Source organism: Azospirillum canadense, assembly GCF_025961225.1.
In the GTDB taxonomy this organism is placed as follows: domain Bacteria; phylum Pseudomonadota; class Alphaproteobacteria; order Azospirillales; family Azospirillaceae; genus Azospirillum; species Azospirillum canadense.
Window position 1 is genome coordinate 2,558,932 of sequence record NZ_JAOQNG010000001.1, and the last position, 55,033, is coordinate 2,613,964.

55 protein-coding genes (2 of these 55 running past the window's edge) are annotated in these 55,033 nt (G+C 69.4%); 31 read left to right on the top strand and 24 right to left on the bottom strand.

Going from position 1 to position 55,033, the window contains the following annotated elements:
- The 5 genes from M2351_RS12155 to pedF all read right to left on the bottom strand — a co-directional run.
- Positions 1-133, bottom strand: partial view of a methanol/ethanol family PQQ-dependent dehydrogenase gene (locus tag M2351_RS12155; protein WP_264656315.1) — the 5' portion only. The gene continues 1,619 nt to the left of window position 1, outside the view; 133 of the gene's 1,752 nt are visible here — the first part of the coding sequence; its start codon is at positions 131-133; its stop codon lies off the left edge, out of view.
- Positions 134-432: 299 nt separating this feature from the next.
- Complete coding sequence (locus M2351_RS12160; protein WP_264656316.1) at positions 433-1,362, bottom strand: quinoprotein relay system zinc metallohydrolase 1; 930 nt, start codon at positions 1,360-1,362, stop codon at positions 433-435.
- A gap of 11 nt (positions 1,363-1,373) precedes the next feature.
- On the bottom strand, positions 1,374-2,174 hold the full coding sequence (locus tag M2351_RS12165) for a quinoprotein dehydrogenase-associated SoxYZ-like carrier (RefSeq protein WP_264656317.1): 801 nt from the start codon (positions 2,172-2,174) through the stop codon (positions 1,374-1,376).
- 202 nt (positions 2,175-2,376) lie between these two features.
- Positions 2,377-3,234 (bottom strand): substrate-binding periplasmic protein, encoded by an 858-nt coding sequence (locus M2351_RS12170; protein WP_264656318.1) that lies wholly within the window; start codon positions 3,232-3,234, stop codon positions 2,377-2,379.
- Positions 3,231-3,662 (bottom strand): cytochrome c-550 PedF, encoded by a 432-nt coding sequence (gene pedF / locus M2351_RS12175; protein ID WP_264656319.1) that lies wholly within the window; start codon positions 3,660-3,662, stop codon positions 3,231-3,233. Before pedF ends, M2351_RS12170 begins: the two co-directional genes overlap by 4 nt.
- A 230-nt stretch (positions 3,663-3,892) precedes the next feature.
- On the opposite strand from pedF, the gene M2351_RS12180 reads away from it, so the two are divergent.
- From M2351_RS12180 to M2351_RS12195, 4 genes are all read left to right on the top strand, one after another.
- Positions 3,893-5,068 carry an ABC transporter substrate-binding protein gene (locus M2351_RS12180; RefSeq protein WP_264656320.1) on the top strand — a complete coding sequence of 392 codons (1,176 nt, stop codon included), beginning with the start codon at positions 3,893-3,895 and terminating at the stop codon, positions 5,066-5,068.
- Positions 5,069-5,085: 17 nt separating this feature from the next.
- Positions 5,086-6,066, top strand: a complete 981-nt coding sequence (locus M2351_RS12185; protein WP_264656321.1) for a YVTN family beta-propeller repeat protein — start codon at positions 5,086-5,088, stop codon at positions 6,064-6,066.
- Between the two features lie 175 nt (positions 6,067-6,241).
- A complete protein-coding gene (locus M2351_RS12190; protein ID WP_264656322.1) occupies positions 6,242-6,982 on the top strand; it encodes an ABC transporter ATP-binding protein in 741 nt (246 codons plus the stop codon).
- A complete protein-coding gene (locus M2351_RS12195; RefSeq protein WP_264656323.1) occupies positions 6,979-7,809 on the top strand; it encodes an ABC transporter permease in 831 nt (276 codons plus the stop codon). Before M2351_RS12190 ends, M2351_RS12195 begins: the two co-directional genes overlap by 4 nt.
- Before the next feature lie 10 nt (positions 7,810-7,819).
- Here the strand turns inward: M2351_RS12195 and M2351_RS12200 are convergent, their stop codons facing one another.
- From M2351_RS12200 to M2351_RS12210, 3 genes are all read right to left on the bottom strand, one after another.
- Positions 7,820-8,917 carry a TAXI family TRAP transporter solute-binding subunit gene (locus tag M2351_RS12200; RefSeq protein ID WP_264656324.1) on the bottom strand — a complete coding sequence of 366 codons (1,098 nt, stop codon included), beginning with the start codon at positions 8,915-8,917 and terminating at the stop codon, positions 7,820-7,822.
- A gap of 187 nt (positions 8,918-9,104) precedes the next feature.
- Positions 9,105-9,680 (bottom strand): HupE/UreJ family protein, encoded by a 576-nt coding sequence (locus M2351_RS12205; protein WP_264656325.1) that lies wholly within the window; start codon positions 9,678-9,680, stop codon positions 9,105-9,107.
- A gap of 91 nt (positions 9,681-9,771) precedes the next feature.
- Entirely contained in the window at positions 9,772-10,341 is a 570-nt protein-coding gene (locus M2351_RS12210; RefSeq protein WP_264656326.1) for a hypothetical protein, read from the bottom strand.
- A gap of 192 nt (positions 10,342-10,533) precedes the next feature.
- Here M2351_RS12210 and M2351_RS12215 point away from each other — a divergent pair, with 192 nt between their 5' ends.
- Together M2351_RS12215 and M2351_RS12220 are read left to right on the top strand one after the other, a co-directional pair.
- Positions 10,534-12,231, top strand: a complete 1,698-nt coding sequence (locus tag M2351_RS12215; RefSeq protein ID WP_264656327.1) for a Y-family DNA polymerase — start codon at positions 10,534-10,536, stop codon at positions 12,229-12,231.
- Between the two features lie 7 nt (positions 12,232-12,238).
- The gene (locus tag M2351_RS12220) at positions 12,239-15,559 is read left to right on the top strand and encodes an error-prone DNA polymerase (protein ID WP_264656328.1); all 3,321 of its coding nucleotides are present in this window, start codon (positions 12,239-12,241) and stop codon (positions 15,557-15,559) included.
- Positions 15,560-15,570: 11 nt separating this feature from the next.
- On the opposite strand, the gene M2351_RS12225 is transcribed toward M2351_RS12220, so the two are convergent.
- Together M2351_RS12225 and M2351_RS12230 are read right to left on the bottom strand one after the other, a co-directional pair.
- On the bottom strand, positions 15,571-16,149 hold the full coding sequence (locus tag M2351_RS12225) for a tyrosine phosphatase family protein (protein ID WP_264656329.1): 579 nt from the start codon (positions 16,147-16,149) through the stop codon (positions 15,571-15,573).
- 307 nt (positions 16,150-16,456) lie between these two features.
- The gene (locus tag M2351_RS12230; protein ID WP_264656330.1) at positions 16,457-17,200 is read right to left on the bottom strand and encodes a tRNA-uridine aminocarboxypropyltransferase; all 744 of its coding nucleotides are present in this window, start codon (positions 17,198-17,200) and stop codon (positions 16,457-16,459) included.
- 241 nt (positions 17,201-17,441) lie between these two features.
- Here M2351_RS12230 and M2351_RS12235 point away from each other — a divergent pair, with 241 nt between their 5' ends.
- A complete protein-coding gene (locus M2351_RS12235) occupies positions 17,442-17,612 on the top strand; it encodes a hypothetical protein (protein WP_264656331.1) in 171 nt (56 codons plus the stop codon).
- Positions 17,613-17,672: 60 nt separating this feature from the next.
- Here the strand turns inward: M2351_RS12235 and M2351_RS12240 are convergent, their stop codons facing one another.
- From M2351_RS12240 to M2351_RS12250, 3 genes are all read right to left on the bottom strand, one after another.
- Positions 17,673-18,503, bottom strand: coding sequence for an ImuA family protein (locus M2351_RS12240; protein ID WP_264656332.1), 831 nt, complete (start codon positions 18,501-18,503; stop codon positions 17,673-17,675).
- Positions 18,504-18,636: 133 nt separating this feature from the next.
- Positions 18,637-19,734, bottom strand: a complete 1,098-nt coding sequence (locus M2351_RS12245) for a Tim44 domain-containing protein (protein WP_264656333.1) — start codon at positions 19,732-19,734, stop codon at positions 18,637-18,639.
- A gap of 141 nt (positions 19,735-19,875) precedes the next feature.
- Complete coding sequence (locus tag M2351_RS12250) at positions 19,876-20,142, bottom strand: hypothetical protein (RefSeq protein ID WP_264656334.1); 267 nt, start codon at positions 20,140-20,142, stop codon at positions 19,876-19,878.
- Positions 20,143-20,544: 402 nt separating this feature from the next.
- Between M2351_RS12250 and nhaA the strand changes: the two genes are divergently transcribed.
- The 7 genes from nhaA (at position 20,545) to M2351_RS12285 (ending at position 27,142) form a co-directional block, all read left to right on the top strand.
- Positions 20,545-21,756 carry a Na+/H+ antiporter NhaA gene (gene nhaA / locus M2351_RS12255; RefSeq protein ID WP_264656874.1) on the top strand — a complete coding sequence of 404 codons (1,212 nt, stop codon included), beginning with the start codon at positions 20,545-20,547 and terminating at the stop codon, positions 21,754-21,756.
- Positions 21,757-21,922: 166 nt separating this feature from the next.
- Entirely contained in the window at positions 21,923-22,348 is a 426-nt protein-coding gene (locus M2351_RS12260) for a DUF4112 domain-containing protein (protein ID WP_264656335.1), read from the top strand.
- Between the two features lie 83 nt (positions 22,349-22,431).
- A complete protein-coding gene (locus tag M2351_RS12265) occupies positions 22,432-23,205 on the top strand; it encodes a hypothetical protein (RefSeq protein ID WP_264656336.1) in 774 nt (257 codons plus the stop codon).
- An 81-nt stretch (positions 23,206-23,286) separates the two neighbouring features.
- Positions 23,287-24,705, top strand: a complete 1,419-nt coding sequence (gene hemN, locus M2351_RS12270) for an oxygen-independent coproporphyrinogen III oxidase (protein ID WP_264656337.1) — start codon at positions 23,287-23,289, stop codon at positions 24,703-24,705.
- A 95-nt stretch (positions 24,706-24,800) separates the two neighbouring features.
- A complete protein-coding gene (locus tag M2351_RS12275) occupies positions 24,801-25,421 on the top strand; it encodes a glutathione S-transferase family protein (protein ID WP_264656338.1) in 621 nt (206 codons plus the stop codon).
- A 49-nt stretch (positions 25,422-25,470) separates the two neighbouring features.
- Positions 25,471-26,649: a M20 aminoacylase family protein gene (locus M2351_RS12280; protein WP_264656339.1), complete on the top strand. Its 1,179-nt coding sequence runs from the start codon at positions 25,471-25,473 to the stop codon at positions 26,647-26,649.
- 4 nt (positions 26,650-26,653) lie between these two features.
- A complete protein-coding gene (locus M2351_RS12285; RefSeq protein ID WP_264656340.1) occupies positions 26,654-27,142 on the top strand; it encodes a protease complex subunit PrcB family protein in 489 nt (162 codons plus the stop codon).
- Between the two features lie 117 nt (positions 27,143-27,259).
- On the opposite strand, the gene M2351_RS12290 is transcribed toward M2351_RS12285, so the two are convergent.
- The 3 genes from M2351_RS12290 to M2351_RS12300 all read right to left on the bottom strand — a co-directional run bounded on the left by M2351_RS12290 (position 27,260) and on the right by M2351_RS12300 (position 30,958).
- Positions 27,260-28,165 carry an ABC transporter permease gene (locus M2351_RS12290; protein WP_264656341.1) on the bottom strand — a complete coding sequence of 302 codons (906 nt, stop codon included), beginning with the start codon at positions 28,163-28,165 and terminating at the stop codon, positions 27,260-27,262.
- On the bottom strand, positions 28,162-29,127 hold the full coding sequence (locus tag M2351_RS12295; RefSeq protein ID WP_264656342.1) for an ABC transporter permease: 966 nt from the start codon (positions 29,125-29,127) through the stop codon (positions 28,162-28,164). The genes M2351_RS12290 and M2351_RS12295 overlap by 4 nt, the downstream gene beginning before the upstream one ends.
- 157 nt (positions 29,128-29,284) lie before the next feature.
- Complete coding sequence (locus M2351_RS12300) at positions 29,285-30,958, bottom strand: peptide ABC transporter substrate-binding protein (protein WP_264656343.1); 1,674 nt, start codon at positions 30,956-30,958, stop codon at positions 29,285-29,287.
- Positions 30,959-31,117: 159 nt separating this feature from the next.
- On the opposite strand from M2351_RS12300, the gene M2351_RS12305 reads away from it, so the two are divergent.
- From M2351_RS12305 to M2351_RS12320, 4 genes are all read left to right on the top strand, one after another.
- On the top strand, positions 31,118-31,897 hold the full coding sequence (locus M2351_RS12305) for an enoyl-CoA hydratase-related protein (RefSeq protein WP_264656344.1): 780 nt from the start codon (positions 31,118-31,120) through the stop codon (positions 31,895-31,897).
- Positions 31,898-32,042: 145 nt separating this feature from the next.
- Entirely contained in the window at positions 32,043-33,476 is a 1,434-nt protein-coding gene (locus M2351_RS12310) for an MFS transporter (protein ID WP_264656345.1), read from the top strand.
- A gap of 50 nt (positions 33,477-33,526) precedes the next feature.
- A complete protein-coding gene (locus M2351_RS12315) occupies positions 33,527-33,730 on the top strand; it encodes a hypothetical protein (RefSeq protein ID WP_264656346.1) in 204 nt (67 codons plus the stop codon).
- Between the two features lie 322 nt (positions 33,731-34,052).
- The gene (locus M2351_RS12320) at positions 34,053-34,943 is read left to right on the top strand and encodes a LysR family transcriptional regulator (RefSeq protein WP_264656875.1); all 891 of its coding nucleotides are present in this window, start codon (positions 34,053-34,055) and stop codon (positions 34,941-34,943) included.
- Between the two features lie 366 nt (positions 34,944-35,309).
- Here the strand turns inward: M2351_RS12320 and M2351_RS12325 are convergent, their stop codons facing one another.
- Both M2351_RS12325 and M2351_RS12330 read right to left on the bottom strand, forming a co-directional pair.
- A complete protein-coding gene (locus M2351_RS12325; RefSeq protein ID WP_264656347.1) occupies positions 35,310-35,858 on the bottom strand; it encodes a YajG family lipoprotein in 549 nt (182 codons plus the stop codon).
- Between the two features lie 280 nt (positions 35,859-36,138).
- Positions 36,139-36,978: a universal stress protein gene (locus M2351_RS12330; RefSeq protein WP_264656348.1), complete on the bottom strand. Its 840-nt coding sequence runs from the start codon at positions 36,976-36,978 to the stop codon at positions 36,139-36,141.
- Positions 36,979-37,420: 442 nt separating this feature from the next.
- On the opposite strand from M2351_RS12330, the gene M2351_RS12335 reads away from it, so the two are divergent.
- Together M2351_RS12335 and M2351_RS12340 are read left to right on the top strand one after the other, a co-directional pair.
- Positions 37,421-39,169 carry a putative bifunctional diguanylate cyclase/phosphodiesterase gene (locus tag M2351_RS12335; RefSeq protein ID WP_264656349.1) on the top strand — a complete coding sequence of 583 codons (1,749 nt, stop codon included), beginning with the start codon at positions 37,421-37,423 and terminating at the stop codon, positions 39,167-39,169.
- A 184-nt stretch (positions 39,170-39,353) separates the two neighbouring features.
- Positions 39,354-40,775: an aspartate aminotransferase family protein gene (locus M2351_RS12340; RefSeq protein WP_264656350.1), complete on the top strand. Its 1,422-nt coding sequence runs from the start codon at positions 39,354-39,356 to the stop codon at positions 40,773-40,775.
- Positions 40,776-40,869: 94 nt separating this feature from the next.
- Here M2351_RS12340 and M2351_RS12345 read toward each other — a convergent pair whose 3' ends face one another.
- Both M2351_RS12345 and M2351_RS12350 read right to left on the bottom strand, forming a co-directional pair.
- Positions 40,870-41,073, bottom strand: a complete 204-nt coding sequence (locus tag M2351_RS12345) for a hypothetical protein (protein WP_264656351.1) — start codon at positions 41,071-41,073, stop codon at positions 40,870-40,872.
- Positions 41,074-41,155: 82 nt separating this feature from the next.
- Entirely contained in the window at positions 41,156-41,554 is a 399-nt protein-coding gene (locus M2351_RS12350; protein WP_264656352.1) for a hypothetical protein, read from the bottom strand.
- A 127-nt stretch (positions 41,555-41,681) separates the two neighbouring features.
- Here M2351_RS12350 and hemA point away from each other — a divergent pair, with 127 nt between their 5' ends.
- Positions 41,682-42,896: a 5-aminolevulinate synthase gene (gene hemA / locus M2351_RS12355; protein ID WP_264656353.1), complete on the top strand. Its 1,215-nt coding sequence runs from the start codon at positions 41,682-41,684 to the stop codon at positions 42,894-42,896.
- Between the two features lie 154 nt (positions 42,897-43,050).
- On the opposite strand, the gene M2351_RS12360 is transcribed toward hemA, so the two are convergent.
- Positions 43,051-43,518, bottom strand: coding sequence for a hypothetical protein (locus tag M2351_RS12360; RefSeq protein ID WP_264656354.1), 468 nt, complete (start codon positions 43,516-43,518; stop codon positions 43,051-43,053).
- Positions 43,519-43,734: 216 nt separating this feature from the next.
- On the opposite strand from M2351_RS12360, the gene M2351_RS12365 reads away from it, so the two are divergent.
- Together M2351_RS12365 and M2351_RS12370 are read left to right on the top strand one after the other, a co-directional pair.
- Positions 43,735-44,280 carry a hypothetical protein gene (locus M2351_RS12365; RefSeq protein ID WP_264656355.1) on the top strand — a complete coding sequence of 182 codons (546 nt, stop codon included), beginning with the start codon at positions 43,735-43,737 and terminating at the stop codon, positions 44,278-44,280.
- Positions 44,281-44,420: 140 nt separating this feature from the next.
- Positions 44,421-45,197: an Hpt domain-containing protein gene (locus tag M2351_RS12370; protein WP_264656356.1), complete on the top strand. Its 777-nt coding sequence runs from the start codon at positions 44,421-44,423 to the stop codon at positions 45,195-45,197.
- A gap of 220 nt (positions 45,198-45,417) precedes the next feature.
- Here M2351_RS12370 and M2351_RS12375 read toward each other — a convergent pair whose 3' ends face one another.
- On the bottom strand, positions 45,418-46,155 hold the full coding sequence (locus M2351_RS12375; RefSeq protein WP_264656357.1) for an SDR family NAD(P)-dependent oxidoreductase: 738 nt from the start codon (positions 46,153-46,155) through the stop codon (positions 45,418-45,420).
- Positions 46,156-46,316: 161 nt separating this feature from the next.
- Between M2351_RS12375 and M2351_RS12380 the strand changes: the two genes are divergently transcribed.
- Entirely contained in the window at positions 46,317-47,501 is a 1,185-nt protein-coding gene (locus M2351_RS12380; protein WP_264656358.1) for a ChaN family lipoprotein, read from the top strand.
- Between the two features lie 91 nt (positions 47,502-47,592).
- Here M2351_RS12380 and M2351_RS12385 read toward each other — a convergent pair whose 3' ends face one another.
- The gene (locus M2351_RS12385) at positions 47,593-48,168 is read right to left on the bottom strand and encodes an NUDIX hydrolase (protein ID WP_264656359.1); all 576 of its coding nucleotides are present in this window, start codon (positions 48,166-48,168) and stop codon (positions 47,593-47,595) included.
- A gap of 191 nt (positions 48,169-48,359) precedes the next feature.
- Here M2351_RS12385 and rmuC point away from each other — a divergent pair, with 191 nt between their 5' ends.
- From rmuC to M2351_RS12420, 7 genes are all read left to right on the top strand, one after another.
- Positions 48,360-49,778: a DNA recombination protein RmuC gene (gene rmuC / locus M2351_RS12390; protein WP_264656360.1), complete on the top strand. Its 1,419-nt coding sequence runs from the start codon at positions 48,360-48,362 to the stop codon at positions 49,776-49,778.
- Between the two features lie 186 nt (positions 49,779-49,964).
- Complete coding sequence (locus tag M2351_RS12395; protein WP_014239340.1) at positions 49,965-50,174, top strand: cold-shock protein; 210 nt, start codon at positions 49,965-49,967, stop codon at positions 50,172-50,174.
- Between the two features lie 99 nt (positions 50,175-50,273).
- The gene (locus M2351_RS12400) at positions 50,274-50,504 is read left to right on the top strand and encodes a hypothetical protein (protein ID WP_264656361.1); all 231 of its coding nucleotides are present in this window, start codon (positions 50,274-50,276) and stop codon (positions 50,502-50,504) included.
- A gap of 115 nt (positions 50,505-50,619) precedes the next feature.
- On the top strand, positions 50,620-51,138 hold the full coding sequence (gene def / locus M2351_RS12405; protein WP_264656362.1) for a peptide deformylase: 519 nt from the start codon (positions 50,620-50,622) through the stop codon (positions 51,136-51,138).
- Between the two features lie 27 nt (positions 51,139-51,165).
- A complete protein-coding gene (gene fmt / locus M2351_RS12410) occupies positions 51,166-52,119 on the top strand; it encodes a methionyl-tRNA formyltransferase (RefSeq protein WP_264656363.1) in 954 nt (317 codons plus the stop codon).
- Positions 52,101-52,838 carry a tRNA pseudouridine(38-40) synthase TruA gene (truA, locus tag M2351_RS12415; protein WP_264656364.1) on the top strand — a complete coding sequence of 246 codons (738 nt, stop codon included), beginning with the start codon at positions 52,101-52,103 and terminating at the stop codon, positions 52,836-52,838. Before fmt ends, truA begins: the two co-directional genes overlap by 19 nt.
- Before the next feature lie 62 nt (positions 52,839-52,900).
- Entirely contained in the window at positions 52,901-54,229 is a 1,329-nt protein-coding gene (locus tag M2351_RS12420; protein WP_264656365.1) for a branched-chain amino acid ABC transporter permease, read from the top strand.
- A gap of 75 nt (positions 54,230-54,304) precedes the next feature.
- Here M2351_RS12420 and leuC read toward each other — a convergent pair whose 3' ends face one another.
- A protein-coding gene (gene leuC / locus M2351_RS12425) for a 3-isopropylmalate dehydratase large subunit (RefSeq protein ID WP_264656366.1) crosses the window boundary here: on the bottom strand, positions 54,305-55,033 show its 3' portion. The gene runs 675 nt beyond the window's last position; only the last 729 of its 1,404 coding nucleotides appear in the window; the start codon falls outside the window, past its right edge; its stop codon occupies positions 54,305-54,307.

Here is a 55,033-nt window from a genome sequence, read left to right on the forward strand (position 1 = left end):
CGTCGCCCGTCGACTTGGCATCGTTCAGGAGGTCGTCGTTGCTCGGGCCTTCAGCGGCGCCCGCTGCGGTGGACAGGCCGAGGCCGACCGCCATCGCGCTGGCCAGCAGGCAGGTGCGGAAGAGACGCTTCATGGTGCGGATACCTCCCAGGGAAATTGGCAAACGAACCGTGGGGCAAGCCGGGCCCGAACACCCGTCCAGGCCACCCAAGCTCGGATTTTATTCGGCAGAGTCTGACGGATGACGCGGCGCTCTGCTGCGCTGCGAAGCCCATATGCTTTCAACTGTAGGGCAGTCTACCGAGGGGCCGAAAACGATCCATTGGCAAATAGTAGGATGAGCGGTCGGGTTTGCTGCGATTGTTTGATGCTTCGCTTTCAAACGACACGAAGACCCTTCTCCCGCCGGGGGCGGGGCAGGGTTGGATTTGCTCAGTTCACCCGCGGCAGGGCGGCCCGCTCGATCCGGGGCCAGAGGTGGGCGACGGAGCGCTGGTACTCCTCGTGCAGGACGCCCAGGGATTGGAACCGGTCGGGAATCGGCAGGTTCAGGGCGTCCGCCATGTCGGCGCCGGCCTCCGCCCGTTCACGCAAGATGCGGTCAAGCCAAGTCAGCCAGTCGCGGGTCTGGGCGATGGCCGTCTTGTCCCTGCGGACGCGCCCATGGTTCGGCACCAGCACGGCGACGTCCAGCGGCTCCAGCTCGTCCAGCTCTTTCAGCCACTTGGCAATGTCGGCGTGCGGCGTGGTGGGCGTACGGTCGGAGAAGACGACCCCGCCGGCGAACAGCACGCGCGTCGTCTCGTCGTAGATGGCGAGGTCGGCGGCGGTGTGGCCCTCCAGCGGGATCAGCCGCAGCCGGTGCGACCCGTAGACAACCGTGGAACCGTAGACGGCCTCCGTCGGGACCACCGGTTCCGTGCCGCGCATCCAGTCGCCGACGAGGCGGTACATGTTCTCCGTCATGCCCTTGCCCTCGGCCTTGATGCCCTCGATGGTGCCGGGCAGCGCCGCGATCGGCACGTCGGCGAAGGCCTGGTTGCCGAGCCAGTAGTCGGGGTGCAGGTTGCCGATGAAGACCTTCCGGATCGGCTTGTCGGTGACGGTGCGGATCGCCGCCCGCATCTCCTCCCCGAAGCGGCGGGAAGGGCCGGACTGGATCACGATCACGCCGTCGCCGGTGACGATGAAGCCGGGGTTCAGGATGTTGCCGCCGTTGGCGCGGGTGAAATGCTCCCGCGTGCCTTCGAAGACGTAGGTGTCCGGAGCGATTTGGGTGGGTTTCAGGCCGTAGATCAGCGGGCCGGCCGCCCAGCCGGGCGCGGCGACCAGGATGAGCAGAAAGGATAAGAGCGCCCTCATTGCCCCAAGTCTCATGGCAAAGCCCCTTGCGTCCAGGGGAGCGGAATGGTGGCCGCGATCTCGCCGCCCTGGGTATCACGGCCGACGAGCGTCAACGCTCGGGACGCCGCGGCGGGCGTCACGTCGAGCGTGAAGACGGGGTTCTCGCTGACCGGCTCCAGCACATCGATCCGGGCCAGATCTGTACCATTCGAATCGCGCAGGCTGAGCGTTTCGATGAAGTAGGCGGGGATGCCGGCGATCAGCCCGTTGTCCATGGGGTGGCGAACCCGGAAGCGCACGCGGGCGGTCTTATCGTCCCCGGAGGGAGGCCATGCGCGGGCCTGCACCTCGCCCACATGGTCGGCCCAGTCGCGGGCGGCGTAGGTGACCGGCGGGGCGGTGCAGCCGCCGCCGGCCGCGTCCACCAGCCGGCCGCCGATGTGCCAAACGCCGTCCGGGGTGCGCGCGGCGGCGCGGACCGGGGTCGCCTGCTGCACCCGGATGCGCGTGCCGACGACCGGCTTGGCGGCCACGGGGTGGTAGCGCAGCACGACGGGAAAGGGGTTGAGATCGGAGATCAGCACCATCTCCTCCACCCGTCCAAGGGCGGAGGCGTCGGCCAACACCGGCACGGCGGTGGCGTCCTCGGCGTTGGCCGGGGCGGTGACGGTGACGCGATCGTCGAAGGTGATGGGGGCGCTGCCGAACAGCTCGGGCCGGAGCGCGTCCCACATGACGGAGGCCAGGGGGTCGGGAGGGTCGGCTTGCGCCGCAAGGGTTGGTCCCGCGAGTGCCGCCATGATGCTTGCGGCGATGAGAAGCCTCGGCATACTGGTTTTCCTCCACCCTTCTTAAACTTTTTGCCCCCTCCCTAACCCTCCCCCGCTCTCAGCGGACCCGGAGGGTCCGCCTGCTGCGTCAGCGCAAGCTTCGCTTGCGCGAGAGCTTCGCGGGAGAGGGGACTGCCGCCGCCTTCCCCAAGTCCCCTCCACCGCCAACGGCGGGGGAGGGTTAGGGAGGGGGCATCCGCGCTTATTCCATCACCACCGTGTTGTGCGTCACCCCATACTTGCCGAACACGCCCGCCACCGTGCCATCCTCCAGCATCGCTGCGACGATGTCGCCCACGGCGTAGGCGAGGTCGCGGGAGTTGTCCTTCACCGCCAGGCCGATGTCCCAGCTGGACGCCATCATGCCGGGGAAGGTCACGGGCGTGACGGGGAAGTCCTTAACCCGCTCGCCAAGCGCGGCCTCGACTTGGCTCTGCGTCGCGACGACCGCGGCGACTTCGCCCTTTTCCAGGGCGGCGACGGCGAGCGGGATGGTCATGTAGTGCATGACCCGGTCGCGCAGGCGGCCGCCGAAGGCGCCGAGCAGGAAGAAGTCGGGGATGCTGTCGATCTCCACCCCCACCGGCTCGTCCGGCAAGGCGGCAAGCATCGGCTGGGTCATGCGCATGGGATTGCGGGCCAGCGCGAAATGCTCCCGCTGGTAGGGGGCGAACAGCACGGCCTCCGGGTTGCGCAGGCCGAACTCCTTCTCATAGGGGACATGCATCATGATGTCCGCCACGCCGCCGCCCAGGTAATGGCCCTTCCAGACGGCGTTGCGCAGGTCGTCGGCGACCGTCTCGCCGGCCGTCAGCTCCATATATTCGACACCGACGCCGAGCCGTTCGGCGATGGTGCGGGCGAGGTCCACGTCCACGCCCACCAGCTTGCCGTCGCGGTGGAAGGAAAAGGGCGGGTTGTCGCGGTAGACCGCGACGCGCAGCCTTCCGGCTGCCGTGACGTCGTCCAACGGGCGCGCGCCGGCGCGCCGGGGGATCGCCCCGGCGGCCAGCGCTGCTGCGGAAAAGCTGAGGAGTTGGCGTCGCGAAAGCGCGGTCATTCCTGATGCACCGTCTCCAGCCAGGACCGGATCGCCCACAGGGCTTCCTGCCCCAGGGCCTCGCCGAACTTCGGCATGTAGGTCACGCCGTTGCGGATGGAGCCGTTGGTCACCCGCTCCTTGAACCACTCGTCGCCGACGTCGCCGGGCTCCAGGTAGCGCAGGTCGGGGGCGATGCCGCCGGAGACGGCGCCCAGGCCATGGCAGCGCGCGCAGTTCTGGTTGAAGGCGGAGGCGCCAATCTCGATGGCGCGAGGGTTGCCGCGGAAGGGGTTGGCGTCGCGCCAGGCTTCGCCCAGCTTGTCCAGACCGGTGGTATCCACCGCTTGGGGCGTCACGTCGCCATGGGCGAAGGCCACCGCCGAGGCGGCCGCGATACCGCCGAAAAGGAGACCAGCGGCCGTGAGCCGGAGAAGCCGAACGTTCATGGTGGGCGTCCTCTTTCCAAACCTTGCGGGTGTTTTTTCGATGCCCCGCAGCATACCGGCGGTGCGCCCACCCAATAATTGGACTTTGGTAGCAACCATGCGCTGCACGCCCGTCCGACGACCCAATTGCCACGTTTCCGCGCCCGCCATTGGACGAAAGTTGCATTACCGGCGGCACGCCGCCGGGGCTACCCTGTGATCCCGAAACACAGGCGAGTGCCAAGCCCGCGATGCGTTTCATTCCGTTGGTCTCCTCCCTCCTGGCCGGGTGGCTTCTCGCCACGCCGGCCGCCTTTTCTCAAGATCTCGCGACTGTCCGGATCGCCTACCTGACCCAGGCGACGGAACGTCCGCCCGCCCTGTCCAACCTGGACAGTCCGCCCGACGACGAGGGCATTGCCGGCGCCCGGCAGGCTATTTCCGACAACGACACCACCGGCCGCTTCCTCCACCAAAAGTTCGAGTTGGAGACGGTGACCGTCCCGGAGGATGGCGACCCCACACAGGCGTTGCGCGAGTTGGCCGCCAAGGGGCAGCGCATCGTCGTGCTGGATTTGCCGGGGGAGGCGCCGGGCACGCTCGCCCGGTTGCCGGAGGCGGCGAACCTGCTGCTGTTCGACGCGGGCTCCACCGACGACAGCTTGCGCAACGCGCTGTGCGCGCCGAACCTGCTGCACACCATGCCGAACCGCGCCATGCTGGCCGACGCGCTGGCCCAGTATCTGGCGGTGAAGCGCTGGACCAAGTGGTTCCTGGTGGTCGGCACCCGGCCGGAGGACAAGCTCTACGCCGCAGCCATCAAGCGGGCCGCCAAGCGCTTCGGCGCCGAGGTGGTGGAGGAGAAGGCCTGGAGCGAGGACCACGACGCCCGCCGCACCGCGCAGGCCGAACTCCCCGTCTTCACCCAGGGCAAGCGCTACGACGTGCTGGTCGTGGCCGACGAGGTGGGCGACTTCGGCGATTACGTCATGTACCGCACCTGGGACCCGCGGCCGGTGGCCGGCACCCAGGGCCTCGTCCCCACCAACTGGCACCGCACGCACGAGAGCTGGGGGGCGGCGCAGTTGCAGTCCCGCTTCCGGAGCGCCTTCGGGCGCAACATGCTGCCGCGCGACCAGGCGGTCTGGGCCGCGGTCCGCGCGGTGGGAGAGGCGGCGACGCGCACGCGCAGCACCGACCCGGCGGCGCTGATGGCCTACATCAAGGGGCCGGACTTCACGCTGGCCGGCTTCAAGGGTGTGCCGCTGTCCTTCCGACCCTGGGACGGTCAGTTGCGCCAGCCCATCCTGCTGGCGGCCGACCGGTCGCTCGTCTCCGTCTCGCCGCAGGAGGGGTTCCTGCACCCCAAGACCGAACTCGATACGCTGGGCTACGACCAGCCCGAAACCGGCTGCCGCCCGCGCTGAAAGGACACCCGACCGCCATGACGATCCGCCGCCTTGTGCTGCTTTCCGCGCTGCTCGCCGGCTGCGCGCTTCCCGCCCTGGCCGACACGGTCGCCAGTACGATCTATGTGTCGAACGAGAAGGACAACACGCTGTCCATCATCGACAGCACGACGTTGGAGGTGACGGACACGGTGAAGGTCGGCCGCCGCCCGCGCGGCATCACGCTGAGCGCCGACGGCTCGCAGCTGTACATCTGCGCCAGCGACGACGACGCGGTGCAGGTGATGGACCTGAAGACGAAGCAGATCATCCACAACCTGCCCTCGGGCAAGGATCCGGAGCAGTTCGCCCTGTCGCCGGACGGCAAGCTGCTGTTCATCGCCAACGAGGACAACAACGTCGTCACGGTCGTGGACGTCACCACGCGCAAGGTCGCCTTTCAGGTCGACGTTGGCGTGGAGCCGGAAGGCATGGCCGTCAGCCCCGACGGCAAGTGGGCGGTCAACACGTCGGAAACCACGAACATGGTCCATTGGATCGACGTGGAGAAGCAGGCGGTGGTCGACAACACGCTGGTCGACGCCCGCCCGCGCTACACCCGCTTCACCAAGGACGGCAGCCAGCTGTGGGTGACGTCGGAGGTCGGCGGCACGCTGGCGATCATCGACACGGCCACCCGGCAGGTGCAGAAGACCATCCGCTTCAAGATCAAGGGCGTCACCCAGGACCGCATCCAGCCCGTGGGCATCCGCCTAACCGCCGACGGCCGCTACGGCTTCGTGGCTCTGGGGCCCGCCAACCACGTCGCGGTGGTGGACGCGAAGACCTTCGAGGTGAAGGATTACCTGCTGGTCGGCCGGCGCGTCTGGCAGATGGCCCTGTCTCCGGACGAGAAGCGCCTCTACGCCACCAACGGCGTGTCCGGCGACGTGTCGGTGATCGACGTGGAGGCGTTGAAGGTGCTGAAGTCCGTGAAGGTCGGGCGCTATCCCTGGGGCGTGGCGGTGAAGGGGTGATGGGGATGAAATTTCTTGCCCGCGCTCTTTCCCCCTCTCCCCTCTGGGGAGAGGGTCGGGGTGAGGGGGTCCCGCGACTCTGGTACGTCCGGCAAAAGCGCAACCCCCTCACCCTAACCCTCTCCCCAGGGGGGAGAGGGGATTTTAGGGGGGAGAGAGTCGGGAGCCCACTCCCATGACCGCCCCCGCCCTCTCCGTCGAAAGTCTCAGCTACGCTTACGGGCGCGGGGCGTTCGCGTTGCAGGACGTGTCGCTGGCGGTGGAGGCCGGGTCCTTCACCGCGCTGCTCGGGCCGAACGGAGCCGGCAAGACGACGCTGTTCGCCCTGATCACCCGCCTGTTCGAATCGACGAGTGGCACCATCCGCATCGGCGGCGTGGATCTCAGGGCGGATCCAACGCGGGCGCTGGCCCGCATGGGGGTGGTGTTCCAGCAGCCGACGCTCGACCTCGACCTGACGGTGCGGCAGAACCTGCTGTACTTCGCGGCCTTGCACGGCCTGCCCCGCCGCACCGCCCAGGCGCGCGCGCTGGAAGCGCTGGAGAGGATGGGCATGGCGGAGCGCATCGACGAGACGGTGCGCCGGCTGAACGGCGGCCACCGCCGCCGGGTGGAGCTGGCCCGCGCCCTGCTGCACGAGCCCGCCCTGCTGGTGCTGGACGAACCGACCGTCGGGCTGGACGTACCCGCCCGCCGGGCCATCGTGGAGCATGTCCACGACCTCTGCCGGGAGCGCGGGATCGCCGTGCTCTGGGCCACCCACCTGATCGACGAGATCGCACCGGATGACCGCGTGGTGGTCATCCACCGCGGCCGGATCCGCGCGGCCGGGCCGGTCGGCGACGTCAACCGCGACGCCGGGGCGGAGACGCTGACCGACAGCTTCAACCGCCTGATCGCGAAGGAGGCGGCATGACCGTGACCGCTTCAAGCTTGGGGGCCGCTCATTACGCCCGCGCGCTGGGCGGCATCGTCGGGCGGGAGGTGCTGCGCTTCGTGCACCAGCGGGAACGCTTCCTGTCGGCGCTGGTCCGGCCGCTCTTGTGGCTGTTCGTCTTCGCGGCGGGCTTCCGTGCGGCGCTGGGCATCGCCATCACCCCGCCCTACGAGACCTACATTCCGTACGAGGTCTACATCGCCCCCGGCCTCGTCGGCATGATCCAGCTGTTCAACGGGATGCAAAGCTCGCTGTCCATGGTCTACGACCGGGAAATGGGCAGCATGCGCATGCTGCTGGTCAGCCCCCTGCCCCGCTGGTTTTTGCTGACCGCGAAGCTGTTGGCAGGAACGGCGGTGTCGATCCTGCAGGTCTACGCCTTCCTGGCCATCGCGTGGATCTACGGCGTGCAGGCGCCGCCGCTGGGATACGTCACGCTGCTGCCGGCGCTGGTGGTCAGCGGGCTGATGCTGGGGGCGCTGGGGATGCTGCTGTCCTCGGCCATCCGCCAGCTGGAGAATTTCGCGGGCGTGATGAACTTCGTCATCTTCCCGACCTTCTTCCTGTCCACCGCCCTTTATCCCCTGTGGAAGATGCAGGAGGCGGGCGAGTTGCTCTACACCATCTGCGCGGTGAACCCCTTCAGCCAGGCGGTCGAACTGATCCGCCACGCGCTCTACATGAAGCTGAACGCCGAGGCGCTGGGCTGGACCGTGCTGGCGCTGGCGGTGTTCCTGGGCGGGGCGATCTACGGCTACAACCCGGCGCGCGGCTTCCTGGCGCGGCGCGGCGCCGGGGCGGAGTGAAGGCCGTTTCTTACTGCGATTGCCCGGTCGGGATCGGTTCGTTGGCGGCGTTGCCGACCAGCCCGACCTCGCGGTAGTAGCGCTCCGCCCCCGGATGCAACGGGACGGAGACGTTGGCGACGGCCTTCATGGGGTCGAAGCTGCGGCCCTTCGGGTGCCCTTCGATCAACAGGCGGCGGGTGTTCTCGTGCCACAGGGCCTTGGTGACGCCGTGGACCAGATCGGCGTCGAGGTCGGCGCGGACCAGCATCTCCGCCCCCACGGACAGGGTCGGCGTCTCCGCCACGCCGGGATAGGAATCGGCCGGGATGGTCTGCGCGATGTAGAAGCGCTGGCGCGCGCGCAACTCGTCGGCCATGCCGCCGTCCAGCGGAATCAGGCGGATCGGCAGCCGGTTCGCCACGTCGGTGACCGCGGCCACCGGCACGCCGCCGACCATGAAGAAGGCGTCTAGTTCCCCCTTGGCCAGCCGGTCGGCCGCGGTGCCGGGCTTCAGGTAGGCGGGCTTCAGTTCGTTTTCCTTCAGGCCGAAGGCGTCGATGATCACCCGCGCCTCCACCAGGATGCCGGAGCCCTCCTCCCCCAGCGACACCGCCTTGCCCTTCAGGTCATCGACCGTCCGCAGGTCGCTGTCGGCCCGCACGACGAGCTGGATGGCCTCCGCATAGAGCATACCAATGGTGCGCAGCCCCTCGAAGGGCGCCTTGCCCTTGAAGGTGGCGGTGCCGGTGTAGGCGCCGTAGGCGACGTCGGCCTGGGCCAGCCCGGCCTCCAGCGCGCCTGAGCGCAGAAGCTCGATGTTCTCCACGGAGCCGAGCGTGGCCTGCGCCACCGCGATCAGCCCCGGCACGCCGCAGCTGCCGCCGCGGTCGCAGGGGCGGGAACCCGGCGGGTTGGAGATGGCGTTGGCGATCAGCCCGCCGATCGGGAAATAGGTACCCGACGTCGTGCCCGTGCCGATCCGGAAATAGCGGATGTCCTGCGCCGCGAGCCCCCGCGGCAGCGCGGCGGCGAGGGCGGTGCCGGCGATCCCGGCCAGCAAGGAGCGACGGCCGATTTCGATAGGGCCTTTCGGGGAAAGGCGGGTGTTGGCTCCTGCGCGCGGCACCGGGGTCCACCTTTCCTGATCTGGAACCATTCTACAGCGAATTTGCATTCGCTGTAGAGTCATATGGCCTCATTTGCCGGCCGGGCTTCGGCCGCATGGGCGGCCGGGACCGCCGTCGCGGTCCAAAGCGGATCACGATCCGCTTTAGATGAATACCCGCACCCGTCCCTTTTCAAGGCGCAAGCCGCTAAAAGACGCCCGCGAGGTCAAGAACGCCGACGAGTGCTACCGCGCCGCCACACACGGCCGGCGCCCGCGCCGATACCGCCTGCCCCAGCACCGCGGCAAGCCCGAGTCCGGCGCAGGTGACCAGCAGGATGCCCGCCGACAGGCCGGCCCAGAACAGCGCGCCGCCCATGTGCATGTAGCCGTGGAAGACCGCGGCCACCGCCGCCGTCAGCACCGCCAGCGCCAGCGGCGCCTTGACGTTGAACGCAACGAGCCCGCCTATCAGGATCAGCGACACCGCCAGCCCCTGCGCCGCGTAGGGCAGCCGGATGCCGAGCTGTGCGGCGAGCCCGGCGGCCAGCACCGCCGTCAGCGCGGCGACCGGCAGCTGCCAGACGGCCGGGCCGCCGTTCTGCCCGGCCCACAGGCCGATGGCAAGGAAGCCCAGCAGGTGCTGGATCACCCACACCGGCTCCGTCAGGCCGGTGCCGAAGGGACCGGTGATGGTCATCCGCGCGAAGGCGGGCGCCGCCGCCAGACCTGCCGTCAAACCGATCAACACCGTTGCGAGCAGAACAGACCGGATCGCCCCCATGCCCCATACCCCCTTCGCGCGCCATGCGGCTGCCGGTATGGCGGGCGGAGGCGGGCGGGGTCAAGTGACCACCGTCGGGACCGGGTGATGATCAGTAGCCGCGGGGGCCGGTTCCGTACTGGCGCAGGTCCTGCTCCTTGCGGAACAGATCGCGCTGCTGGAGCGGGTCGAGGCGGCCCATGGCGTCGTCGGTGCGCAGGCGGTCCACCTCGGGGCTCAGCAGGTCGCGCTTGAAGCGGTCGGTCTGCGCCTCGGTCGAACCCGCCGGCGGCAGGCCCTGCGGAACCTGCTGGGCGATGGGCGGCGGCGGTGGGGAAGAACTGCCGCGGCGGCGCACCGGCGGTTGCTGTTGCTGCTGGTCCTGCGACATGCGCTGCCGGGTCTGGTCGTCCTGGTTCTGGGACCGCTGGACCGGAGCCTTCCGGCTCGACTCGATGGGCTGGGCGTTGGCCTCGTCCTGGAGTTGGCGGAACGTCTTCAGCCCACCCATCTGGCCTGCCGTCTGGCCCGCCACCCGGACCCCGGCCGGAGCCTGGGCCTGGGCGGGCGACAAGGTCCCGGCCTGACCCGGCGTCTCGTCCCGGATGTCGGCCGTGCAGGCGGTGGTCGTGCAGGCGGCGAACAGAAGCGCGGCAGCCACGCTGATCGGATGCGGTGTCATCCCTTGAATGTCGTGGCTGCGGCGGGATCGGACAAGGACCCCCGATCGGGTCATAAAGTGGACCGTGGGACCCACCACAGTAGGACTCCCATCCTCTCCTCTTTGTCGCTATCATGTTCCTGTTTTGTTCGAGATTGAATGATCGGTGGGCCCAAACGGGCCCTGCCAAAAAGGTGGGAAAGGAGGATGGGCATGGGGCAGCTGGGGGCGCGACGGATTGTTTCCCTATGGCTGCCGCGGCTGCCCACCGACGCCCGCGCGCGGCGCGTCCCCAGGCTGCAGGACCAACCGTCGGCCGCCATCCTGGCGGAGCGCGGGCGGCTGGCCGTGGTGGCGGTCAACCGCGCGGCGGAGGAGGCCGGGGTCCTGCCCGGCATGACGCTCGCCGACGCCCGCGCCATTTTGGGCGCCGGAGGGGGTGGCGAGCCCGCCCTGGCCGTCTTCGACGCCGAGCCCGAGTCGGACGCCCGCCTGCTGGAACGGATCGCCGCCTGGTGCACGCGCTACACGCCCTGGACCGCGCCGGACGGGCCGGACGGCGTCGTCCTGGATATCACCGGCTGCGCCCACCTGTTCGGCGGCGAGGAGGCGCTGGTGGCGGATCTCCGCGCCCGCCTGGCCCACGCGGGTTTCGAGTCGCGCGCAGCGCTGGCCGACACTCCGGCGGCGGCTTGGGCGCTGGCGCGGTTTGCCCCCACCCTAACCCTCCCCCGCTCTCGGCGGACCGAAGGTCCGCCTGCCGCGTCAGCGCAAACCTTTGGTTTGCGCGTGAGCTGGGCGGGGGAGGGAACTCCGCCGCCCTCCCGCAAAGCCGCAAATAATCCCTCTCCCGCCCAGCGGGGGAGGGAGGGACCCGCGAAGCGGGAGGGTGGGGGCTTGTGCGCCGCCCTCGCCCCCCTCCCCATCGCCGCCTTGCGCCTGCCGCCCGCCACCGTCGACGGATTGTCGGCCGTCGGTCTGCGGCGGATCGGCGACCTGCACGCTCTGCCCCGCGCCACGCTCGCCGCACGGTTCGGGCGGGCGGTGCTGTTGCGGCTCGATCAGGCGCTGGGGCGGCTCGACGAGCCGGTGTCGCCGCGCCTGCCCGTGCCGCCGCACGGCGTCCGCCTTGCGTTCGCTGAGCCGATCGCCACCGCCGAGCCCATCGCCCGCGCCGTCCGCCACCTGCTGGACGCGCTCTGCGCCGGGCTGGAGAGCGCCGGCGAGGGCGCCCGGCGGCTGCTGCTGGAGGCGCACCGCGTGGACCGCCGGCTGGAGGATCCGCCGCAGACGCTCGCCATCGGCACCAGCCGCCCGGTGCGCGACGCCGCCGCCCTGATGCGCCTGTTCGCGCAGAAGCTCGACCGGATCGAGCCCGGCCCCGGCATCGAGGTGCTGGTGCTCGCCGCCACAGAGGCCGGGCCGTTGGGCGCCGTGCAGAGGGCTTTGGACGGGGGAGCCGCCGACGAATCGGAGCTGGGGGAACTGGTCGACCGGCTCGGCAACCGGCTGGGCGAGCGCGCGGTGCTGCGCCTCGTCCCACGGGAAAGCTGGCTGCCGGAGCGCAGCGTCGCACCCGCGCCGGCCTTGTCCGGGGTTGCGAATACGTCTTTATGGCCGGCTGACCGGCCGCGCCCGGTGCGGCTGCTCGCCCCGCCGGAGCCGATCGAGGCCGTTGCCCGCGTCCCCGACGACCCGCCGGTCATGTTCCGCTGGCGCGGCGCGCTCCACCGCGTGAGCCACGCCGACGGCCCGGAACGCATCGAGGCGGAGTGGTGGCGGCGCACCGGCGATCCGCGGGATTATTACCGCGTCGAGGATGCCGACGGCCGCCGTTTCTGGGTCTTCCGCCAGGGGCTGTACCGGCCCGACGCGAAGGCGCAGTGGTTCCTGCACGGGTTCTTCGGATGAGGGGCTCATGACCCCATACGCCGAACTCCAGGTCTCCACCAGCTTCACGTTCTTGGAGGGGGCCTCCCACCCGGACGAGCTGGCGCTGACCGCGGCCTCACTCGGCCACGCGGCCATCGCGGTGACCGACCGCAACTCGCTGGCCGGGGTGGTGCAGGCGCACAAGGCCGCCAAGGCGCACGGGCTGCGGCTGGTGGTCGGCTGCCGGCTCGACCTGACCGACGCGGCGAGCCTGTTGGCCTACCCCACCGACCGGGCGGCCTACGCGCGGTTGTCGCGGCTGCTGACGCTGGGCAAGCGGCGGGCGCCCAAGGGGGCCTGCTTCATCGGCCGCCGGGACGTGCTGGAGCACGCCGAGGGGATGCTGTTCCTGCTCGTCCCGCCGGACCGGCGCGACGAAACCTTCGTCCACGAGCTGCGCGGCTGGCGCAACGATCTGGGCCACGCCCTGCACCTCGCAGCCAGCCACCGCTACCGCGGCGACGACCGGCGGCGGCTGGCTTGGCTCGCCGACCTGGCGGAGGCGGAGCGGGTGCCGATGGTGGCGACCAACGACGTGCTCTACCACACCACGGCACGCCGCCAACTGGCCGACGTGATGACCTGCATCCGCACCGGCACGACCATCGACGAGGCCGGCTGGCGGCTGTCCGCCAACGCGGAGCGGCACCTGAAGGCCGGGGTGGAGATGGCCCGCCTGTTCCGCCACCACCCGCAGGCCGTGGCCCGCACGGTGGAGATCGCCGAGGCCTGCCGCTTCTCGCTGGAGGAGCTGCGCTACGAATACCCGGACGAGGTTGCGGAGGACGGCCGCAGCCCGCAGGAGACACTGACCGACCTGACGTGGAGTGGTGCCGCGGTGAAATATCCAGGGGGCGTGCCCGAGAAGGTCCGAAAGGCCGTGCTGCACGAACTCGACCTGATCGGGCGTCTGGGCTACGCGCCCTATTTCCTGACGGTGCACGACATCGTGCGCTTCGCCAAGGGGCACGGCATCCTGTGCCAGGGGCGCGGGTCGGCGGCGAACTCGGCCGTCTGCTACTGCCTGGACATCACGGCGGTCAACCCGGCGAAGTTCGACCTGCTGTTCGAGCGATTCATCTCCGCCGCCCGCAACGAACCGCCGGACATCGATGTGGACTTCGAGCATGAGCGGCGCGAGGAGGTCATCCAGTACATCTACCGGAAATACGGCCGCGACCGCGCCGGGCTGACCGCCACCGTCATCCGCTACCGCGCGCGCGGCGCCATCCGCGAGGTCGGCAAGGCCATGGGGCTGTCCGCCGACCTGGTGGCGCGGCTGTCCGGATCCATCTGGGGCTGGAGCCGCGACGGGGTGGACGAGGAACGCGCCCGGCAGTACGGGTTCGACCCCGACGACCCGCGGCTGCGCCAAACGCTGGAGCTGGCGGGGGAGCTGATCGGCTTCCCGCGCCACCTGTCGCAGCATGTCGGCGGCTTCGTCATCACCCGCGGCCCCTTGAGCGACCTGTGCCCCGTCGCCAACGCCGCCATGGAGGACCGCACGACCATCGAGTGGGACAAGGACGACATCGACGCGCTGGGCATCCTGAAGGTGGACGTGCTGGCGCTGGGCATGCTGACCTGCCTGCGCAAGGGCTTCGAGCTGATGGAGCGGCACCACGGCCGCGCCCCGACCCTGTGGGAGGTGCCGCAGGACGACCCGGAGGTCTACGACATGCTGTGCCGGGCGGATTCCATCGGCGTGTTCCAGGTGGAAAGCCGGGCGCAGATGTCCATGCTGCCCCGCCTGCGGCCCAAGCTCTTCTACGATCTGGTCATCGAGGTCGCCATCGTGCGGCCCGGCCCGATCCAGGGCGACATGGTGCACCCCTACCTGCGCCGCCGCACCGGCGCGGAGCTGGTCACCTATCCCTCCCCCGAGCTGGAGGCGGTGCTGAAAAAGACGCTGGGCGTGCCGCTGTTCCAGGAGCAGGCGATGCAGATCGCCATCGTCGCCGCCGGCTTCAGTCCGGAAGACGCCGACCGCCTGCGCCGCGCCATGGCGACCTTCCGCAAGACCGGGCTGGTCCACACCTTCCGCGACCAGTTCATCGAGGGCATGGTCGCCCGCAACTACGACCGCGCCTTCGCCGAGCGCTGCTTCCAGCAGATCGAGGGCTTCGGCGAGTACGGCTTTCCGGAAAGCCACGCGGCGAGCTTCGCCCTGCTGGCCTACGTGTCGGCCTGGATGAAGCGCTGGCACCCGGACATCTTCGCCGCCGCCCTGCTGAACAGCCAGCCCATGGGCTTCTACGCCCCTGCCCAGATCGTCCGCGACGCGCGCGAGCACGGCGTGACGGTGCTGCCGCCGGACGTGAACGCGTCGGACTGGGATTGCACGCTGGAGCCGATGCCAAAATCCCCTCTCCTCTCCGGGGAGAGGGTTGGGGTGAGGGGGAACTCCCTCTCCCCCCTGGGGAGAGGGTGGCCCGAAGGGCCGGGTGAGGGGGGCCCGCACATGCCGAACGTCCGGCAAAAGCGCATCCCCCTCACCCCAACCCTCTCCCCGGAGGGGAGAGGGAGTGCCCTCCGCCTCGGCCTGCGCCTTATCAAAGGTCTGTCCGAGGACGAGGCCCACGCGCTCGTGCTCCACCGTGGCGCCGGCTACCGCGACCCGTACGACCTGTGGCGGCGGGCACGGCTGCCGGTGGCGGCGCTGGAACGGCTGGCCAGGGCCGACGCCTTCCGCTCCACCGGGCTGGACCGGCGGGCGGCTCTGTGGGCGGTGAAGGCGCTGGGAGACCAGCCGTTGCCGCTGTTCGCCAGCCTCGACGACCCCGGCGTGGCGGAGCCGGAGGTCGCCCTGCCCTCCATGGCGGTCGGCGAGCATGTGGTGATGGACTACGGCAGCCTGTGCCTGTCGCTGAAGGCCCACCCCATGGCGTTGCTGCGCGACGGCTTTTCCGGAGTCGTTCCGGCCGAGCGACTGCACACGGCGCGCGCTGGGGCGCGGCTGACCGTGGCAGGGCTGGCGCTGGTGCGACAGCGGCCGGGCAGCGCCAGCGGCGTGGTCTTCATCACGCTGGAGGACGAGACCGGCATCGCCAACCTCGTCATCATGCCGGACGTGTTCGAAAAATTTCGCAAGGCGATCCTCAACGCCCGCCTGATCGCCGCCACCGGCCGCGTGGAGAAGGACAACCCGCCCAATCCCGAAGGCGGCGTGGTCATCCACCTGCGCGTGGAACGGATCACCGACCTGACCCACCGGCTGACCGAGTTGCTGGAGCCGGAGCCGGCACGGGCGACGGCCTCAGCGGCCCAATCCGCAGGTGTCTTCCCGGAAGGGCGGAATTTCCGGTGAGGGGCCGCGCCTCAGTCGATCAGGTCCGCGACCTCACGGACGCGGCCGTTGTCGATCATGAACTGGACGAGGTCCGGCCGTTCCTGGCCGTAGGCGCGGTGGCGGGCGCGGACGGCGTCCACCAGCTCTCCCTTACGGCCCAGGATCTCGTCGGCGAACTCGATCATGCGCAGGTTGGGCCAAGCCTTGTGGCGGATGCCCACGACGGCGGCCATGGCGTCGGCGGCCGGGCGGTCGGGGCGGGCCTGGGCGAGGATCATGGTCAGCGCGGCGGTCGAGCGCGAGATGCCGGCGTGGCAATGCACCAGCAGGCCGCCCACCCCCGCCGGCTCCGCCAGCAGGTCGCGGCCGAAGGCCAGGATGCGCTCCACGTCCGTGCGCTGCGGCAGGATCTGGCCCATGTAGGGGTCGATGATGTCGTGGAAGCGCAGCTCCAGCCGCTCGTGCTCGCCGTAGGAGCCGAAGGCCGTCGGCTCCGGATGGCCGGGGTCGAGGATCGACAGCACATGCGTCACCCCGGCCTCGCAGTGGCCGATCAGCTCGTCGATGCCGCAGACGGTGACGTTGAAGGGAACGAAGTCGCGGGCCATGATCCTCTTCTCTTTCGTGCGCCCCGGAAGGCAGGCGCGAAAGCGCATGTGGCACCCGGTCATCCCCCCGTCAAGCCGTTCCACCGTCAAGCGGCATCGACCCGCCGGATCACCTCAGATCACATGGAACAGATAGAGCAGGATGATGACCGGAATCGGAATCCCGACGAGCCAAAGAAGAACCCCCCTCATGAAACACTCCCTTGGTTGAGGCCAAGCCGGCCGATGCCACCGTCAACAGAGCAAGAGGGCATTGGTTGCGCGAGACCTCCCCACCGGAGAGGGGTTTAGCCCGAAAGGGGGCGGATCACTCCGCCCCGCCGGTGTCCGGTTTCGCGTCCACCGGGGCTTCGGCCACGGCTTCCACTGGCATCTCCACTGGCATCTCGCCCGCCGGCTGTGCGGCCTGCATCGGCCTTGGCCGCGGACGGGGCGCGCGCAGTTTCTTCAGAAGCAGGGAGAAAGGCTTCAGCGCGCGGTCCAGGATGGTCGGATCGGCTTCCAGGCGGGACAGCAGGAAGGCGCCGGCCTCCAGGCTGGACACGCTCTCGCGGCGGGGCTCCTTGCGGGCTTGGCCGTAGAGGGAGCGGAACTGCGGGTGCAGCACGATGCGGCGGCATTTCAGGAGCCACGGGTTGCGCCACCACAGGGTCTTGGCTTGGCTCCAGGTGCCGTCCAGCACGATGACGCCTTCCAGGTCGGTCAGCACCATATCGCTGTCCTTCTGCGGGGTGCCGGCCTTGTCGACCACGGCGACCTCCGGCTTCGCCCCCTTGCCGTCCGGCTTCACCGGGCCGAGGTAGAGCACGCCCCAGCGCTTGTAGTCGACCTCCCGCCCCAGGATGCGCTTCAGGTTCGACCAGCTGAGCCCGACCTTCACGGCCGAGTTCTTGAACTGGAGGTGCGTGATCTGCGCTGTCCCCAGGATTTCCCGCTTTTCCTGCGGGTGCTGGAGGATGAGCAGGAAGACGTCGTTGTCGATCGGCTCCACCGCCTCGCAAACGCACAGATGCTCAGGTTTTAGGCAGGTGGGGCAGGATTCGGCGTGCATGGCGGTCTCGATAGAGGCAAAGGGGAGCGATGTCCGGGAAACGGCGGCCCAGGAAACGGCGACTATGGCGTCCCGGGCCGCAAAAAGGAACCGGCCGCATGAAAGTTTCGACAAACCGTGATCTGGGTCACGCGGAGGCCCGTAGCTTGCATGATAGCCTTCAGGCACACAGGACGGGTTGGGCCGCGGCGGCCAAAAGGACCGCTTCCGGGCTCCCCCGACGCTCAAAAGGAGACCTGCCATGCTGCCCGCACATCTGGCCGCCCGCCTGTTGGAGCAACGCCGGGCCGAGCAAACGGCGGAATTCGCCCGCCAACTGCCGCTCTACGCGGACGACATGCCCGTCCCGCCCGACATGGAAGACGACGGGGAGGCCCCGCGCGTCCTGCCGGATTGGGCGACCAACTACTGACGCCTTTCCGACACCCGCCCGGCAGCGGTTGTCGGATATCGGACGTCGAGGCGGAGTCGCTCACGCGACGTTCGCCCAGGCGGCGATGGCCGCGCGGCGGTCGGTGAGCGGTGCAGGGACCGGCCCGGTTCGGGCCGGCACCGCGGTTCGGGCCGGCGCCACGGGTTCGGCCAGCGCGCCGTCCCGCCACTCCAGCAGCCACGCGCCGGGCCGCCCGCCGCGGCAACGTTCCAGCGCCACGCTCCAGCGGGCATCCCCGACGCCCGGCTCTGAAGACTGGCTGGAGACCGGCGCGATCCGCCAGCGGGTCACCGCAGCGCTCGCCGCCGACCGGCGCGGGCCGAGCTGCAACAGGACTCCGGTCACACCCGACGACTCGGCGGCGAGTTGAAGGCGCCGGCTGGCCGTCAGGTCGAGCGCCCCCGCCTCCCCCAACACGGCCGACAGGCGCCGGCAGCGCAGCGCCTCCTCCATCGCCCACAGGGCATCGGCCTCGCGCGTCGCGCGCACCGCGATCAGCCGGTCGGGCGTCAGCCCATAGGCCGCCAAGCCCGGCGCGTGCAGGTCGCGCCCCCGCACCACCCAGACCACGGGTGCCGCCCCGCTCCCCAGCCGGGCCAGCAGGCCCGCGGCGAAGGCTGTGGCGGCGCCGGGCTCCTCCCCCGCCACCTCGTGTAGGCAGCCGAGCGGCAGGCCGCCCCCCGGCAAGGCCCCATCCACATCGGGCAGGCCGAAGGGCAGCGTGCGCGCGCCCTCCCCGCCCAGCCCCTCCAGCCGCCGGATGCGGGCGCGCAGGTCGTCCAGCAGCGCGGCCCGGTTGGCCCCGGGCGTTGGCTGGGGCGTTGGGATCTGTGGGTCGGACGGCAGCAGGTCGGGCTCGACTGAGGGCATGACTCGAGTCTCTGCATCAGGTATTTGTTCCTGATATGTTCTAGCACAGCCCGTCCGTCCAGAGGAGTCCCGAAAATCGAAAGGGGTGCCCTTGCGGGCACCCCTTCGCGGTGTTCAATGATGTGCAGGCCGGTCAGCGCGTCTGCTGGAGCGCCGACAAAAGCCAACGACCACCGCGGGAACGCATGAAGGTCCACAGCTCCGTCGCCTCGACCGGGCGGTTCGGGTCGCCGTCGACCACGCGGTTCGTGGCGCGGTCCACCGTGACGTCGACCAGCGAGAAGCGCATCGCCACCGTGGCGTATTCCAGGTTGCCCTCGCGCCACGCCTCGGCCAAGTCGCCCTGGAGCAGGCGGACGTCGGACAGCTTGTTCACCACGCCGCGGCTGCTGTTCTCGGCCAGCTCCTCCGCGAAGTAGGAGACCATCTCCGGCGTCACGGACGAACGCAGCGCGGTCAGGTCCTCGCGCCCGTAGGCGGTCTGAACGGTGACGAGCGTCTGCTCGAACGATTCGTAATCGGCCGGGCCGATGCCGACGTCGTCACGCCCGACGCCCGGCCCAGTGCCCGGACGGGAAGCACCCGCCGCGGCACCGCCGCCAAGCGGTCCACCATTCAGCGGGTTGTAGCGGGCGTCGGCCGGGTCGCGGTTCAGCGGGCCGGTCTGGGTCGGACCGGCGTAAGCCGTTCCGGGGTTGCCCATGCTCATGCCCATCGGCCGCGCCGCTCCGGCGGAGCGGTTGCGGAAGAAGCGCACGGCCAGGCGGACCAGGAAGACGATCAGCAGGATCTGCAGGATGAAGCCCAGGATCCCGGCGAAGCCGCCGATGCCGCCGAAGAAGCCGCTGCCGAACAGCATCCCGCCGATGCCGGCGCCGATCAGGCCGCCCATCAGGCCGGGCAGGAAGCCGCCGCGCGAGAAGAAGCCGCCGGGCTGGGCCGCCGGGGTCGGCGCGCCCATGCCGGGACGCTGCTGCATGCCGGGCGAGGACGGCTGGGTCATGGACCGCTCCATCGGAGCGGCGGTGTGAGGCGCCGTGTTGGTCGTTGCCGGAGCCTCATAGGTGCGCGAGCCGCGGCTGCCCATTGAGCTGCTCTTGCCCGCACGGGCGTCGGCCGTGCCGGCGGTCAGCGCAACGGCCAGCGCCAGGGCGATCGCGCCGAAGGCGCGGGCCGGGGTGCGGGTCGGGCGATGATGTGTGGTGCGGGGAGTGCGAGTGTTCTGGGTCATGGCCGTGTTCGAAAAATCCCTCGGATCGGGGACGCCCACACATATGGTGTGGTCGTTGCCCCGTTTTAGAGGGTCCCCCGGACAATCGGCAACAAAATGCGCAAAAGCCCGGCAAACGGGCAACAGACGGTCAATGACCTGTCAGGCCGACGCCGCCCGGCCGCCCGTGGCCCCGCCGTGGCGCCCGTGCTCCAGGCTCCAGGCCGAGCGCATCGGTTCCAGGACCGGGGTGCGGACCGACGGCGTGCCGGAAAGCCCGCCACCGGAGAGTCCCCCCATGGCCGCCCAGACGCGGCGGCGGACCTCGATCTGGCGACGGCAGTCGCGGGAACAGTAGAGCGGCGCCGGGCCGCGCGGCGAGGTTCGGCGGAACGGCTGTCCGCAGCAGGCGCAGTACAAGGTGTCCATTGGCTCTCCCTTTCCGGAACGGCCGCTCTTCTTTTTGGGCGGACGGCCTGTCCCACCGGGTTCTGGTTCGTGTTGGTTCGGTTGTCTTGTGGCCGGCATTCTTCGCGCACCCTTCGCGTTCGCGCCAGCGGGGCAATGGACATATGGCATCCGGCCCCACGGCCATGCCCAAACAGACGACGGACCTATTCGTTGCATCCGCAATGATTTAGACCCGAAGCCTGGAACGGCTCACGATGGTGGCGCGTCGATTCGCCGCGAGTCCGGCTCTGGCTTTGCCTTTTCTTTTGGTCAGACGCCCCCACATGCCCGGCTTAACCGATTCCAGAGCACCCTTCGGCGCCGCCGGTGTTGAGGTTGAGGAATCACCGACGCCCTGAACGACGACGAAAGACGATGCCGATGAAGCTCCCCGCCATCCGAGACTTCCTGGAGAACGAGGCCGCCGCGGGCATTGCCCTGATGATCGCCTCCGCGGTCGCGCTGGTCTGGGCGAACTCCGCCGCCGCCCCGCTGTACGAGGCGCTTCTGGCCCTGCCGGTGACGGTCACGGCGGGCGGGGTCGGCCTCGACAAGCCGCTGATCCTGTGGATCAACGACGGGATGATGGCCGTGTTCTTCCTGGTCGTCGGGCTGGAGATCAAGCGCGAGGTGCTGGCGGGCGAGTTGTCGAACCGGTCGAAGGCCATGCTGCCGGGCATCGCCGCGGTGGGCGGCATGGCGGCCCCGGCGCTGGTCTACGCCGCCTGCAACTGGGGCGACCCGGTGACGATGCAGGGCTGGGCCATTCCCGCGGCCACCGACATTGCCTTCGCGGTCGGCGTGCTGGCGCTGCTGGGGTCGCGCGTGCCGTCGTCCTTGCGCATCTTCCTGCTGGCGCTGGCGATCATGGACGACCTGGGCGCCATCGTGATCATCGCCGCCTTCTACAGCCACGGCATCGTGCCGATGGCGCTGGGCTTCGCCGCCATCGCCGGGCTGGGCCTGTTCTGGATGAACCTGATCGGGGTGCGCCGCCTGACGCCCTATATGCTGCTGGGGTTCGTGCTGTGGGTGTGCGTGCTGAAGTCGGGCATCCACGCCACGCTGGCCGGCGTGGCGCTGGCCTTCGCCATTCCGCTGCGCGCCGACGCCCCCAACCGGGCCGAGGACGAGCGCGAGGACTCTCCCCTGCACCGGCTGGAGCACGCGCTGCACCCCTGGGTGGCCTTCCTGATCCTGCCGGTCTTCGCGCTGGCCAACGCCGGCGTGTCGCTGTCGGGCATCACCCCGTCCAGCCTGGCGGAGCCGGTGCCGCTGGGCATCGCGCTGGGCCTGTTCGCCGGCAAGCAGCTGGGCGTGCTGCTCGCTTCGTGGCTGGCGATCCGCCTGCGCCTGTCGGCCCTGCCGGCCGGGGCCAACTGGATGCAGTTCTACGGCGTGGCGGTGCTGACAGGCATCGGCTTCACCATGAGCCTGTTCATCGGCACGCTGGCCTTCCCCGACCCGGAGCACGCGGTGGCCGTGCGGCTGGGCGTGCTGGCCGGCTCCATCGCGTCGGCCCTGTTCGGCTACGGGCTGCTCTACGCCGCCGGGGCATCGCGGGCGACGCGGATGGCGGAAGAGGCGCGCTGACCGGCCGGATTCCGAACCGGCCGCTTTCCGAACCGGCCGCTTTCCGTCAAGGGCACACCGAAAGAAGGCGCCTCCCGGGAGTGATAGGCCGGGAACCGGACGACGCAGCCGCGGGTTGTTTGAAGTGCCCTCATTCGGCACCCCATCCCCCGCTCCGGTGACCGCCATGACCGCCACCCGCACCCGTCCAGCGCCCGCCTCAGCCTACCCGCGCGCCACGGCCGCCCCGCCGAGCATCGACATCGACTTCAAGCGGCTGGAACGCCTGCGGTGGCTGACCCGGCTGATGGACACGCGCTGGCGCATCCCCGGCACGCGGATCCCGGTGGGGCTGGACGGCATCGCCAGCATCTTCCCCGTCGTCGGCGACACGGCGACCGCGGTGGTGTCCGCCTACATCATCCTGGAGGCCTCCCGCTTCGACATCCCGAAGAGCCTCGTCGCGCGCATGGTCGCGAACGTGGTGCTGGACTGGGCGGGCGGGTCGGTCCCGGTGCTGGGCACCATCTTCGACATCGCCTTCAAGGCCAACCGCATGAACCTGGACCTGCTGCACAAGCACCTGGAGGACCGGCTGGCGGGATTGGCGTAAGGCGCCGGCCAAGCTCCGCCGTTCGGCAAGGGCCTTGCATCGCCCCGGTTGTATGTCTCACACGACAGCAGCGGGAGCGACGCATGACGGTCATATCGATCGCCGACCGGCTGAAGGCCGACACGGCGGCACAGCGTTCGATCGCGGCAACACCGATAGCGGGGCCGGTGGCGGGCGGGGCCTTCCTGGACGCGCTGGCGGAGACCGAACTCCGCGCGGCCCCGGATGTCTCCCCTGACTCCCGGGCACAAGCCGCCGACACGGTGGCGCTCACTTCGGTGATGAGCGGGCCGGTGGTGAACGGGCTGGTGGAAGCTGCCGCCGGTCTGGGCAATGGGGTTGATGGGATGGAAGCCGGCGCGTCCTCCGTCCGGGGCGTCGAACTCGGCAAACTTTTCCCCAAGGTACATTTTGCCGAGCTGCTGAAGGCAAAAACTGCCGCCCTGACCGAAGCCATGAACCGCCGCTTCGCGGTGGCCGACGTGGACACCAGCGTGCCGGTGCAGCTGGACATCGCCTCCGACGGCCGCATCCTGGTGCGCGGCGACCACCCGGACAAGGCCAAGATCGAGCGCCTGTTCGCCGAGGACCCGGACTTCGCCGACCAATACCGCGAGGTCGCCGGAGCGCAGGCCTTCCTGGCCGCCGGCCGCGTCACCGAACGGTTCCAGCTGGAGCTGGACGACACCGAGACGGAGGAGGAACGCAAGCGCGTCTACCGCCGCTTCGAGCCCATCTTCCAGCAATTGGAGCGGATCGGCGGGCAGATGACCCTGGCCGGAGGCTCCCTGAGCAGCGCCGCGGTGGACATGGCCTCCGCCCTCACCCACTTGCCCACCTGGGCCCTGACCAATTGAGCGGGGACCGGCCCAACGCTTGAACTCAACTCTTGACGTGGGTCAAAGCGAGGGGGCCGGGCTTGGACGATCCTCCCGCCCATGAACGCGATCCTCCCCGTGCCCTGCGCCGCACCCGCCACCGCATCCGCCGCCGCCGCCGGCCTCGACGCCGGCCTGCTCGCCAAGTACGACGGGCTGCGGATCCCCCGCTACACCAGCTACCCGACCGCCCCGCACTTCACCCCCGCGGTGGACGCCGGCGTCTATGGCGGCTGGCTGGAGGGGCTGGACACCGCCGCCCACGCGGGTTCCCTGTACCTGCACGTGCCCTTCTGCGCGCAGATGTGCTGGTACTGCGGCTGCCACACCAAGATCGTGGCGCGCTATGCCCCCATCGCGGAGTATCTGGGCCACCTGCGGCGGGAGGTCGGCATGGTCGCCGACCGCATCCCCGGCCGGCTGCGCGTGCGGCACATCCATTTCGGCGGCGGCACGCCGACCATGATGGCGCCCGAAGATTTCGAATCGCTGATCGCGCTGCTGCGCGACCGCTACGACGTCACCGCCGACGCGGAGATCGCGGTGGAGATCGACCCGCGCACCCTGACGAAGGAGATGGCGGAGGCGCTGGGCCGCGCCGGGGTGAACCGCGCCTCGCTCGGCGTGCAGGACTTCGACGCAGACGTCCAGGCGGCGATCAACCGCATCCAGCCGCGCGAGCGGACGGAGCAGACGCTGGAGTGGCTGCGCGCCAACGGCATCCGCCACATCAACCTGGACCTGATGTACGGCCTGCCCAAGCAGTCGGTGGAGAGCGTCGCCCGCTCCGCCGAGATCGCGCTGACCATGAATCCGGACCGGCTGTCGGTCTTCGGCTACGCCCACGTCCCCTGGATGAAGACGCACCAGAAGAAGATCGACGAGGCCGCGCTGGCCGGCACGCTCGGCCGGTGGGAGCAGTTCGCGGCGATCGCCGGCGTGCTGGAAGGCGCCGGCTTCCGCCCCATCGGGCTCGACCACTTCGCCCGGCCGGACGACGAGCTGGCCGTGCAGCAGGCGGAAGGCCGGCTGAGCCGCAATTTCCAGGGCTACACAACGGATGACGCGGAGGTGCTGCTGGGCTTCGGCGCGTCGTCCATCGGCGCGCTGCCCCAGGGCTATGTGCAGAACGCGGTGCCCTTCGACCAGTACGCCCAGGCCATCGAGGCCGGCACCCTGCCCACCGCCAAGGGCCTCGCCCTGACGGACGAGGATCGGCTGCGCCGCGACCTGATCGTGCGGCTGATGTGCGACCTGTCGGTGGACGTCGGCGCCGTCGCCGCGGCCCACGGGCGTGACCCGGGGTCCTTCGACGCCGATCTCGCGGCCATGGACGACCTCGTCGCCGACGGGGTCGCGGTGGTGGAGGGACGCCGGGTCGCCGTGCCCGAGTCCGCCCGCCCGCTGATGCGCATCGTCGCCGCGCGCTTCGACACCTACCTGTCCACCGGGGCCGGGCGGCACAGCAGAGCCGTGTAAGCGCCTTCAGCCCCTCCCTCTGGCCTTCCGCGCGCAAATCGGCGACAGTGGTCGCCGACGAACGCTTTCGGGGAAGCGCCGGGGGACGGGCACCGATGATCACGCTGTACACCTTCGCCACGCCGAACGGGCACAAGGCCTCCGTCCTGCTGGAGGAACTGGGCCTCACCTACAAGGTCCACAAGATCGACGTCGTGGCCGGTGAGAACCGGCACCCCGACTATCTGGCGGTCAGCCCGATCGGCAAGGTGCCGGCGGTGGTGGAGGACCTGCCCGCCGGCAAGAAGCGCCGCCTGTTCGGCTCCGGCGCCATCATGCTGCATTACGCGGAACGCACCGGCCGCCTGCTGCCGGACGGGGTGGACGACCGCGCCGAGGCGATGAGCTGGTTCCAGCTGGGCATCAGCGACCTGGGCCCCATGGCGGTGGAAAAGTTCCGCTTCTCGGTCCGCGCGCCGGAGAAGATCCCCTACGCCATCGACCTGTTCAAGGGCGAACTGGTGCGCTGCTACACCGCCATGGACGCCCGGCTGGCCGAGGTGGAATACCTCGCCGGCACCTACTCCATCGCCGACATCGCCTGCTATCCCTTCCTCGCCGTGGCCGGTCTGGCGAACCCGGACCTGCTGGAGCGCTTCCCCAACATCAAGCGCTGGCACGACACCATCGCCGAGCGCCCGGCGGTCAAGCGCGGCATGGCCGTGCCCGACTACTGAGCCACCACCCCCACGTTGCCGTTCCAAAACCACAAAAACCGTTAGAGACATGCCCATCATCAACCGGATCGCCGATTTCCACGCGGACATGACCGCGTGGCGGCGCGACATCCACGCCCATCCCGAACTGGGCTACGAGGAGCACCGCACCTCCGCCCTCGTCGCCGCGAAGCTGGCCGACTGGGGCATCGCGGTGGAGCGCGGGCTGGCCGGCACCGGCGTAGTCGGCACGCTGACGGGCCATGGCGGAAGCACCCGCGCCATCGGCCTGCGCGCCGACATGGACGCTCTGCCGATGCCGGAAGCGAACGCGTTCGCCCACGCTTCCACCAACGCCGGCGCCATGCACGCCTGCGGGCACGACGGCCACACCACCATGCTGCTGGGCGCCGCCCGCTATCTGGCGGAGACGCGCAACTTCGACGGCGTGGTCCACTTCATCTTCCAGCCCGCCGAGGAAGGCCGCGGCGGTGGACGCCGGATGATCGAGGACGGGCTGTTCGAGCGCTTCGACTGCGAGCAAGTCTACGGCATGCACAACTGGCCGGACCTGCCGGCCAACCAGATGGCCGTACATCCCGGCCCGGTCATGGCCGCGGCTGACCAGTTCACCATCACCGTGTCGGGCCACGGCGGCCACGCCGCCATCCCGCACCGGAGCATCGACCCGGTCCTGGTCGCCGCGCACATCGTCACAGCGGCGCAGAGTCTGGTCAGCCGTGGCACCGACCCGGCGGACAGCGCCGTCGTCTCCGTCACCTGGGTGCAGGCCGGCACCACCTACAACGTGATCCCCGACGAGGCGAAGCTGCACGGCACCGTGCGCACCTTCACCGAGGCAACCCGCAACCGCATCCGCGAGCAGCTGGGCCGGCTGGCGGAGAACATCGCCGCCGGCTTCGGCGCCACGGCGGTTCTGGAGTACCGGCCCGGCTACCCCGCCACCGTGAACACGGAGGCCGAGGCCAGGGTCGCCGCCGGGATCGCCGCCAAGGTGGTGGGCGAGGCGAACGTGACCTGGGCGCCGAACCCGTCCATGGCGGCGGAGGACTTCGGCTACCTGCTGCGCGAGCGGCCGGGCGCCTACGTCTGGCTGGGCCACGGCGCCCATACGGGGCCGTCCTGCCGGCTGCACAACCCGCACTACGACTTCAACGACGACATCCTGACCACGGGCGCCAGCTATTGGGCCACGCTGGTCGAGACCATCCTGCCCCGGAGCGCCTGACCGCATGCGAACGACGACGCCTCTCGCCGCCTCCCTGATCGCTCCCCTGGTCGCTTTCGCGGTCGTCCTGCCCCTGCTGGGCGCCTGCCAGACAGCCACGGAGACGGCGAGCGCGTCGCGTTCGCTGCTGCCCGCCGACGCCGCCCCCGGCACCTATTGGCAAGGCGATCGCAGCCAAGCCTTCGAGCGCGCCTACGTCGTCGCCCGCACCCCACAGGAATGGACCGAGCTGTGGTCCCGCGTCGGCGACCCCGCCCCCGCCGACCTGCCCGGCGACCAGATGGCGGTCGGCGTTTTCCTCGGCCCGCGGGACACCGCCGGCTACGGCGTCGCCATCGACACGGTGCGGCAGGAGGGAACCGACATCGTCGTCGGCTACCACGAGCACGTGCCCGGCCCGGCGCAGGCGGTCGCGCAGATGCAGACGTCGCCTTACGCGGTGCGCCTGCTGCCGAAAGCGGCGGGTGCCACGAAGTTCCATCGGGAGAAGTGAGGGCGCCGGAGCCCCCTCCCCAACCCTCCCCCGCTCACGCGGGAGAGGGGGCTTGGGAACAGTGGCGGCAGTCCCCTCCCCTGCCCAGCGGGGGAGGGTTAGGGTGGGGGCAAACCCCTACCGCTTCCCCGACGTCCTTGGATCCAGCGCGTCCTGCAAGCCGTCGCCCAGCAGGTTGACCGCGATCACCGTCAGGAAGATCAGCAGGCCCGGCCAGACGGCCAGCATCGGCGCGCTGCCGACCTGCTCCTGCGCGTTGGTCAGCATGTTGCCCCAGGAGGGCAGCGGCGGCTGGATGCCGAGGCCGAGGAAGCTCAGCACCGACTCCAGCAGAATCACGTTGCCGACGGTCAGCGTCGTCGCCACCACGGCCGGGGCGGCGACGTTCGGCAGGATGTGGGTCAGCATGATGCGGCGGCTGTCCGCCCCCATGGCGACGGCGGCCAGCACATAGTCGCGCCGTCGCGCCGACAGGGTCGCCCCGCGCACCAGCCGCGCCACCGTCGTCCAGCCGAACAGGGCGACCAACACGACGATGCGGATCAGGCTGGCGTCCTCGCTGCCCGCGACCTCCGGCGGGATGCCCAGCCGCGTCAGGTCGATAGCGCCCAGCACGATCAGCAGGGGCAGCAGCGGCAGGGCGATCAGCCCGTCGGTGACGCGCATCAGCAGGTCGTCGAGCCGCCCGCCGTAATAGCCGGCCAGCAGCCCGATCCCCGTGCCGATCACCGCGGAGGCCAGCGCCGCCGCCACGCCGACGAACAGCGACACCCGCCCGCCGTAGAGCAGCCGCACCAGCACGTCGCGCCCAAGCTCGTCGGTGCCCAGCGGGTGGCCGAAGGACGGCGGGCCGAACCGGTCGAGCAGGCTGACCGCCGTGGGGTCCAGGCCAAGCTGCGCCTCGATCAGCGGCGCGGCCAGGGCGGCCCCGGCCAGGATCACCAGCAGCAGCGCGCTCGCCAAGGCGAGGCGGTGGCGGGCGAAGCGCCGCAGGAAGCGGCCCAGGGAAACCCGGGTCCTCACGACTCCCCGCCCTTGAAGGAGATGCGCGGGTCGAGCGCCACATAGGCGACGTCGGCCAGCAGGTTGCCGACCAGCGTGGTCAGCGTGGCGAACAGCAGCGCCACCAGCGCCACGTTCAGGTCGTTGCCCATGATGCTGTCGTAGATCAGCTTGCCCATGCCGGGCCAGGCGAACATCGTCTCCGTCACCAGCGCGCCGGAGAAGAGCGCGCCGAACTCCAGCGCCACGACGGTGACGATGGGAATCAGCGCGTTGCGCAGCGCGTGGCGCCAGACCACCCGCTCCTCCCCCAGCCCCTTGGCGCGGGCGGTGCGGATGTAGTCCTGCCGCAGCTCCCCCAGCATCGCCGCGCGGACGTAGCGCGTGTAGCCGCCGATGCTGGCCAGCGTCAGCGAGGCCACCGGCAGCACGAGGTAGGGCAGCCGCTGCCACCAGCCCTCGCTTCCCACGGGGCCGAGGCCGGAGGCCGGCAGCCATTGCAGTTCCACCGCGAACAGCAGGATCAGCAGCAGCGCCAGCCAGAAGGCCGGGACGGAGATGCCGGCAAAGCAGAACAGGTTGATGGCGTTGTCCGCCCAGGAATAGGGCCGCCGCGCCGCATAGACGCCGAGCGGCAGCGCCACCGCCAGCGTCAGCGCCATGGACAGCCCGAGCAACAACAGCGTGTTGCCCAGCCGCGGCCCCAGGATGGACAGCACCGGCTGCGAATAGAGCCGCGAATAGCCGAAATCGCCGGCCAGCGCCGCCGTCAGCCAGTGCCAGTAGCGTTCCAGCAGCGGCCGGTCGAGCCCGTACAATGCCTTCAGCCGCGCCGCGTCGGCCGGCGTGGCGCGCGGGTTGCCGGCCAGCATCATGTCCACCGGATCGCCCGGCATCAGCGTCATCAGGACGGTGACCGCCAGACTCATCAGCAACAGGACGACCAGCGCCTGGAGCAGGCGGGAAGCGAGGAAGCGGGTCATGCGGGTTCTTCGGAGGAGTGCACGCGTTGGGCCCCCACCCTAACCCTCCCCCGCTGCGCAGGGGAGGGAACTCCGCCGCAGCGCAGAAGCCCTCCCCCGCCGAAGGTGGGGGAGGGTTGGGTGGGGGCCAAATGCGACAACGTACCTCTCACCCCCCTCACCCCTTCGGCTTCCACGTCTCGATCCAAAGCGTACTGGAATCCAGGTGGCCGGTGGGCACCACCCCATCCAGCCATTGCGGCAGGATGTAGGGGTCGGCGCGGAAGAACAGCGGCAGGTTGGGCAGGTCCTGGGCGTAGATGGTCTGCAGCTTCGCCCACAGCGCGCGGTTGGCCTCGGGCTCGCAGACATGCTCCAGGTCCTCCAGGACCTTGTCCATCTCCGGATTTTTGTAGCCGGTGTAGTTCTGGCCGGCCCAGTTGTTCGCCTCGCTGGGGATCATGCTGGAATGCAGGATGGTGCGCGGGATGTTCTCCGGCGCGCTGACCCAGGCGAACAGGGCCATGGACTTGAAGCGGCGCTTCTCCAGCGTGTCGCCGAACAGGACGCGCGGCGGCTCGTTGATGATGCGCACCTCGACGCCGGCCTGCCGCCACTGCGCCTGCAGCACCTGCTCCAGCACCTCGCGGGAGCGGTTGCCGGCGGTGGTCATGATCTCCAGCGACAGCCGCTCCCCCTTGGCATTGTGGCGCACGCCGGCGCGCCGCTCCGTCCAGCCGGCCTCGTCCAGCAGCTTCGCCGCTTCCTTAGGGTCGTAGGCGTAGGTCGGGTAGCCCGGCACATGCACGCGGTCGAGCGGGCTGATCTCGTTGTCGGCGACCGGCTGCCGCCCTTCGTAGAGCTGCTTGGAGATGGCCTGGCGGTCGATGGACAGCAGCAGGGCCTTGCGCACCCGCACGTCGGCCAGCGCCGGGTTGTCCAGGTTCAGTTCCACATGCTCGAAGAAGAGGCCGGGCTTGTAGATGATGTTGTAGCGGCTGCCGTGCCGCTTCTCGAAGGCCAGCACCTGGTCGAGGGGCAGGCCGGTCTCCCCCGGCACCATGTCGATCTGGCCGGCCAGCAGGTTGGCCTCCAGCGCCGAGGTGTTCTCGATGGCCCGCACGACCACGCGCTTGAAGGGCGGCTTCGGCCCCCACCAGGTCGGGTTCTGCTCCAGCACCACGTGGCTGCCCGGCTCCACCTGCGCGATGCGGTAGGGGCCGAAATAGAGGCCGGGGTTGGTGGTGTCCGTCTCGTACTTGGACCGCGTGCGGTAGTTGGCCGGGTCGGCCTCGAACACCGGCCGTTCCAGGTGGGCCGGCAGGATCTCGAAGTCGTTGATCTCGGCGTAGGTGCAGACCGCCTTGTCGCGGTGGATGGTGAAGGTGCGCTCGTCCTTCACGTCGATGGCGACGATGTCGCGCGCGAACAGATCGAAGTTGGCGTAGCCGCTCTGCGGGTGCTTGCCGACGGTCCAGGTGAACAGCACGTCGTCGGTCGTCACCGGCTTGCCGTCGCCCCAGGTGGCCTTGGGGTTGATCGTGTAGGTGACCTTGATGCCCTTCTTGCCATCGGGCCGCGTCTCGTACTCCGCCGTGCCCTTCTCGATGGAGGGCAGCTCGGTGCAGAGCATGCAGGTCAGCCGCCAGTCGGCGTCGTAGGCGGTGAAGGGCCGCCGCGCCATGGCCAGGATGTAGGCCTTCGCCGACATCGCCTCGACCGAGGGGTGCCAGTTGCTGGGGAACTGGGTCAGGCCGATGGTCAGCTCGTCCTTCGCCGCCCGCGCGGGCGCCGGCCCGAACGTTCCCGCCAGCAGTCCCGCAAGCAGCAGCGCGGCCAATCCGTTTCGCATTGCGGCGTCGTCTCCGTTCCCGTGAACCCGGGAACGAACTATGGGGACGGGGAGCGCTCCGGTCCAGCGCGGAAGGGACACACTTGACTGGAACGGACGGCGGGTGTTTGTGCAAGGCACCATACGCAACCGGATGGAAGTAGGGAGCCCGAGAACGCCATGCCCGGCACCGTGACCCTGACGCGCGACGGCGCCGTCGCCACCCTGACGCTCAGCAACCCCGACAAGCTGAACGCCTTCGACAAGCCGATGTGGCACGCACTGGTCCCGCTGCTGCGGCAGCTGGGCGCCGACGATTCGGTGCGCGCGGTGGTGCTGCGCGGGGCCGGCGGGCGGGCCTTCTCCCCCGGCGCCGACATCTCCGAGTTCGAGACGGAGCGCAACAGCCCGGAGCAGGGCTCCGCCTACGGCGTTCTGATGGACGAGGGGCTGACCCTGCTGCGCGAATTGCCGCATCCGACGCTGGCGGCGATCCAGGGGGCCTGCTGCGGCATCGGGCTGGCGGTGGCGCTGGCCTGCGACCTGCGGGTCTGCACGGAGAACAGCCGCTTCGGCGTGCCGGTCAGCCGGCTCGGCATCTCCATGGCCTTGCCGGAGCTGAAGCTGGTCCACGACATCGCCGGCGGCCCGGCGGCGCTGGAAATCCTGCTGGAAGGCCGGGTGTTCGGCGCGGCGGAGGCCAAGGACAAGCGCCTCGTCACCCGCGTCGTGGCCGAGGACGCCTTCGAGGGCGAAATCGCCGCGACGGTGGAGCGCATCACCGGCGGCGCCCCGCTGGCCGCCCGCCTGCACAAGCAGTTCGTCCGCCGCCTGTCCGACCCCACCCCCCTGACCGAGGCGGAGATGGCCGAATGCTACGACTGCTTCGGCACGGAGGATTTCCGCGAGGGGTACCGGGCGTTTTTGGAGAAGCGCAAGCCGGTGTTCCGCGGGCGGTGAGGGGGCGGGTGGGAGAGGGCGCCACGCCCGCACTCCCCCGCGCATGCCAGGGATCCCGCGAAAGCGATGGTCGCGCGGCTGGAAAAGTCCAGATTTGTACGGTTGACCAACCGCGATCGCCCCACCTTTCCGGTCCCTGCCCCTTATGCCTCGCGCCACCCGCCTGACCCCCTTCATCATCGCCTGCGCCCTGTTCATGGAGAATCTGGACGCGACGGTGATCGCCACCGCCCTGCCGCAGATCGCCCATTCCATGGGCGAGCAGCCGCTTCGGCTCAGCCTCGCCATGACCTCCTACATGCTGGCGTTGGCCGTGTTCCTGCCCGTCAGCGGTTGGATGGCCGACCGGTTCGGGGCGCGCACGGTCTTCGCCTCGGCCATCGGGGTGTTCACGGTGGGGTCGGTGCTCTGCGGTTTCTCCAACGGCCTGTTCGAACTGGTCGGCGCGCGCGTGCTCCAGGGGCTGGGCGGCGCGATGATGGTGCCGGTCGGCCGGCTGATCTTGCTGAAGACCGTGCCGAAGGACCAACTGGTCGGTGCGATGGCGCAGATGACCATCCCGGCGCTGGTCGGGCCGGCGGTCGGGCCGCTGGTCGGCGGCTTCATCGCGACCTACGCGTCCTGGCGCTGGATCTTCTTCATCAACGTGCCGATCAGCCTGATCGGCATCGCGCTGGTCCTGACCCTGATCCCCAACGTGCGGGAGGAGGAGGTGGAGCCCTTCGACGGCGCCGGCTTCGCGCTCAGCGCCGTGTCGCTGGCCGCGCTGATGTTCGGGCTGGAGAATGTCGGGCGCACCGTGATGCCGCCGGCCGCCGTCGCGGGCGTGCTGGCGGTGGGGGTCGCGGCCGGCTGGCTGTACCTGCGCCACGCGCGCCGTGTGCCCCGGCCGGTGCTGGACCCCAGCCTGTTCAAGCTGCCCACCTACTGCGCGGCGGTGCTGGGCGGCACGTTGTTCCGCATCGGCATCGGCGCCGTGCCCTTCCTGATGCCGCTGATGCTCCAGGTCGGGTTCGGTCGCACGGCCTTCGAATCCGGCGCGCTGACCTTCGCCGGGGCGGTCGGCGCCCTGACCATGAAGACGCTGGCCAAGCCGATCCTGCGCACGGTCGGCTTCCGCCGCGTGCTGATGGGCAACGCGCTGCTGAGCGGCGCGATCCTGATGGGCTACGCGGCCTTCCGGCCGGAGACGGCGCACTGGGTCATCCTGGGCGCGCTGCTGACGGGCGGCTTCTTCCGGTCGTTGCAATTCACCGGCCTGAACAGCCTCGCCTACGCCGAGGTGGCGAAGCCGCGGCTGAGCCGCGCCAACACGCTGTCCAGCGTGGTGCAGCAGGTGTCGCTCAGCCTGGGCGTCGCGGTGGGCGCCCTGGTGCTGCACCTGACGCAGATCGTGTCGGGCGGCGCCGAACTGGCGCCCGCGGATTTCGTCCCCGCCTTCCTGACGGTGGGTGGCATGGCCTGCCTGTCGGCCCTGTTCTTCGTGCGGCTGCCGCCCGACGCGGGTGCGGAGATCAGCGGCCACCGCGCGCGAGCGCGGGCGAAGGAACCGCCGCAGGCCTTGGAAGCCGCCGATTGACCGGCTGCGCTGTTGTCCCCGGTGAAGACACACCACAGGGGACACCGGCCATGGCCGAAAAAGACGCCGACAAGCCCACCTTCGCCAACGACACCGATGGCCTTCAGGCGCCGTCCATTGAGACGACGCCCGGCACCATCCCGCAGACCCCGCTGCCCGGACGCGCGCCGTCGCGGCCGGAGGCTGGCTCCGACAGCAAGGTCGGAACGACGGAAGGCCCCGCCAACCGCCCCGGCGCGGCTCGTCGGCCTTGACAGGCTGGGCCGCCGGCTCGGTCCGGAGTCGGCCGCCCCTCCGCACCCGACCCCAACGGACAGCGGGGAATTTCATGGATGACCCCACCACCCCACAGTTGCGCCCATTGGCGTTTCAAACAAATCGCCTAAAATTTATGTGCTGATTTGTCCTCCCGTCCGAAAATTCTTGCCAAGCTTTGCTCTTTTTCGTGCCGTCCCCATGTCGTCGGGCGTGCGTTGGCCGCGCGTTCCCGGTATAAACATGCATGGCGGCCATGCGCCGCCATTATAGAATGAACGGGAGGCTTCCCGCCGTGGCGCGGGGGCGAGACAAGGCATGATGGACTGGGACAAGCTTCGGGTCTTCCACGCCGTGGCCGAGGCTGGAAGTTTCACGCACGCCGGCGAAACGCTGAACCTCAGCCAGTCGGCGGTGAGCCGCCAGATCAGCGCGCTGGAGGAAAGCCTCGGCGTGCCGCTGTTTCACCGGCACGCCCGCGGCCTGATCCTGACGGAGCAGGGCGAGCTGCTGCACCGAACGGCGCGCGACGTGTTCGCGAAGCTGTCGATGACCGAGGCGATGCTGACCGAAAGCCGGGAGCATCCGAAGGGCCCGCTGCGCGTGACCACCACGGTGGCCTTCGGCTCGACCTGGCTGACGCCGCGGGTCAACGAGTTCCTGTCGATCTACCCGGACATCCAGCTGACCCTGCTGATCGACGACAACGAGTTGGATCTGGCCATGCGGGAGGCGGACATCGCCATCCGCATGAACACCCCGCGCCAGCCGGACCTGATCCAGCGCCACCTGATGTCGGTGCATTTCCACCTCTATGCCCACCAGAGCTACCTGAAGAAGCGCGGTGCGCCGAAGGTGGCCGCGGACCTGGACGGGCACGACGTCATCGCCTACCCGCCGGACGTGCGGGCGCCGATCGCGAACGTGAACTGGATCATGGACGTGGGCGACCCCGCCCCCAACGCCCGCCGCCCGATCCTGCAGGTCAACAGCAACTACGCCATCTACCGCGCGGTGGAGAGCGGTCTGGGCATCGCCGCCCTGCCCGACTACCTAGTGAGCGACAGCAAGGAGCTGACCCGCGTTCTGCCGGACATCGACGGCCCGAAGGTCGACGCCTACTTCGTGTATGCCGAGGAACTGCGCCATTCCAAGCGCATCGCCGTGTTCCGCGATTTCCTGGTCAAGAAGGTCGCCGAGTCCGCGTTCTGAGCGGACCGTCTGCCCACAAAGGCAGCGTGCAATACCGCTGCCGCGCCGGGTGGTGATGCCCTTATCCTTTGGCATCACCACCATCGTTGCGGGATTTCCTTTTATAAAATCAACGACTTGGAAGCCATGCGGTTATCGCATGGCCGATTTTGCGATTCGGGGGTGGAATCATTTGAGCAGAATGGTCAATTCTTGAGCGTTGGATGTTGCGCCGCAGCATCCGGCGTTTCGTCCCGGAAGCTCTCTTCCGGGGTTGGGTCTTCGGACCCAGCGTCTCCCAGACGTGAAGCCTCCCTGTTCAACTCGCCGGCAACCCAATGGGTTAGCCGGCGGTTTTTTTATCGGGGGGCTGTTCCTAACCGGACTTTACCTGCGGGCCGGAGGCGTGCCGGCCGGGCGGGCGGCCACGCTGTGCAGCAGGGGGTTGTCGAGCGCTTGGTCCACCGACGCCTGCAGGCTGTCGTTCGTCATTGCCCGAAGCTCGTCCACCCAGTTGACGTTTTCCGTCTCGGAATAGCGGGCCATGCCGGTCCGGTTGTTCTCCACGGTCTTGTCGTAAACAACCTGCCCGGTGGCCTTGTCGACCAGGGTCAGCTGGAATCGGGCGTGCGCTTCCTGGCGGACGAGCTGGCTGCAATCCAGCCGCTCCACCTTGATGTCCAGGCCGTAGGGCGCGGCGCTGGTGGTGGCGAGCATGCCACGCGCGGCGAGACCGTCGGAAAAGGCCTTCCGCACGATGGCCTGCACCGGCTCGGTCGTCTCGATCGTGATCGCGGGGTTGCCGTAGCCGCCGCGGACCGCACCGAGCCGCGTTCCCGTGTATTTGCGCGCGTCGGTGACGCCGGTCAATTCGATGGCTTGGGCGGCGGCGGCCGGCTTTTCGACCGTGGTGGCCGCGTTGTAGGCCAGAGGCACCCGGTGCGTGCCGCACCCCGCCAAACCGAGCCCCAACAGCCCGGCGAAACCCCAGGCAACATATCTCCGAACACCGTTTCGACGCACGTCGTCCCCCACAATCCGACAGGATCCACGCCGCGGCCGACGCCCGGGGTGTGTCGCTCAACCTCAAATCGGGGCCGAACGTCCCGGACGGCCGGGGCATGATGGCAGGACTGTGCCAGCACAATTCCAACGTGTCCACGGACTCTTGCGGCCGGCCAACCCATCGGGTTGGCCGGCGCCCAGTGACTCGGTCTTAGTGGCTCATCAGAACCGGGACGGTCATGTGCTCCAGCATGAAGCGGGTCATGCCGCCCAGCACCTGCTCCCGCAGGCGGGAGCGCCCGTAGGCGCCCATCACCACGAGGTCGCAGGATTCGTCGGACACCGTGTTCAGCAGCGTGTCGCCGGGGTCGACCTGGTCGGTGGAGACGCGCGTCGCCTCGACCCGGCAGCCGTGCCGGGACAGGTTGCGGGCGATGTCCGCCCCGGGCTCGTCCCCGATGCCGGCGGCACCGGACCGCGGGTTGACCGCCAGCAGCACCACCCGCTTGGCCGCGGCGAGCAGCGGCAGGGCGTCGGCGACGGCACGCGCCGCCTCGCGGCTGCCGTTCCAGCCGACCAGGACGCGCTCGCCCACTGTGGCGAAGCGGCCGACATAGGGCACCACCAGCAACGGGCGCCCGCATTCGAACACCAGATCCTGGGGCAGCACGACCGGATGGTCGCGGTCGCGCCTCGGGTCGACCTGCCCGACGACCACAAGGTCGGCGTAGCGCCCGTGCAGCGCCGTCGCGTCGGTCGGGTTGCCGTGCACCAGCCGCCATTCCGACCGGTCGGTCAGGCCGTGGCGGCGCATCGCGGCGTCGAACAACGCCTCGGCCTTGGCCGCCTGCTCCTGCGCGTAGCGGCGCTGGTTGTCGCGCACCTCCTCCGGCAGTTCGGATTCGATGTAGCCGGGAAGGACGACCGGGGTGACGGCGTACAGGCCGGTGACATGCCCGTCGTTGCGGGCGGCAAGCTGGGCGGCAATGTCGATTCTCGCCGCCGAGGCCGCGCTGTCGTCGACCACAACCAGCAGATCTTTGAACGCCATGGCGATTCTCCCTGATAGCCGCGCGGGGCAAGGCTGGAAATGCCGGGCATTCGAGTGCGCCGCCACTCGCGCGCTGGTCGAAATTATAGCCCCGCCCCAGCCCTGCGGCGATGATCAGAATGGAGAACGCAGGCATGACGTCTCTGCGCTTCGCCGGCTGCGGCCCGGGCCGGCGGCAACCAAATGTACGTATACGAATCAGCGGGTTGGCTGCGCTCCGCCCGTTGCACCGCAGCGCGCAACGAAAACACGCCTGAACTTGTCTTCCCGTCAACCTGAGTTTGCAGGAATACTGGGGTATGAACCCCCTCCGGCCCAGGCCGGAACAATAGAGCGTCCGAGCAAATTGCCATTTCCGGTGGCTTTGGTTTTGACGCGCGGGCGATGTTTCGCGTAATTGTTGGATATTGATTTTCCAACGGTGCCTCGACCTCTCTCGCCCATGAAGCCGGATCCTCAAATCGTCGCGCTGGCCGCAGCCCTGTCCGGCACCGAAGGCGGCGCTCCGGCGTTGAACACGCTGCGCCAGGTCCTCGACATCCTGCCGGTGATGGTCGCCCTGATGGATGGCGAGCGGCGGCACGTCTACGCCAACCGCGCCTATCTGGAGCGGATGGGGCGCACGGCGGACGACATTGTCGGCCTGACCGTCGGCGACATCCTGGGCCCCGACACGCTGCGCGGCACCCAGGACACGGCCGAGCGCGCGCTGAAGGGCGAGGTGGTGCAGGCGGAGGGCTGGCTGCCCCGCGCCGGCGGCGGAAACGACTATGTGGTGCGCATGCATGTGCCCCACCGCGGCCCGGACGGTGCGATCGCCGGCTATTTCGTCATCATGCAGAACATGACGGACCGCCGGCGCACGCAGGACGACCTGTTCCGGCTGGCCTACTACGACCCGGTGACCGGTCTGGCGAACCGGCTGCTGCTGGTCAAGCACATGGGCGACTTCCACACGATGGGCGAGCCCTTCACGGTCGTCATCGTGGATTTCGACCGGTTCGTGGACATCCGCACCAGCCTGGGCCAGGGCTTCGCCAACGAGATCCTGAGTGACGTGGCGACGCGGCTCAGCAACCAGGCCGGCGCCGTCGACCTGATCGCCCGCATCAGCGACCACGCCTTCGCCCTGCTGATCGGCGGCCTGTGCGACCCCGCCGCCATCGAGCCGCGGCTGGAGGCCATCGCCGCGCTGGTGCGGTCGGCGCGGTCCAGCTCCGGCGCCTCGGTCTTCCTGTCGGCGAGCATCGGCGTGGCCTGCGCCGGCCCCGCGCACGAGCGCCCGGAGGACGTGCTGCGCGACGCGGAGATCGCCACCGGCCGCGCCCGCGAGCAGGGCGGCGGCCGCCATTCCTGGTTCGACCCGGCGATGCACGCGCGGGTGGTGGAGCAGGTGCGGCTGGAGCACGACCTGCGCCGCGCGCTGGAGCGCGGCGAGGAGCTGTGGGTCGCCTACCAGCCGATCGTGGAAATGGTGACCGGCGGGCTGGCCGGCTTCGAGGCGCTGGTCCGCTGGAACCACCCGGAGCGCGGCAACATCCCGCCGGGCGTCTTCATCCCGATCGCGGAGAGCACCGGCCTGATCGTCACGCTGGGCGCCTGGGTGCTGCGCGAGGCCTGCCGGCAGATCGCCGACTGGCAGGAGAAGCGGCTTCCCGGCTCCGCCGCCCTGTTCATGAGCGTCAACCTGTCCACCCGCCAGTTGAACGACCCGGACGTGGTGCCACTGGTCCGCGACGTGCTGCGCGAGACCGGGGCCGAGCCGTCCTGGATCAAGCTGGAGATCACCGAGAGCGCGGTGATGGAGAAGGCCGAGCAGGCCATCCAGCTGCTGCAGAGCCTGCGCGGCCTGGGCATCAAGATGTCCATCGACGACTTCGGCACCGGCTATTCGTCGCTGTCCTACCTGCACAAGCTGCCGATCGACAGCCTGAAGGTCGACCGCTCCTTCGTCATGGCCATGCACCAGTCGGAGGAGAACCGCGCCATCGTCCGCATCATCATGGACTTGGCGCGCCTCCTCGGCTTCGACGTCATCGCCGAGGGCATCGAGACGAGCGCCGACGCCAACCTGCTGCGGGCGCTCGCCTGCGACTACGGCCAGGGCTACCACTTCGCCCGGCCCCTGCCCGCCGCCGACGCGGAAGCCCTGGTCGGCGCCGAGCACCTGCCCTGGCAGGAGCCGCGGTAAGGTCCCCTCCCCGCGCTTTCCGGTTTTTGGACGCGCGCTACCCTGCCGTGCAACGCACGACGGGGGAAGGTTTCTCTATGGGTTTGTCGGAAAGCCGTTCCCTGCGTATGATCGGCGGTGCCGTTTAACATTTCAAACACCGGCGCCAAAAACACCGGCAGCGAACACAGGGAAAGACAAGACCATGACCGGAACCTCGGCCACCGGAACCGCGGAGACCACCGCCCCAAAGAACAACGCTGCGGTGGGCAACTCCGCGGCGAGCCGCGACAAGGCGTACTTCCTGCACCCCTACACCAACCTGCACCTGCACGAAACCCAGGGCCCCCTGATCGTGGAACGCGGCGACGGCGTGCGCGTCTACGACGACAGCGGCAAGGAATACATCGAGGGGCTGGCCAGCCTCTGGTGCGTGTCGCTGGGCTGGGGCGAGGAGCGGCTGGTCGAGGCGGCGACGCGGCAGATGCGCAAGCTGCCCACCTACCACGTCTTCGGGCACAAGAGCCACGAACCGGGCATCGACCTGGCGGAGCGGCTGATCAAGCTGGCCCCGGTGCCGATGTCCAAGGTGTTCTTCGCCAATTCCGGGTCGGAGGCGAACGACACGGTCATCAAGCTGATCTGGTACTACAACAACGCGCTCGGCCGGCCGGAGAAGAAGAAGATCCTGTCGCGCGTGAAGGCCTACCACGGCGTCACCGTCGCGACGGCCAGCCTGACCGGGCTGCCGAACAACCACCGCGACTTCGACCTGCCGATCGCGCGCATCCTGCACGCCGACTGCCCGCACCACTACCGCTTCGCCGAGCCGGGCGAGACGGAGGAGGATTTCGCCACCCGCCTGGCCGAGAGCCTGGAGGCGCAGATCCTCGCGGAGGGGCCGGACACCATCGCCGCCATGTTCGCCGAGCCGGTCATGGGGGCTGGCGGCGTGATCGTGCCGCCGGCCACCTATTTCCCGAAGATCCAGGCGGTGTTGAAGAAATACGACATCCTGCTGGTCGCCGACGAGGTGATCTGCGGGTTCGGCCGCACCGGCAACTTCTGGGGCAGCCAGACCATGGGCATGCAGCCGGACATCCTGTCCTGCGCCAAGCAGCTGTCGTCCGGCTACCTGCCGATCTCGGCCGTCCTGGTCAACGAGAAGGTCTACCAGGCCTGCGTGGACGAGAGCAAAAAGATCGGCACCTTCGGCCACGGCTACACCTACTCCGCCCACCCCGTGGCGGCGGCGGTGGCCATCGAGACGCTGAAGATCTACGAGGAGCGGGACACGGTCGGCCATGTCCGCGCGGTCTCCCCGCTGTTCCAGCGCCGGCTGACGGCGCTGGCCGAGCACCCGCTGGTCGGCGAGGCGCGCGGTGTCGGCCTGATCGGCGCCATCGAACTGGTGGCCGACAAGACGACCAAGGCGCCTTTCGAGCCGGTCGGACGCGCCGGCGCCACGCTCAACGCGCTGGCGCAGGAGAACGGCCTGATCCTGCGCGCCATGGGCGACAGCGTGGCGCTCTGCCCGCCGCTGATCATCGGTGAGGAGGACATCAACACGATGTTCGACCGCCTGACCGCGGCGCTCGACGCGGCGGTGCCGGTGCTGCGCGGCTGAGCGATCCGCTCAGGCATCATCCGGTCAGATACGACCCGAAAGGCCGTCCCCGCCCCGGCGGGGGCGGCCTTTTCCTGTTTCAGCGGAGGGGGGTTCAGCCGCGGGCGGTGTTGATGACCATGGTCGAGGCGACGATCCCCTGCGTCAGCGCGTCGGCGGCCAGGGACTCGGCGCTGGGCCAGACCATCCGCCCGCCCACCTCGACCAGCCGGCCGTGGTGAACGGCCATGTAGCCGCCCACGCTGGCCATGTAGATGACGCGGGCCAAACGTTCCGTCGGTGCGGGCGCGGGCTCCACCAGCGGCAGTCCTCCGCCTTGGCTCCCGCCCTGGATAACGCGCAATGGTTGCGACGCGTCCGTCGCCCGGCGCGACCGCTGTTCAGGTGGGCCGTTCTTGAGCCTGCCGTCCATTCTGTTGTCGTGCGCAGAATTGGCCGTTTGCCAAGCAGGCACCCTGCTCGCCCATATGATCGAACCCATCGGACGCCTCCACACTCGAATTGTGGTTATCCTGGCATCGATCATTTCTCGCCGTCCATAAGCCGATTCGCGTATCGGACAAAGGATAGAAGGCCGACCGCTGCGGCATTTCGGAGATCGAACACGGTGTTTCCAACCGCGACCATGATGGAAACATTTGTGTCTTTCTGGAAATGCTCTTTACCCCAGCAAAACCCGGAACCGCCGCTGGTGCTTGCGGAAAGTTGCGGAATCGGTCGCCGCGCGCGCGGTGCTTTTGACTTCGGTCAATGCCGGGTGGCAAGTCGGCAACGATCATGCCATCTTCACAGTGTGCTGGGCCAAGGTGCTAGGACGGATGGCCCAACAGACCACGCCCGACGGATATGGCCGACGGATGTGGCCCGGCCCCAGCCTCCCCGGATGACCGCGAACGGAACCGCGCGATGGACTACGAGAGCTTCTTCCGCAACCAGATCGGCACCCTCAAGCAGGACGGCCGCTATCGGGTTTTCGCCAACCTGGAGCGCCACGCGGGGAGCTTTCCGAAGGCGACGTTCCGCGACGCCGCCGGGCGCGAGCGCGCGGTGACGGTCTGGTGCTCCAATGATTATCTCGGCATGGGCCAGAACCCGGTGGTTCTGCAGGCCATGCACGAGGCGATCGACGGGGTCGGCGCCGGCGCCGGCGGCACGCGCAACATCTCCGGCACCAACGTCTATCACGTGCTGCTGGAGCGCGAGCTGGCCGACCTGCACGGCAAGGAGGCGGCGCTGCTGTTCACGTCGGGCTATGTGTCGAACGACGCGACGCTGGGCACGCTGGGCAAGCTGCTGCCGAACTGCGTGATCCTGTCGGACGCGCTGAACCACAACTCGATGATCACCGGCATTCGCAACAGCGGGGCCGAGAAGCACATCTTCCGCCACAACGACCCCAAGCACCTGGACGAGTTGCTGTCGCAGATCGCGCCGGGCCGGCCCAAGGTCGTGGCCTTCGAGAGCGTCTATTCCATGGACGGCGACGTCGCCCCCATCCACGACCTCTGCGACGTCGCGGAGAAGCACGGGGCGATGACCTACCTGGACGAGGTGCACGCGGTCGGCATGTACGGCCCGCGCGGCGGCGGCGTGGCGGAGCGCGACGGCGCCATGGACCGTCTGACCATCATCGAGGGCACGCTGGGCAAGGCCTTCGGCGTACAGGGCGGCTACATCACCGGGTCGACCGCGCTGGTCGATTGCATCCGCAGCTTCGCCGCCGGCTTCATCTTCTCCACCTCGCTGTCGCCGGTTCTGGCGGCTGGCGCGCTGGCCAGCATCCGCTACCTGAAGCAGAGCCAGGTGGAGCGCGACCGCCACCAGGAGCGCGCGGCCACGCTGAAGCGCCTGCTGGGCGATGCCGGGCTGCCGGTGATGCCGTCGGCCAGCCACATCGTCCCGGTGATGGTCGGCGACGCCCACCGCTGCAAGCGCGCGTCGGACGAGCTGATGGAGCGGCACGACATCTACGTGCAGCCCATCAACTACCCGACCGTGCCGCGCGGCGCAGAGCGCCTGCGCTTCACCCCAACCCCGCTGCACAGCGACGCCGACATGGAGCGCCTGGTCGAGGCGATGTTGGACGTCTGGAGCCGGTTGGAACTGCGGTTGGCGGCATAGGGTCGTCGTACTGGGCCCCACCCAACCCTCCCCCACCTTCGGCAGGGGAAGGCTTTCAGGGACGCGCGGCGGAGTTCCCTCCTCCGTCGAAAATGGGGGAGGGCTGGGGTGGGGGCCCAGCGCCCGCACTCCCCAACCTCCCCTCCTTACTCCCCTACTTGTTCGGATCCGGCTTCGGGTTGTTCTTCGCGTCGTCAGCGCGCTTGATCGGGGTGCGGCCGCCGGGGTCGGTCTTGATGCTGCGGTCGAGCGTCGGCTGGCCCGCCGACGGCGGCTGTTCCGCGGTTTGCGGGCGCTTGCGGCTCTGGTCGGTCAGGGTCTCGCCCGGCTTGGCGTTGGTCGCCGTGGTGTCGCCGCGCTTGGTGTTGGGCTGCATGGCGTCGCCCCGCGTCGGTTTCGACGGATCGGCCGGACGGGCGAGGCGGTTGCCGGACGGCTGGCCGGACTGCTCGCCCACCCCCTTCTCGCCCTGCCCGTAGCTGCGGCCGGGATCGTCGGTGTCCTGGGGCGTGGCCCTCTGCATCGGCCCCTTTTGCGTCTCCAGCTGTCCCTGGCTCTGCGCCAGCGCCGCCGGAGCGGCGGTCAGAGCCAGCACGGCGGCGATTGCGGCAAGTTTGGTCACGGTTGCGTTTCCCCTGGTTGATCACATCCTATCCTTCCCCGACCAACAGGAGGTCCGCCGCCGCCGTTCCGCTTCCCACCCCCCAGATGTCCACCCTGATGTCCTAGGCGCCGCCCATCGGAAGGGCTGGACTTGGCGCGGTTGCCGCCTTACGTTGGATGGTTGCGGCAGGTCATTGCGCGGCCGCACATTCTCGTCAACGCCCAGGGGGTCGCCATGTACCGTGACAACTCGCTGATGCCGAAGGAGGCCGTGCGCCTCGCCGTCCTGGGCACGCTGATCCAGGACGGGCCGAAGCGCTACGCCGACCTTGCCGGCGCGCTCCGCCATTTCCTGGACCGCATCGTCGGACCGTCGCTCGACCTGATGGGCACCTCGCTGGAGATGCTGCGCTACGAGGGGCTGATCGAGGCGCTGGACGGAAGCGGCATGGAGGACAACGCCCTGCTCGGCGCCACCGCCGCCGGCCGGACGGAGTTCGACACGCTGATGCGCGCCAACGTCCGCGCGCCGTCGGCCGACGGGCTGAACAAGCTGGTCATCGCGCTGAAGCTGCGCTTCCTGCACTTGCTGGACGTTGAGGCGCAACGCGACCAGATCGACCACCTCGCTTCCCTGTGCGAGACGGAACTGGCGCGGCTGGGCGACTTGAAGCGGGCCAGCGCCGGCACCGAGGGCCACTTCGACGCGTGGCTCGACCTCGACATCGCCCAGGCCGAGGAGCGGCTCGCCTGGTTCAACGCGCTGCTGGCGCGCCTGTAACCACCTGTATCGCTGAGCGGCTATGACGAAACGGCGCGGCGTTTTCGCCGCGTCATACGCGAGCGTTTGTTTCGCGTTCCGGTTCTGGTGTAACTTTGGGATTGCAAGACCGCCCCAGAGTCCCAACCCGGAAACGAGCCATGGCCGCCAACCTGTCGCCCGACGATCTTGAAGACCGCCTGCGCCTCGAATTCATCGACGACGCGCGTGACCGGCTTGAGGTGATGAACACCGCCATCGACGGCGTGCGCAAGGGCACGCGCGGCCACGCCGACGCCATCGGCGTGCTGCGGCTGGAAGCGCACAACTTCAAGGGCATGGGGACGAGCTTCGGCTACCCGACGGTCAGCCTGGTGGCGCACCGGCTGGAGGATTACCTGGCCGGGCTGAAAGAACTGGACCTGCGGCAGCTGTCCGATTCGCAGACCTTCGTGGACCGCATCGCGGAGTTGGTCGACCGCGCCGAGCAGCCGATGGTCGCGGAGACGAACCGGATCATCCGCGCCCTGCCCGTGCGCTACCAGTTCGAGATCACCGACGTGGAGGTCCGCGACGTCGAGATCATGCTGGTCACCCCGTCGAAGGTCGTGTCCAAGAAGGTGGGGACGGAACTGGCGGCCTGCGGTTTCCGCACCGTGACGGTCGGCGATCCCATCGAGTCGATCAGCCTCGCCGTGCGCGTGCCGCCGGACATGGTGATCGCGTCGATGGTGATGGACGGCCTGTCGGGCCTGGACCTGATCCGCGGCCTGCGCGCCATGAGCGTCACCCGCGACGTGCCCATGGCCCTGCTGACCTCGCTTCAGCTCGACAACCCGGCGCTGAAGGAAATCCCGCACGGCGTGTCGGTCATCCGCGTCGGCGAACATTTCGGCGAAGACTTCGCGGCGGTGGTGGCGAAGCACAACCTCGGCTGAGGTGTCGGTTTCTCGGGGGCAATAGGGGCTTCACGGATTTCGCAGTTTTGAAGCACGGATTACACGGATTTCTTTATCGCTTGCTCAGCGCGGGCCCGTCGAGAAGCCACGATTTGGCAAGTATCAAAGAAAAATCCGTGTAATCCGTGCTTAAATTCGTGCAATCCGTGATGAATAAGTTGTCCGACAACGGGTTATCCGTCAACGGGCGACAACCCAATCAATACAGATGCTGACCGCCGGTGATGAACATCTCCGTTCCGGTGACGTAGCCCGAATCGGGGCCGCACAGGTAGAAGATCACCGCCGCGACGTCTTCCGGCGTGCCCATGCGCTTCAGCGGGATGCGCGGGATCAGCACGTCGTATTCGGGGCCGGTCATGGAGGTTTCGATCTCGCCCGGCGCCACGGCGTTGACGCGCACGCCAATTTCCGCGAACTCCACGGCCATCTCGCGGGTCAGGCCGGACAGCGCCGCCTTGGAAGTGGAATAGGCGGAGCCCGCGAAGGGGTGCACCGAATGCCCGGCGATGGAGGTCACGTTGACGATCGCCCCCTTGGCGCGCGACAGCGGGGCCGCGAAGCCGCGGGCAAGCACCAGGGGCGCGAAGAAGTTCAGCTCGAACACCCGGTGCCAGCCCTCGATGGCGCCGTTCAGGCAGCCCAGGCGCTCCTTGATCGGCGTCTTGGGCGAGATGCCGGCGTTGTTGATGAGGGCGTGCAGCGGCTGCCCGTCCAGCGCGCGGTTGGCCTCCTCCACGAAGCGGGCGCGGCTGTCCGGGTCGGACAGGTCGGTCGCGATGTGGTGGGTCCAGTTGGGATCCCGGCGGCAATGGTCCGGCACCTCCTCGCGCGAGCAGGAAATGACGCGCCAGCCCTCGGCGCTGAAGCGCTGGACGGTGGCGTGGCCGATGCCCCGGCTCGCGCCGGTGAGAATGACGATTTTACGGTGCGGCATAACGCACACGATAGCGCGCTTCACGGCAGGGCGCCAGCGGAGCGGTTCGTCATCAGGGTTGCAGCGGTTGACGGCAGCGGTTGACGGTTGTCCAGTCACGCCCAACCTTCAGGCCAGACCATTCATCAGGTCGTGCTCATGAATCGAGGAGGGTTGGTCACGTGCTGTCCCGTCTGATCGCCGCGATTCTGCTCGCCGGCACGGCCGCCCTGCCCGTTTCCGGCCGCGCCGCCGCCCCGGCGGGCTCCGACCTGCCGCCGGCCGCCTGCGTGAAACCCGGCGGCTGGTCGGACGCCTCGGCCCGTCCCATGGACACCGGCGACCTGCTGCGCCGCGCCGCCGATGCGCCGGTGGTCCTGCTGGGCGAGCGGCACGACAGCGCCGACCACCACCGCTGGCAGCTGCACACGCTGATCGCCCTCTACACCATGAACCCGAACCTCTCCATCGGGCTGGAGATGCTGCCGCGCAGCGCCCAGCCGGCGCTCGACCGCTGGACCGCCGGCACGATCACCGAGGCCGAGTTGCTGAAGGAAACCAACTGGCGCAAGACCTGGGGCTACGACGCGCAGTTCTACCTGCCCATCCTGAACTTCGCGCGAATGAACCGGCTGCCGCTGGTCGCGCTGAACGTGGAGCGCGGGCTCGTCGCCCGCACCGCGCGGGAGGGCTGGGCCGCCATCCCGCCGGCCGACCGCCAGGGCGTCGGCAACCCGGCGCCGCCCAGCTCCGCCTACGTGAAGCGCCTGCGCGAGGCGATGGACTCCCATGGCCCCGGCGAACGCAGCGCCGACAGCTTCCAACGTTTTGTCGAGGCGCAATCGGTCTGGGACCGCGCCATGGCGGAGCGCATCGCCGACACCCGCCGCGACACCAACCGCACGGTGGTCGCCATCCTCGGCATGGGCCATGTGGAGGGGCACGATGGCGTGCCGTACCAGCTGGCCGACCTCGGCATCGGCAACTCCCTCGTCCTGCTGCCCTGGGACCCCGAGCGCCCCTGCGACGCGCTGGACGGGCGGATCGCCGACGCGGTCTATGGCCTGCGCGACGCCGACCCGCCCGACGCCGACGAGCCGCCCCGCCCGCGCCTGGGCGTGATGCTGGAACCCGGCAACGGCGGCGCCCAGGTGCGTTCGGTGATGGACGGCAGCGTCGCCGCGGCGGCGGGGCTCGCCCCAGGCGACGTGGTGGTCGCGGCGGCCGGCACCCCGGTGCACGACGCCTCCGAACTGACCGCGGTGGTGCAGCGCCAGGCGCCCGGGACGTGGCTGCCTCTGACGGTCAAGCGCGAACAGGGGACCAAGGAACTGGTCGCGAAATTCCCGGCCGAACAGCACCCGTAGGCCTGTAGGTCGGGTGGAGCGCAGCGAAACCCGACAGGTGCGCGTGTTGGGTTGCGCCTGCGGCACTACCCAACCTACGCGTCTCGCCTTGTCAGAGCATCCGCTCCCACTGCGCCAGGATGTCGGGGGTGGGATTGACGGCGGGGGCGTACTCAGTGCGGCCGAGGCGGGCGCGATGCTCGCGCAAAGCCCAGTGCACCGTCGGGAAGGCCAAGTCGTCCCAGGGGATTTCGTCCCAGCGGAACAGGCCGACCTCCTGGCTTTCCGGGCCGGCGGAGACGTCGGGCGACAGAAGCCGGGCGCGGAAGATCATCTGCACCTGGCTGATGCGCGGGATGTCGTAGACGGCCAGCAGCGAGTCGATTTCAATCTTCGCCCGCGCCTCCTCCCACGCCTCGCGGGCCGCACCCTCCATGGTGCTCTCGCGCTCCTCCATGAAGCCGGCGGGCAGGGTCCAGAAGCCCTTGCGCGGCTCGATGGCGCGGCGGCACAGCAGGATGCGGTCCTCCCACACCGCCACCGATCCCACCACGATCAGCGGGTTCTGGTAGGCGATGTAGCCGCAGTCGGGACACATCAGCCGCTCGCGGTCTTCACCGGCGGGAATGGCGCGGACGCGGGGGCCCTGGGGAGCGGTCGGAGGGGTCGGAGGGGTCGGATCGGACATGCGTCGGATATGGCGCGAACGGGCAAGCGGGGCAAGCCTGCCGATGGTCGCGGCCACCGGTCGCCTTCTGACGCTCCGCTTGCGTTCGTCACACGTTCTCTTTCGCTTTTCGTTCCCGGCGCCCTTCCTGTAGTCTGCCGAAGCAGCCAAAGAGTTTGCGGAAGAGTTCGGAGACAGGTTCGGTGACGTCCATGCAGTTCGCGTTCGACGGGGCGTCGGTGGCGCTCGGGCTCCTGCTGGGGGCACTGCTCGCCGGGGCGGCCGTGCGGCTGTTTGCCGCGCGGACGGAGGCCGAGTCGAACGCCCTCCACGCCGAGCTGATCACCCGCCTCGACATGGCCGAGCGGATCGAGGACGACCTGCGCGAGGAGGTGGAGGCGCGCGACCACCAGATCGCCCGGCTGAATGGCGAACTGGCCACGGCACGCGAGCGGTCGGCCGAGCTGTCCACGACGCTCGCCAAGGAACGTGCCGCGACGGCGGAGAAGCTGGCCCTGCTGGAGCGGGCGCAGGCGACCCTGTCCGACAGCTTCAAGGCCCTGTCGGCGGAGGCGCTGCGCTCCAACAACCAGAGCTTCCTCGACCTCGCCAAGGAGACGCTGACAACCTTCCAGGAGCAGGCCAAGGGGGATTTGGAGAAGCGGCAGGCGGCCATCTCCGACATCGTCGCCCCGGTGCGCCAGTCGCTGGAGAAGATGGACGGCCAGATCCAGGAGATGGAGCGCACCCGCGCCGGCGCCTACGAGGGGCTGAAGCAGCAGGTGCTGTCGATGCTGGAAACGCAGGCGCAACTGCGCGCGGAGACCGGCAACCTTGTCCGCGCCCTGCGCACGCCGGCCGCGCGCGGCCGCTGGGGCGAAATCCAGCTGCGCCGGGTCTGCGAGATGGCCGGCATGCTCGACCACTGCGACTTCGTGGAGCAGGCGACGGTCGACAGCGTTGCCGGCAAGCTGCGCCCGGACCTTGTGGTGAAGCTGCCCGGCGGCAAAACCATCGTGGTGGACGCCAAGACGCCCCTGGAGGGCTATCTCGACGGCGTGCAGGCCGACAGCGACGGCGCGCGGCACGACGGCCTGTCGCGCCACGCCCGCCACGTGCGGGAGCACATGAAGCAGCTGGGCGCCAAGGCCTATTGGGACCAGTTCGAGGACACGCCGGAGTTCGTCGTGCTGTTCCTGCCCGGCGAAAACTTCTTCTCCGCGGCGCTGGAGCACGACCCGGCGCTGATCGAGGCGGGCATCGACCACCGGGTGATACTGGCCACCCCGACGACGCTGATCGCGCTGCTGCGCGCCGTCGCCTACGGCTGGCGACAGGAACGGCTGGCCGACAACGCGCGGGAGATCAGCGGGCTGGGTGCGGAACTCTACAAGCGTTTGCACGACCTGGGCGGCCACATGGAGCGGCTGGGCCTACAGCTGGAAAAGGCGGTCGGCTGCTACAACGGCGCCGTCGGCAGCTTGGAATCCCGTGTGCTGGTCAGTGCCCGCCGCTTCCGCGACCTGCACGTCACGCCGGACGGCGCGGAGGACATACCGCTTCTGGAACCGCTGGACCACGCCCCCCGCCAGCTTCAGGCGCCGGAGCTGCGCGCAAAGGTGGGAACGTAAGGGAGAATCCCGCAACCGTCTTTTGCCTTGCAAACACGAAGGGCGGTTCCAATTTCCCTGATGTCATTCTGCTTCGGACTGCCGGCCTGCTACGCCTTCGGGTGCCCAGATCGTCGCTATGCCTGGACACAGTCTGATGCGTCGCACCGGTCGATGCGGCGCCATTCATTCCATGGGGGACAAACCATGCCCGTTGGCACCGTCAAGTGGTTCAACAGCACCAAGGGTTACGGATTCATTCAGCCGGACAACGGCGGCGCGGACGTCTTCGTCCACATCTCCGCCGTTGAGCGCGCCGGCCTCCGCAGCCTGAACGAAGGCCAGAAGGTCTCCTACGAGGAACAGCGCGACCCGAAGCGCGGCAAGACCTCGGCGGAGAACCTGAAGGCCGTCTAAAACGACCTTCTGTCGCGCGTCTGAAGGGGCACCGGGCGACCGGTGCCCCTTTCCGTTGCGCGCCTGTTTTCCCATCACCCGATTTCGGAGTTTCCCCCAATGGCCAAGATCAAGAAGAAGCAGCAGGCAGACAACGGCTTCGTCCTGTTCGACGTGCTCTACGCGGACGGCGCCCGCACCTCCAACCGCAAGGTCCCGAGCACGCTGGTCGGCGGCCTGGACGGCGACGAGCCGGCCCGCGCCTTCCTTGAGGAGCAGGACAACAAGATCGCCGAGATGTCCGGCAACCCCCGCGGCCCCATCAAGTCGATCACCCGGTCGGCGGTGTGATCCGCGACTCCAGCGGGCTGTTTGCCGAGGGATCATCAGCGTTCCTTGACCTGACGGCCCGCCCTCCATATTTTGGAATTTTGTAACTCACCCCTTGCACCGTTGCCGAGTCCCCATGGCCGTTCTGGATATCCTCGTCGCCCCGCACCCGGTCCTGAAGCAGAAGGCGAAGCCCGTCGAAAAGGTCGACGCGCGCGTCGCCAAGCTGATGGACGACATGGTCGAAACCATGTACGCCGCGAAGGGCATCGGCCTCGCCGCCCCGCAGATCGGCGTGCTGGAGCGCGTCATCGTCGTGGACGTGCACGAGAAGGATGAGGAGCCGAACCCGATCCGGCTCGCCAACCCGGAGATCGTCTGGAAGTCGGACGAGACCTCGGTCTGCGAGGAAGGCTGCCTGTCCGTGCCCGACCAATTCGCCGAGGTGACCCGCCCCTCCGCCATCCGCGTCCGCTACCTCGACGAAAAGAACGAGGTGCGCGAGATGGAGGCCGACGGCATGCTGTCCACCTGCATCCAGCACGAGATCGACCACCTGAACGGCGTGCTTTTCGTGGACTACCTGTCGATGCTGAAGCGCAACATGATCCTGCGCAAGGTGCAGAAGATGCAGCGCTCGGGCGCCAGCGCCTGACCGACCTCTTTCTCGGACGTTCTTCCCATGCCCAAGCTTCGCCTCGTCTTCATGGGCACGCCGGACTTCGCCGTGCCCAGCCTGCGCGCGCTGGTCGAGGCCGGGCATGAGGTCGCCTGCGTCTACAGCCAGCCGCCCCGGCCCGCCGGGCGCGGCCAGCAGGTGCAGAAATCCCCGGTCCACCGCTTCGCCGAGGAGCACGGCATCCCCGTGCGCACGCCGAAGTCGCTGCGCAACGCGGAGGCCCAGGCGGAGTTCGCCGACCTGAAGGCTGACGCCGCCGTGGTCGCCGCCTATGGCCTCATCCTGCCGCAGCCGGTGCTGGACGCGCCGCGGCTGGGCTGTCTGAACGTGCACGGCTCCCTTCTGCCGCGCTGGCGCGGGGCGGCGCCCATCCAGCGCTCCCTGCTGGCCGGCGACGCGGAAACCGGCATCACCATCATGCAGATGGACATCGGGCTGGACACCGGCGCCATGCTGCTGAAGGATCAGGTGCCGATCACCGCCGAGACCACCGCCAGCACGCTGCACGACGCACTGGCCGACATGGGCGCGCGGCTGATCGTGGAGGCGATGGACGGCCTCGCCGAGGGCCGCCTGACCGCCGTGCCGCAGCCCGACGACGGCGTGACCTACGCCGCCAAGCTGACCCGCGAGGACGGCCGGCTCGACTGGTCGCGCGAGGCGGCGTACGTGGAGCGGCAGGTGCGCGCATTGACCCCCTGGCCCGGCTGCTGGTTCGACATCAAGGGCGAGCGCATCAAGGTGCTGAAGGCGGAGCCCGCGCCGGAGGCCAAGGGTGCCACCCCCGGCACCCTGCTGGACGACCGGCTGACCATCGCCTGCACCGACGGCGCCGTCCGCCTGACACTGGTGCAGCGTCCGGGCAAGGCGCCGGTGGAAGGTTCCGCCTTCCTGCGCGGCTTCGCGCTTCCGGTTGGCACGGTTTTCGAAAACGCCGCATGCAGCGCTGGAAACTAACCGTCGAGTATGACGGCCGGCCCTTCGTCGGCTGGCAGCGCCAGGACAACGGCCCCTCCGTCCAGCAATCGCTGGAGGAAGCGATCGGCCGCCTGTCCGGCGAGACCGTGCGCGTCCACACCTCCGGCCGCACCGACGCGGGCGTGCACGGGCTGGGGCAGGTCTGCCATTTTGACCTGGAAAGGCCCTTCACCGGGCTGAAGCTGCGCGACGCGCTGAACTTCCACCTGAAGCCCGCACCCATCGCCGTGCTGCTGGCCGAGGCGATGCCGGACGACTTCCACGCCCGCATGACCTGCCTGGGGCGCAGCTACGTCTACCGCATCGTCAACCGCCGCGCCCCGCTGACGCTCGACGCCGGGCGCGCGTGGCACGTCATGCGACCGCTCGACGCGGAGGTGATGCACGACGCGGCGCAGGTGCTGGTTGGGCGCCACGACTTCAGCAGCTTCCGCGCCTCCTTGTGTCAGGCGAACTCTCCGGTCAAGACGCTGGAGCGCTTGGCCGTGGAGCGGGTCGGTGAAGAGGTGCGGGTGCACGCGGCGGCGCGCTCCTTCCTGCACCACCAGGTGCGCAACATGGTCGGCACGCTGGAACTGGTCGGGGCCGGCAAATGGACGGCTGACGACCTGCGCCGGGCGCTGGAAGCGCGCGACCGCTCCGCCGCCGGCCCGACCGCCCCGCCGGATGGGCTGTATTTCGTCGCGGCCCGCTACTGACAGGCGCCGGATTTCCCGATAGATTCTTGGGGCACCGAACAACCGGCCGGTAGCCGCAAGCCTTGCCCCGCCACGCCCCGCCGCTTTTTGCCCTGCTTTTCTGCGCCCTGCTGCTGCTGACCGGCTGCGGCGTGGACAGCGAGCAGGCGGCGCTGTGCCGGAAGCTGATCCCGGCCTTCGACTCCGGACCTGTCACGCAGGTCGACGCGGTGGAAACGCCCGGCGACGAGCCCTCCGTCCGGCTGACCTATCGGGTGGGCGCGGACGAGCACTGGATCGACTGCCGCTTCGGCGGACGCTTCTTCGACGAACGCCGGCACGAGCTGGTGTCGGTGGCGACCGACCGCAGCGGAACGCTGACGGATATCCATTTCACCATGCTGCGTGTCTGGGCCCGCCTGCCCTACGCCCGCATCGGCCTGCCGCCGGACAGCACGGGCGCGCGGCCCGCCGCCGGGCCGCGTGAGTGGGGGGCGCTGCTGTTCTTCCTGCAGCAGGTGATCAACGCCGCCACGGTGGCCTGCGTCTACGGCCTGCTGGCGCTCGGCTACACGCTGGTCTACGGCATCCTCGGCCAGATCAACCTCGCCATGGGGGAGCTGACGATGATCGGCGCCATGGTGACCGCCATGGGCGCGGCGGCGCTGGGCATGGCGGGGCTCGGCAGCATGCCGCTGGCGGTGCTGGGCGTGCTCGCCACCGTGATGGCCTTCACCGCCGTGCAGGGCTGGACCATGGAAAAGCTGGTCTTCCAGCGGCTGCGCCGGGTGCACAGCCACACGCCGCTGATCGCCGCGGTGGGGCTGTCCGTCGCCTACCAGGAGGGGATGCGGCTGCTGCACGGCGCCCGCGACTGGTGGCCCGCCCCGATCCTGGCCGACCGGCACGAGTTGTTCAGCGACGGGACCTTCACGGTCACCGCGCTGACCTCGCAGGGGGTGATCCTGCTGATGACGGCGGGGCTCTACGCGCTGCTGTGGGCCATCATGCAACGCACCGCCTACGGGCGCGCCCACCGCGCCTGCGCCGACGACGTGGAGGCGGCGGAGTTGGTCGGGGTGGACGTTGACCGTACGGTGTCCACCACCTTCGCCGTGGGCGGCGCGCTGGCCGCAGCGGCGGGGGCGGTGATCGCGCTGTACTACGGCGGGGTGAACTTCTACACGGGCTATCTGGTGGGCTTCAAGGCGCTGGCCGCCGCGGTGGTGGGCGGCATCGGCTCCGTCCCCGGCGCCATGCTGGGCGGCGCCCTGCTGGGGCTGGTGGAAACCTTCTGGTCGGCCTATTTCGCCATCGCCTACAAGGACATCGTCGCCTTCGGCCTGCTCACCCTGTTCCTGATCTACCGCCCGCATGGCCTGCTGGGGAAAGACCGAAGCCGGGGGGATTGAAGGAGTGCGCGCCCAGACAGCACGGGGGAGGCCGATGGCCTCCCCCGCGTGTCGACGTCGGTGCGGGTGCGCCGCTTACAGGCTGCGCACGTCCGTCAGGTGGCCGGTGATGGCCGCCGCCGCGGCCATGGCCGGGCTGACGAGGTGGGTGCGGCCGCCGCGACCCTGGCGGCCTTCGAAGTTGCGGTTGGAGGTCGAGGCGCTGCGCTCACCCGGCGACAGCCGGTCGGCGTTCATCGCCAGGCACATGGAACAGCCCGGTTCGCGCCACTCGAAGCCGGCCGCGGTGAAGATCTTGTCCAGACCCTCCTCCTCCGCCTGCTCCTTGACGAGGCCGGAACCGGGGACGACCAGCGCGCGCACGCCGTCGGCCACCTTGCGCCCCTCGGCGATCACCGCGGCAGCGCGCAGATCCTCGATGCGGCCGTTGGTGCAGGAACCGATGAAGACCGTGTCCACCTTCACCTCGGTCAGCTTCTGGCCGGGCGTCAGGCCCATGTAGGCCAGCGAGCGTTCCACGGCGGCGCGCTTGCCGGCGTCGGCCACGTCGGCCGGGTTCGGCACGGTCGCGGTGATCGGCAGCACGTCCTCCGGGCTGGTGCCCCAGGTGACCTGCGGGACGATGTCGGCGGCGTTCAGCACGACGGTCTTGTCGTAGACCGCACCCTCGTCCGACGGCAGCGTCTTCCAGAACTCCACCGCCTGCTCCCAGGCGCCGGCCTTGGGGGCGAGCGCGCGGCCCTTCACATACTCGAAGGTCTTCTCGTCCGGGGCGATCAGGCCGGCGCGGGCGCCGCCTTCGAT

Excerpts from the sequence above, each read along its gene's own strand:
- M2351_RS12295 (WP_264656342.1), bottom strand. The coding sequence starts at position 29,127 with ATGACCCGCTTCCTCGCTTCCCGCCTGCTCCAGGCGCTGGTCGTCCTG.
- M2351_RS12230 (WP_264656330.1), bottom strand. The coding sequence starts at position 17,200 with ATGCACGCCGAATCCTGCCCCACCTGCCTAAAACCTGAGCATCTGTGC.
- def (WP_264656362.1), top strand. The coding sequence starts at position 50,620 with ATGGCCGTTCTGGATATCCTCGTCGCCCCGCACCCGGTCCTGAAGCAG.
- M2351_RS12305 (WP_264656344.1), top strand. The coding sequence starts at position 31,118 with ATGCCCGGCACCGTGACCCTGACGCGCGACGGCGCCGTCGCCACCCTG.
- M2351_RS12315 (WP_264656346.1), top strand. The coding sequence starts at position 33,527 with ATGGCCGAAAAAGACGCCGACAAGCCCACCTTCGCCAACGACACCGAT.
- M2351_RS12240 (WP_264656332.1), bottom strand. The coding sequence starts at position 18,503 with ATGCCCTCAGTCGAGCCCGACCTGCTGCCGTCCGACCCACAGATCCCA.
- fmt (WP_264656363.1), top strand. The coding sequence starts at position 51,166 with ATGCCCAAGCTTCGCCTCGTCTTCATGGGCACGCCGGACTTCGCCGTG.
- hemN (WP_264656337.1), top strand. The coding sequence starts at position 23,287 with ATGAACGCGATCCTCCCCGTGCCCTGCGCCGCACCCGCCACCGCATCC.
- M2351_RS12365 (WP_264656355.1), top strand. The coding sequence starts at position 43,735 with ATGTACCGTGACAACTCGCTGATGCCGAAGGAGGCCGTGCGCCTCGCC.
- nhaA (WP_264656874.1), top strand. The coding sequence starts at position 20,545 with ATGAAGCTCCCCGCCATCCGAGACTTCCTGGAGAACGAGGCCGCCGCG.
- M2351_RS12280 (WP_264656339.1), top strand. The coding sequence starts at position 25,471 with ATGCCCATCATCAACCGGATCGCCGATTTCCACGCGGACATGACCGCG.
- M2351_RS12275 (WP_264656338.1), top strand. The coding sequence starts at position 24,801 with ATGATCACGCTGTACACCTTCGCCACGCCGAACGGGCACAAGGCCTCC.
- M2351_RS12235 (WP_264656331.1), top strand. The coding sequence starts at position 17,442 with ATGCTGCCCGCACATCTGGCCGCCCGCCTGTTGGAGCAACGCCGGGCC.
- M2351_RS12215 (WP_264656327.1), top strand. The coding sequence starts at position 10,534 with ATGGGGCAGCTGGGGGCGCGACGGATTGTTTCCCTATGGCTGCCGCGG.
- M2351_RS12260 (WP_264656335.1), top strand. The coding sequence starts at position 21,923 with ATGACCGCCACCCGCACCCGTCCAGCGCCCGCCTCAGCCTACCCGCGC.
- M2351_RS12160 (WP_264656316.1), bottom strand. The coding sequence starts at position 1,362 with ATGAGGGCGCTCTTATCCTTTCTGCTCATCCTGGTCGCCGCGCCCGGC.
- pedF (WP_264656319.1), bottom strand. The coding sequence starts at position 3,662 with ATGAACGTTCGGCTTCTCCGGCTCACGGCCGCTGGTCTCCTTTTCGGC.
- M2351_RS12395 (WP_014239340.1), top strand. The coding sequence starts at position 49,965 with ATGCCCGTTGGCACCGTCAAGTGGTTCAACAGCACCAAGGGTTACGGA.
- M2351_RS12205 (WP_264656325.1), bottom strand. The coding sequence starts at position 9,680 with ATGGGGGCGATCCGGTCTGTTCTGCTCGCAACGGTGTTGATCGGTTTG.
- M2351_RS12250 (WP_264656334.1), bottom strand. The coding sequence starts at position 20,142 with ATGGACACCTTGTACTGCGCCTGCTGCGGACAGCCGTTCCGCCGAACC.
- M2351_RS12375 (WP_264656357.1), bottom strand. The coding sequence starts at position 46,155 with ATGCCGCACCGTAAAATCGTCATTCTCACCGGCGCGAGCCGGGGCATC.
- M2351_RS12165 (WP_264656317.1), bottom strand. The coding sequence starts at position 2,174 with ATGCCGAGGCTTCTCATCGCCGCAAGCATCATGGCGGCACTCGCGGGA.
- M2351_RS12180 (WP_264656320.1), top strand. The coding sequence starts at position 3,893 with ATGCGTTTCATTCCGTTGGTCTCCTCCCTCCTGGCCGGGTGGCTTCTC.
- M2351_RS12330 (WP_264656348.1), bottom strand. The coding sequence starts at position 36,978 with ATGGCGTTCAAAGATCTGCTGGTTGTGGTCGACGACAGCGCGGCCTCG.
- M2351_RS12310 (WP_264656345.1), top strand. The coding sequence starts at position 32,043 with ATGCCTCGCGCCACCCGCCTGACCCCCTTCATCATCGCCTGCGCCCTG.
- M2351_RS12335 (WP_264656349.1), top strand. The coding sequence starts at position 37,421 with ATGAAGCCGGATCCTCAAATCGTCGCGCTGGCCGCAGCCCTGTCCGGC.
- M2351_RS12385 (WP_264656359.1), bottom strand. The coding sequence starts at position 48,168 with ATGTCCGATCCGACCCCTCCGACCCCTCCGACCGCTCCCCAGGGCCCC.
- M2351_RS12340 (WP_264656350.1), top strand. The coding sequence starts at position 39,354 with ATGACCGGAACCTCGGCCACCGGAACCGCGGAGACCACCGCCCCAAAG.
- M2351_RS12225 (WP_264656329.1), bottom strand. The coding sequence starts at position 16,149 with ATGGCCCGCGACTTCGTTCCCTTCAACGTCACCGTCTGCGGCATCGAC.
- M2351_RS12220 (WP_264656328.1), top strand. The coding sequence starts at position 12,239 with ATGACCCCATACGCCGAACTCCAGGTCTCCACCAGCTTCACGTTCTTG.
- M2351_RS12195 (WP_264656323.1), top strand. The coding sequence starts at position 6,979 with ATGACCGTGACCGCTTCAAGCTTGGGGGCCGCTCATTACGCCCGCGCG.
- rmuC (WP_264656360.1), top strand. The coding sequence starts at position 48,360 with ATGCAGTTCGCGTTCGACGGGGCGTCGGTGGCGCTCGGGCTCCTGCTG.
- M2351_RS12210 (WP_264656326.1), bottom strand. The coding sequence starts at position 10,341 with ATGACACCGCATCCGATCAGCGTGGCTGCCGCGCTTCTGTTCGCCGCC.
- M2351_RS12320 (WP_264656875.1), top strand. The coding sequence starts at position 34,053 with ATGGACTGGGACAAGCTTCGGGTCTTCCACGCCGTGGCCGAGGCTGGA.
- M2351_RS12190 (WP_264656322.1), top strand. The coding sequence starts at position 6,242 with ATGACCGCCCCCGCCCTCTCCGTCGAAAGTCTCAGCTACGCTTACGGG.
- M2351_RS12170 (WP_264656318.1), bottom strand. The coding sequence starts at position 3,234 with ATGACCGCGCTTTCGCGACGCCAACTCCTCAGCTTTTCCGCAGCAGCG.
- M2351_RS12370 (WP_264656356.1), top strand. The coding sequence starts at position 44,421 with ATGGCCGCCAACCTGTCGCCCGACGATCTTGAAGACCGCCTGCGCCTC.
- truA (WP_264656364.1), top strand. The coding sequence starts at position 52,101 with ATGCAGCGCTGGAAACTAACCGTCGAGTATGACGGCCGGCCCTTCGTC.
- M2351_RS12285 (WP_264656340.1), top strand. The coding sequence starts at position 26,654 with ATGCGAACGACGACGCCTCTCGCCGCCTCCCTGATCGCTCCCCTGGTC.
- hemA (WP_264656353.1), top strand. The coding sequence starts at position 41,682 with ATGGACTACGAGAGCTTCTTCCGCAACCAGATCGGCACCCTCAAGCAG.
- M2351_RS12245 (WP_264656333.1), bottom strand. The coding sequence starts at position 19,734 with ATGACCCAGAACACTCGCACTCCCCGCACCACACATCATCGCCCGACC.
- M2351_RS12265 (WP_264656336.1), top strand. The coding sequence starts at position 22,432 with ATGACGGTCATATCGATCGCCGACCGGCTGAAGGCCGACACGGCGGCA.
- M2351_RS12300 (WP_264656343.1), bottom strand. The coding sequence starts at position 30,958 with ATGCGAAACGGATTGGCCGCGCTGCTGCTTGCGGGACTGCTGGCGGGA.
- M2351_RS12350 (WP_264656352.1), bottom strand. The coding sequence starts at position 41,554 with ATGATCGTTGCCGACTTGCCACCCGGCATTGACCGAAGTCAAAAGCAC.
- M2351_RS12400 (WP_264656361.1), top strand. The coding sequence starts at position 50,274 with ATGGCCAAGATCAAGAAGAAGCAGCAGGCAGACAACGGCTTCGTCCTG.
- M2351_RS12185 (WP_264656321.1), top strand. The coding sequence starts at position 5,086 with ATGACGATCCGCCGCCTTGTGCTGCTTTCCGCGCTGCTCGCCGGCTGC.